Below are 57,671 nucleotides of genomic sequence, written 5' to 3'. Positions count from 1 at the left end.
AGCAGCTCCTGGCCGAGGCGGAGAAGATCCTGCCGGTCTCCGACGCCCGGTCCGCCAGGGCGGCCCTGCGGGGCGTCCTGGAGCGCTGGGAGGCCGCCGGCCCGGTCCCGCGGGAGCAGCGCGACCGCCTGGAGGGTGGCCTGCGCCGGATCGACGAGGCGGTCCGCAAGGCCGAGGAGGCGGAGTGGAAGCGCTCCAACCCCGAGGCCCGCGCCCGCGCCCAGAACACGGTCGACCAGCTCCACCGGTCGATCGAGCAGCTTGAGGCCCGCCTGGCCAAGGCCAGGGCGGCCGGCCGGGACAAGGACGTCAAGGACGCCGAGGAGTCGCTGGAAGCCCGCCGTTCCTGGCTGGAGGAGGCCGAGCGCACGCTCGCCGAGTTCTCCTGAGACGGGTCCTCCCGAGGACACACGGCCGGGCGTCCCCTCACGGGCGCCCGGTTCGGCGTACGGCCCCACCCGCGTGACAGAGCTCCGTGACAAAGCCCCGTGAGAGCCCGAGGCGGGCTCGTCCCCACACCGGCGTCTCATGCCCGGGTGACGGTCCCGGGGCCGGAGTCTTCTCCGCGGAGCCCGGGGCGGGCACGGCCGGGCCCCGGGGCGGCGGTCAGGAGCCGGCGCCGCTCACCCGGTAGACGTCGTAGACACCCGGTATGTTGCGCACGGCCTTCAGGACGTGCCCGAGGTGCTTGGGGTCGGCCATCTCGAAGGTGAACTTGCTGATCGCCACCCGGTCGCGGGACGTCGTGACCGACGCCGACAGGATGTTCACGTGCTGGTCCGACAGGGTGCGGGTGACGTCCGACAGCAGCCGCGGCCGGTCGAGCGCCTCGACCTGGAGCGCCACCAGGAAGACCGAGTCGGTCCCCGACGCCCAGGACACCTCCACCAGCCGGTCCGGCTGGGTCTTCAGCTGCTCCCCGTTGGGGCAGTTGGTGCGGTGCACCGACACGCCGTGCCCGCGGGTCACGAAGCCGAGGATCTCGTCGCCGGGCACCGGGGTGCAGCAGCGCGACAGGCGCACCCACACGTCGGAGTCGCCCGCGACCACCACGCCGGCGCCGCCGCTGCCGCCGCGGGGACGGCCCCGCAGCTTCGTCGGCACCGAGACCTCGGCGATGTCCTCCTCGGCGCCGTCCACTCCCCCGACGGAGTGCACCAGCTTCTGCACGACCGCCTGGGCGGCGATGTGGCCCTCGCCGACGGCCGCGTACAGGGCGGAGACGTCGGGGTAGCGCAGGTCCCTGGCGAGGGTCAGCAGCGACTCCCCCGACATCAGGCGCTGCAGCGGCAGCCCCTGCTTGCGCATGGCCCGGCCGATGGCCTCCTTGCCCGCCTCGATCGCGGTCTCGCGGCGCTCCTTGGAGAACCACTGCCGGATCTTGTTACGGGCCCGGCCCGACTTGACGAACTTCAGCCAGTCACGCGAGGGGCCGGCGTCCGGCGACTTGGAGGTGAAGATCTCCACCGTGTCGCCGTTGCCCAGCCGCGACTCCAGCGGCACCAGGCGGCCGTTGACCCGGGCGCCGATGCAGCGGTGACCGACCTCGGTGTGCACGGCGTAGGCGAAGTCCACCGGCGTCGCGCCCTCGGGCAGGGCGATCACCTGGCCCCGCGGGGTGAAGACGTACACCTCCGAGACCGACAGGTCGAACCTGAGCGACTCCAGGAACTCTCCGGGGTCGGCGGTCTCCTTCTGCCAGTCGAGGAGCTGACGCAGCCAGGCCATGTCGCTGGCGGGCTTCAGCTTCGTCCCCGGGGCGCCGGAGGCCGTCATGTCCTCCTTGTACTTCCAGTGCGCGGCCACGCCGTACTCGGCCCGGTGGTGCATGGAGTGGGTACGGATCTGCAGCTCCACCGGCTTGCCCGCGGGGCCGATGACCGTGGTGTGCAGCGACTGGTACATGTTGAACTTGGGCATCGCGATGTAGTCCTTGAACCGGCCGGGCACCGGGTTCCATCGCGCGTGGATCGTTCCGAGGGCGGCGTAGCAGTCGCGGACCGTGTCGACCAGCACCCGGATGCCCACCAGGTCGTAGATGTCGTCGAAGGCGACGTCGCGCGCGATCATCTTCTGGTAGACCGAGTAGTAGTGCTTGGGCCGGCCCTTGACCACCGCGCGGATCTTGGCCTCGCGCAGGTCCTTGGAGACGCTCTCGATGACCTCCTGCAGGAACAGGTCGCGGCGCGGGGCCCGCTCCGACACCATGCGGGCGATCTCGTCGTAGCGCTTGGGGTAGAGCATGGCGAACGCGAGGTCCTCCAGCTCCCACTTGATCGTGTTCATGCCCAGCCGGTGCGCCAGCGGGGCGAAGATCTCCAGGGTCTCGCGGGACTTCTGCTGCCGCTTGTGCTCGGGCAGGTAACGCATGGTGCGCATGTTGTGCAGCCGGTCGGCGAGCTTGATCACCAGGACCCGGATGTCACGCGACATCGCCACGACCATCTTGCGGACGGTCTCGGCCTGTGCGGCGTCACCGAACTTGACCTTGTCGAGTTTGGTGACGCCGTCGACCAGCAGCGCGATGTTGTCGCCGAAGTCGGCCCGCAGCTCGTCCAGGCCGTAGGCGGTGTCCTCGACGGTGTCGTGCAGCAGCGCGGCGCACAGGGTCTCGTCGTCGGTGCCCAGCTCGGCCAGGATCGTCGCCACCGCCAGGGGGTGGGTGATGTAGGGGTCCCCGCTCTTGCGCTTCTGATCACGGTGGTGGTAGGCCGCCACATCGTAGGCACGCTCGATGAGCCGCAGGTCCGCCTTCGGATGCGTCGCGCGGACCGTGCGGAACAACGGCTCCAGCACCGGATTCATGGCGCCACTCCATTGCCCCCCAAAGCGTGCGATCCTGCGCCGTACGGCAGGCTTCTCCTCGGTGGCTCCGGACATGGGGGAACCGGCGCCGCCTGGCGGGGCGGCCTCCTCGGGCCCGCCTCCATCGGCGGTCACGTCGGGAACGACCACATCACGGGGCACTCAGACTCCTCACGTTCGAGTCCAGATCCTCCAGTGTATCCAGACATGTCAGGAACCCTGCCCCATCGGGGTGAGATCAGACGATCACCAGGGAACGAACTTCGACGTCGTCCAGTCGTTCCCGCCCGTTGAGGAAGGCCAGCTCCATGAGCACGGCGATGGCGACGACCTCGGCGCCCGCCCTGCGGACCAGCTCCACCGCCGCGCGCGCCGTGCCGCCGGTGGCGAGCACGTCGTCGACGATCAGGACCCGCTCTCCGGGGGCGAAGGCGTCCCTGTGCACCTCGATGACGGCGGAGCCGTACTCCAGATCGTAGGACTCCTCAAGCGTCTCGGCAGGCAGTTTGCCTTTCTTCCGTACCGGGACGAACCCCGCGGCGGCCTTGTGCGCCACCGGGGCGGCCAGGATGAACCCGCGGGCCTCGATGCCGACGATCTTGTCCACCCGGTACGCGCCGGCCAGCTCGTCCACCACGGCGCCGAACGCCTTGGGATCGGCGAGCAGGGGGGTGATGTCCTTGAAGACCACGCCCGGCTGCGGGTAGTCGGGCACGTCGCGGATCCGGTCGAGGATGAGGGTGCGCAGGTCGTTCATGTCACTTCCTTACGAAAACGCCTCCGCCCCCGGGGGACGGGAGCGGAGGCGCCATCTTGGTGGGGTTACTTCTTCTTGCGCTTGTCGCCGTCGGCCACGGAGCCGGCCGGCGCGGAGCCGTTGGCCGCCGCCGCCGTGACCGGCTGCCTGGCGCCCTTGTCGGGGGCGGACCCGGCACGGCTCGCGACCCGGCGGGCGAGCGCCTGGTAGCGCGGCTCGCGCTCCTTCAGCGTCACCAGCATCGGCGTCGCCACGCACAGCGAGGAGTAGGTGCCGACGATCATGCCGACGAACAGGGCCAGCGACAGGTCCTTCAGCGTGCCCGCGCCGAACAGCGTGGTGCCGATGAACAGGATCGCCGCGACCGGCAGGATCGCCACCAGCGTGGTGTTCAGCGACCGGATCAGCGTGTGGTTCAGCGCGTTGTTGGCCGCCTCGGTGTAGGTCATCTTGGAGGTCGTGCCGAGCTTGGCGGTGACCTCCTTGATCATGTCGAAGACGACGACCGCGTCGTACAGCGAGTATCCGAGGATGGTCAGGAAGCCCAGCAGGGTCGCCGGGGTGACCTCGAAGCCGGACCAGGCGTACACGCCGGCGGTGATGATCAGGTCGTGGAAGAGCGCCACGATGGCCGACAGCGCCATCTTCCACTCGAAGGCCACCGTCAGGTACAGGATGATCGCCAGCATGAAGACGATCAGGCCGATGATGGCCTTGTTGGCCACCTGGCCGCCCCACGAGCCGCCGATCACCTGGAGGGTGACCTGGTCCTGCGTGAGGCCGTAGTCCTGGGCGGCCTCCTTCTGGACCTTGGTGACCTCCTCGGGCGGCAGGCTCTCGGTGGTGACCCGCCAGCCGTTGTTGGTCTCCTGCACGATGACCTGGTGCGCCCCGGCCTCCTCGAAGGTGCCGCGCACCTGCTCGATGCTCGCCGAGGGGGCCTTGAAGGAGAAGACCGAGCCGCCCTTGAACTCCACGCCGAGGTTCAGGCCGTGGAGGAGCAGGCCGAGGATGGAGATCGCCAGCAGGAAGGCCGACAGGCCGTACCAGAGCTTTCTGCGGCCGACGAAGTCGACGTTGACCTCGCCGCGGTACAGCCGCCTCGCGATGCCGGACATCAGGCCTCCTGCGGAACGGTCGGGGCGGCGGAGCTCTGGCTCATGCGCTCGGCGTCGAGACCGGAGAGCTTGTGGCCCTTGGCGAAGAACTTCCTCCTGGCGAGGAGCGCGACGAACGGCTTGGTGAACATGAACACCACCACGATGTCGATGAGCGTGGTCAGGCCCATCGCGAACGCGAAGCCGGCCACACCGCCGACGGCCAGGAAGTACAGCACCACGGCGGCGATGAACATGACCGCGTCGGCGATCAGGATCGTGCGCCGGGCGCGGGTCCAGGCGACCTCGACGGCCGTCCGCAGCGAGCGGCGGCCTTCCTTCATCTCGTCGCGGATGCGTTCGAAGTAGACGATGAACGAGTCCGCGGTGATGCCGATCGAGACGATGAGACCGATGATGTGCGGCAGCGACAGGCGGAAGCCCGCGGTGGCGCCGAGGATGACCACCGACCCGTAGGTCAGGATCGTGGCGACCACGAGGCTCAGCACCGAGACGATGCCCAGGCCGCGGTAGTAGAGCAGCGAGTAGATCAGCACGAGCCCGAGGCCGATCGCGCCGGCGATCAGGCCGCCGCGCAGCTGGTCGGCGCCCAGGGTGGAGGAGACCTCCTCGATGGAGCTCTTCTGGAACTTCAGCGGCAGCGCGCCGTACTTGAGCTGGTTGGCCAGGTCGTCGGCGGTCACCTGCGTGAAGTTGCCGGAGATCTGGGCCCGGCCGCCGGTGATGGGCTCCTGGATGACCGGCGCGGAGATCACCACGCCGTCCAGCACCATGGCGACCTGGTTGCGCGGCGGCTGGGAGTTGAAGGCGGTGGTGGTGACCTTCGACCACTGCTGCGGGCCCTGGCCCTTGAAGGAGAGCTGGACGAGCCACTCGCCGGTGGTCTGGTCGACGCCGGAGGTGGCCTTGTCGATCGAGGTGCCGGTGACGGCGGCCTTGTCGAGGATGTACTTGGCCGAGCCGTCCTGGCTGCAGCCGACGTACTGCTGGTCCGGCGCGTCCTGGGCGCCCTGACCCTTGTCCTTGGCGCAGTCGAGCGTCTTGAACCGCTCAAGGGCCTTGGGGTCGATGCCGGTGGTGTCGACGCCGGCCAGCGGGTCGTTCGCCGGAGCGGACGGGGTCGCGCTGGGGGTCGGGGTGGCGGACGGGGCCGCTGCGTTCCTGGCCGCCCGGCGCGCGCGCCGGTCCGCTGGGGCTTCCTCACCGTCCTTGGCCTCGGACTTGGGCTCACGTGCGGCCCGCCGGTCCGTCACGGTCTTCTTCGCCCCCGTCTCCGCCTCGGTGGAAGGGGCGGCCGACGGGTTCGGGGCGGTCAGCGCCGAGGACAGCGCCCGGCCGGTGGGCGAGGCGCTCGGGCTGGACTGGGCGGTGCTCCTCGGGGCCGGCGTCGTCGTGGCCTCGCCGCCGTCGGTGGCCTTGCCGTCCGACGGGGCGACGGACGGCGTCGGCGCCTGGGTGGGCATCTGCCCGGGGGGCGCGGGCGAGCCCTCCCCCACAGCCAGCACCTGGCGGAAACGCAGCTCCGCAGTGGTGCCGACCAGCTTTACGACTTCCTCCTGGCCGGCTCCGGGGACGGAGATGACGATGTTGTCACCGGACTTGGCGACCTCGGCGTCGGAGATGCCGCTGCCGTTCACCCGGTCACGGATGATGTTCACGGCCAGGTCGAGGCTCTCCTGGGAGGGAGCTCCGCCGTTGGGCGTGACGGGCGACAGCGTCACCGTGGTGCCGCCTGCGAGGTCGAGGCCATATTCGGGGGTGAACGCCTTGTTGAGGGCCATCACCCCGCCCATGGCGAGAATGAGCGCCAGGAGCGCCAGGAGCATGCGCCCCGGCTTGCTCTGGCCGCTGGTCGGTCGGGCCACTGGTCGTCAGTTCTTTCGGCTATAGGGGATGGTTGGCGAGCCTGCTCACTTCTACTGCGAGTCCCGGCTGTCGCCCTTCGGCTGAACGGTCTCCACCTCATTGTCCTCCACGACACCCGCGGACTCGACGTCATCGGAGGCGGTGTCGTCGACCGGAGTCAGAACGCGGCCGATCGCGGCCTTGACCCAGCGGGTCTCGACGCCGGGGGCGAGCTCCAGGATCACGTCGTCGCCGTCGATGGCCGTGATGGTCGCGAACAGGCCGGTCGTCGTCATGATGCGGGCTCCCGGAGCCAGGGAGTTCTGCATCTGGGCCTGCTCCTGCTGCCGCTTGCGCTGCGGCCGGATGAGCAGGAAGTAGAACACCACGACCATCAGAACGATCATGATGAGGCTTGAGTAACCGCTGTTGCCGCCCATGGGGCCGCTCCTTACGCTTCAGAATTGACCGGCGTGGCGCCGGACGTCGTATACGGGCACGCCGCTCAGCACGTCAGCCTACACAGCCAGCCAAGCCACGGAGTTTAGGCGAGCTGTTAGGAGCGCGGCAACGAACCCACGAACGGACTCAGGGGGAAGTTCCCATTTCGATATGGTTGTCATCGATCTGTGATTGACCCCGCGGGGCTTCCCCTTTTGAAATCCAACGTCACGCGGGGCCGGAGTCATCCCCGAGATCGACGGGCACCTGGGCGCCGAAGGCGTCCGGCGGCGGGGTCAGCCCCAGGTGGACCCACGCGGCGGCGGTCGCCACCCGGCCCCGGGGGGTGCGGGCCAGCAGCCCCTGGCGCACCAGGAACGGCTCGGCCACCACCTCGACCGTCTCGGGCTCCTCGCCGATCGCGACCGCGAGGGTGGACAGACCGACCGGGCCGCCGCCGAACTTGCCCAGCAGCGCCGACAGGACCGCCCGGTCGAGCCGGTCGAGCCCCTCGGCGTCGACCTCGTAGAGGTTCAGCGCCGCCGCGGCGACGTCACGGGTGACGACGCCGTCGGACCGCACCTCGGCGAAGTCGCGGACCCGGCGCAGCAGGCGGTTGGCGATGCGGGGCGTGCCGCGCGAACGGCCGGCGATCTCGCGGGCGGCGTCGCCGGGCAGCTCCAGGCCGAGCAGCGCCGCCGAGCGGTGCAGCACCCGCTCCAGCTCGCCGGCGTCGTAGAAGTCCATGTGGGCGACGAACCCGAACCGGTCGCGCAGCGGCGCGGGCAGCAGGCCGGCCCTGGTGGTGGCGCCGACCAGGGTGAACGGGGCGACCTCCAGCGGGATCGCGGTGGCGCCGGGCCCCTTGCCGACCACGATGTCGACCCGGAAGTCCTCCATCGCGAGGTAGAGCATCTCCTCGGCGGGGCGGGCCATCCGGTGGATCTCGTCGATGAACAGCACCTCGCCCTCCGACAGCGTGGAGAGGATGGCCGCGAGGTCGCCGGCCCGCTCCAGCGCCGGCCCGGAGGTGATCCGGATGGGCGCCGACAGCTCGGTGGCGATGATCAGGGCGAGGGTGGTCTTACCGAGGCCGGGGCCGCCGCTCATCAGCACGTGGTCGGGCGGCCGGTTGCGCCGCAGCGCGCTCTGCAGCACCAGTGACAGCTGCTCGCGCACCCGCGCCTGGCCGATGAACTCCTCCAGCCGCTTGGGCCGCAGCGCGGCCTCGACCAGCCGCTCGTCACCCTCGGCGTCGGCGTCGGCCGAGACCAGATCCCGCTCGAAGCTCACGGCGTCTCCCCCCTCACCGCACGCTCAGCACGCGCAACGCGGCCTTGAGCAGCGCCGCGACCTGGGGCGCGCGGCCCTCGGCCGTCTCGGCGTCGGCCTGGGGGGCGACGGCCGCGACGGCCTCGTCGGCGTCCTTGGCCGAGTATCCCAGGCCGACCAGGCCGGAGTGGACCTGCTCGCGCCAGACGGGGGCGGCCGAGCCGCCGTTGAGGGCGGCGCTGACGGCCTCCTCGGGGGTGCCGAGCTTGTCCTTGAGATCGACGATGATCCGCTGGGCGCCCTTGGGGCCCACCCCGGGGACCCGGGTCAGCGCCTTGACGTCGGCGGCGGCCACGGCCACCCGCAGCGCGTTGGGCGTGTGCACGGCGAGCATCGCCAGGGCGACCTTGGGGCCGACCCCGCTGGCGGTCTGGAGCAGCTCGAAGATCCTGCGCTCGTCGTCGTCGGCGAAGCCGTACAGCGTGAGGGACTCCTCGCGCACCACCAGCGAGGTGGCCAGCCGGGCCTCCTCCCCCGCGCGCAGCGCCGCCAGCGTGCCGGGCGTGCAGTGCACCAGCACGCCGACGCCGCCGACCTCGACCACCGCTCCGTCGGGGGCGATCGCGGCCACCCGTCCTCGCACCGAGGCGATCACTTCGTCGTTCCTCTCGAGTATCCGGCGGGCCTGTTCCGCCCGCGGAAGTACGCGGCGGCCGTCACTCCGCCGCCGGCGCCGGTGGCCCGGGCGGCCGCCTCGGCCAGCCTGTTCTGGGCGCCGCCCCGCCAGATGTGGCAGATGGCCAGGGCGAGCGCGTCGGCGGCGTCGGCGGGCTTGGGCATGGCGTCGAGCCGCAGCAGCCTGGTCACCATGGTGCCGACCTGTCGCTTGTCGGCCGTGCCGCTGCCGGTGATCGCGGCCTTGACCTCCGACGGCGTGTGCAGCGCCACCGGCAGCCCCCGGCGGGAGGCGCACAGGATCGCCACCGCCGAGGCCTGGGCGGTGCCCATGACGGTGCGCAGGTTGTGCTGGGCGAAGACGCGCTCCACGGCCACCGCGTCGGGCCGGATCTCGTCGAGCCATTGCTCGATGCCGGCCTCGATCGCCACCAGCCGGGCCCCGATCTCGTCGTCGGCGGGGGTGCGCACCACCCCGACCTTGACCAGGCGGAGCGGCGCCCCGGGGCGCCCCTCGACCGCTCCGAGGCCGCACCGGGTCAGGCCCGGATCGACCCCCATCACCCGCAGTTCGGGCAACCGCACCGGCACGCCTTCCGCTCGCCGAACACCTGTTCGGTGCCCGACTCTACCGTCTGCGGGCACGGCGCGCACGGCCATCGCGCCGCCCGCGGGGCGGGCCCCGGAGCCCTCACCGCCCCGGCCGTCCCGCCCGATGACCGGCGCGGTCAGAACGCGTCGGTCATGTACGGCCGGGCGTGGAAGGCGGCGTCGAGGGCGTCGTCGGCGTCCGCGGGTCCGGTGAGGATGCCCGCGCGGCGCAGGGTGGTGGTCGGCACGCCCGCGAACAGCGCGGAGAGGCCTCCGGCGGTGAGGGCGGGGGCCGTCTTCGGGATGGTCCCGGCGGGCTGGGCCGTACCGGAGCCGCCGGAGACCGACAGGTGCCAGGGGCCGGAGGAGGCGGGCCGCTCGGGGTCGTCGACGTGGACCACGGCGTCGAGGGTGACGCCCGCCGGGAACCCGCGCCCGGCGACGGCCGCCGCCGGGTCCACCACGCGGAACATCCAGCGGGCCTGCGCGACCTCGTCGTTCACCCGTTCGCCGAGCAGCCAGAACACCGGGTCGTCGGGGGCGACGGCCGCGCGGACCTGCTTCGCGATGGAGGACGAGGAGCCGACCAGCGCCCACAGCGCCCGGGCCGTGGCCTCCGAGCCGGCGAGCAGATGGCTGACCGAGATGTCGTGGCCGTCCCAGCCGTAGGCCACGAAGCCGTCCTCGGCCAGGTAGACGAAGTCGCGGGTGCTCTCCAGCCACCGGCGCACGGCCGCCTCGCTCCGGCGGACCGGCCCGGAGGCGCGGGTGGCGGCGTGGACGCGGCCGATGACCTCGCCCAGCGCGCGGGCGTCGCCGGGGCCGGTACGGCGGAGCGGGACGTCGCCTGCGGTGCGGATCGTGCGCAGCGCCTCGGTGGGCAGCACGGCCTGGTGCAGGGCTCCGGCGTGCTCCCAGCCGAGCGAGCGGTAGAGGCGGGTGGTGGCGGGGTACAGCGCCGAGATCGGCAGTCCCAGGGCGGCGCAGCGGTCCAGGGCGGTCCGCATGATCGTCCGTCCGACGCCGCGGCCCCGGTCCTCGGGGGCGACGGTGACCGAGGCGATGCCGCCCATGGGCAGCGGCCTGCCGTGCCACCACTGGGTGAAGTCCTCGATGCGGGTCGTGGCGACGAGGCGGGCGCCGTCGAACGCCCCGAGGTATCTGCCGCCCTCGACGGCGGGCAGGGCGTTGCGCCGCCAGGTCTCCGCCTCGTCCTGCGGGACGGGCCCGAAGGCGCGGATGCGGTTGTCCAGCGCCGCGTCGAGGTCATCGGCCGTCAGCTCACGTATTTCCACGGTCTCCCAACCTAGGGCGTACATCCCGATGAGTGTGAACCGGCCCCGGGCCGCCGCCCGCCGGGCGGGGTCAGGGGTGGCGGACCGGCTCGGCGTTCCCCGGGTCGCCGAGACCTCCGCCGTCCCCGGCGGCTCCGTCCCCTCGCGTGTCACCTGCCTCCCCGGCCTTCCCGGCGCCCCCGGCGTCCCCTGCGTCCCCGTCGGCGGGGCGGTCCGTGTCGGCCCGGCCGCGCAGGCGGTCCAGGCGCGTCATCACCGGGGTCGCCGTGACGCCGTGCAGCACCAGGGAGGCCAGCACGGTGAAGGCCACCACCGCCCACAGCTCCTCGGCGGGTACGCCGAAGTCGGCCTGGCCGAGGGCGTAAGCGAGGTAGAACAGCGAGCCGATGCCCCGGATGCCGAAGAAGGCCAGCACGCCGCGCTCGCGCGGTCCCGGCCGGCCGCCGAGCGTGGCGAGCCAACCGGTCAGCGGGCGGATCACCAGCAGCAGGAGCAGGCCGACCGCCGCTCCCCGCCAGGTGAGCGCGGCCAGGCCGCCGGTGATCACGAACCCGCCGAGCAGCAGGATCAGCCAGGCGGTGAACAGCCGCTCGATCTGCTCGATGAAACCGTGCAGGACGGCGTTGTAGCCGTGCGTGCGCTCGGCGGCCCTGATCGTGCACGCGGTCACGAACACCGCGATGAAGCCGTAGCCGTGCACCAGCTCGGTGAGGCCGTAGGCGAGGAAGGTCGCGGCCAGCGCCACGAAGCCGTCGCGGTGCTCGGCCAGCCGCAGGTCGGAGACCTGGGCGCGGAAGAACAGCCGGCCCAGCGCCTTGCCGGCCAGCAGGCCGGCCACGACGCCCGCCCCGCACCTGTAGAGCAGGTCCACCAGCGCCCAGTGCCCGGCCCATTCCAGGCCGCCGCCCGCCGACGCCAGCGCGATCGCGGCGAACACCAGGGGGAAGGCCAGGCCGTCGTTGAGCCCGGCCTCGGAGGTGAGGGTGAAGCGGACCTCGTCGTCGTCGGTCTCGGAGTCGACGGGCTGGCCGACCTGCACGTCGGAGGCGAGCACCGGGTCGGTCGGCGCGAGCACCGCGCCCAGCAGCAGCGCCGCGGCCCACGGCCAGCCCAGCAGGCCGTGGACGGCCAGGGTGACGGCGCCGACGGTCAGCGGGAGAGTCCAGCCCAGCAGCCGCCAGGTGGAGGTCCAGCGGCGCGGCTCGAAGGGCCGGTTGATCGCCAGCCCGGCGCCCATCAGCGAGATGAGGACGCAGATCTCGGTGGCGTGCTCCAGCAGCGCCCGGTGGGCCACCGGGTCGGGGTCGGGCAGGTCCAGGGGCAGGAGGTAGAGCAGCGCGCCGCCGATCAGGCAGGCCAGCGGCAGCGAGAAGGCACGCCGGTTGAGCAGGCGGGGCAGGATCGCCGCGAGCAGGGCGGCGACGCCGGCCACGGCGAAGATCAGATCAGGGTTCGGCATCGTACGGCGGCATATGCCCTCATTTATTTAGGCAAATCGCCGCTCATATTTTTCCGGCGAACGTCACGAAAACCCCATGACTCCGTCTCTGGACGGCCGCCGGAAAGGTCTCCCGGGCGGGCGCCCGGAGGGTCCCGGGCAGGCGTCACCCGGGGTCCACCCCCGGGGCGCGAGACCTCATCCGGGGTCCGCCCCCGGGGCGTGGGGCCGTACACGGGGGCCGTACGCGGAAGGTTCCCCGGGCAGCCGTACGCCCGCCTCCGCGGCACGGCGGGGCGGGCGTACGGCGGGGCGGCGGGCGGCCGGTCAGGCCTCCAGCTTCTCCATGACCTCGTCGGAGACGTCGAAGTTGGCCCAGACGTTCTGCACGTCGTCGCTGTCCTCCAGGGCGTCGATCAGCCGGAAGACCTTGCGCGCGCCCTCCTCGTCGAGCGGGACGTTCATCGTCGGCAGGAAGCTCGACTCGGCCGAGTCGTAGTCGATCCCGGCGTCCTGCAGGGCCTTGCGGACCGGGACGAGGTCACCGGCCTCGGAGACGACCTCGAACTGGTCGCCCAGGTCGTTGACCTCCTCGGCGCCCGCGTCGAGGACCGCCACCAGCACGTCGTCCTCGGTGAGCGAACCCTTGGGGACGAGCACGACACCCTTGCGGTTGAACATGTAGGACACCGAGCCGGGGTCGGCCAGGGAGCCGCCGTTGCGGGTCAGCGCCACGCGGACCTCGGAGGCGGCTCGGTTGCGGTTGTCGGTCAGACACTCGATCAGCACGGCGACACCACCGGGGGCGTAGCCCTCGTACATGATGGTCTGCCAGTCGGCGCCGCCGGCCTCCAGGCCGCCGCCGCGCTTGCGGGCGCGCTCGATGTTGTCCAGCGGGACCGAGCTCTTACGCGCCTTGGTGATGGCGTCGTACAGCGTCGGGTTGCCGTCCGGGTCGGGGCCGCCGGTCCGGGCCGCGACCTCGATGTTCTTGATGAGCTTGGCGAACAGCTTGCCGCGCTTGGAGTCGAGCGCGGCCTTCTTGTGCTTGGTCGTCGCCCATTTGGAGTGGCCGGACATCGACTAGAGCTCCCTCACCATCTCAACGAAGTATGAATGCACGTCGCAGCCCCCGGTGAGCTCCGGATGGAAGGACGTGGCCAGCAGAGGCCCCTGACGGACCGCGACGATCCTATCCCCAGCTTCGGCTCGGGCCAGCACGTCGACGTCGGAACCGACCGATTCCACCCAGGGGGCGCGGATGAAGATCGCCCGCAGCGGGCCCATGCCCGCGAAGTCGATGTCGGACTCGAAGGAGTCGACCTGGCGGCCGAAGGCGTTGCGCCGGACCACCATGTCGATGCCGCCGATGGTCTGCTGGCCCTCGACGCCGCCCTCGATCCGGTCGGCCAGCATGATCATGCCTGCGCAGGAGCCGTAGGCGGGCATGCCGTCCTTGATCCTCGCCCGGAGCGGCTCCAGCAGCTCGAAGGCGTCGGCGAGCTTCCACATCGTGGTGGACTCCCCTCCCGGGACGACCAGCGCGTCGACCGCCTCCAGCTCCTCGGGGCGCCGTACGGCCACGGCCTTGGCTCCCGCCTGCTCCAGGCAGCGCGCGTGCTCGCGGACGTCTCCCTGCAGGGCGAAGACACCGATCGTCGGGGCGATGGTCACCGGTGGTCCTTTCAAGGGGCTCGTGATGCGGTTCAAGCGTATGGCCACCCCGCGGACCGCCCCAAACCAGCCGGTCCCGCGGGGCGGGGGCCGGCCGGCGGGGCGGGCGGCCGGGCGCGCGGCCCGCCGTACGGCCGGGGCCAGGGTCGTGCGGTCGGGCGGCCGGGGTCAGGCGGCCGACAGGTCGTGGGCGGCGTGGTCGGCGTCCACCCGCGCGAGGCTCGCCAGGTGGTGGCGCCTGCCGTACAGGAAGGCCACGCCGACCAGGCAGCAGACCGCGCCCAGGCAGTACGGCACGGGCGCGCCGATCTCCTCGCCCAGCTTGGTCACGACGTAGGGCGCGACGGCCCCGCCCATCCAGCGGACGAAGTTGTAGCCGGCCGAGGCGACGGGCCTAGGCGCGTCGGAGACCTCCATGGCGGCCTCGGTGAACACGGTGTTGTTCAGGCCGGCCGGGATGCCGCACAGCACGACGCAGACGACGACGCCGGGGCGCATGTCGACCGCGCTGAACAGGGCGATGCCCGCCTGCAGGACGGCCAGCGTCCCCAGGGACAGGTACAGCACCCGTACCGAGCCTATCCTGCGGCTCATGGCCGGGGCGGCGAAGACCGAGGCGAGCGCCACGAGGACGCCCCAGCCGAAGAACACCGCGCCGATGCCGTAGGCCGACATGCCGAGGATGAACGGGGTGAAGGCCAGGATGGTGAAGAAGGCGAAGTTGTAGAAGAACGCGGTGAAGGCGGTGGTGGACAGGCCGCCGTGGGCCAGGGCGCGCAGCGGGTCGCTGAGGCGGGTCTTCACCGCGGGCCGGGGTGTGCTCCTCAGCAGGACCGCGATGGAGACGAACCCGACGGCCATCAGGGTCGCGGTGCCGAAGAACGGGCCGCGCCAGTTCCAGTCGCCGAGTATGGCGCCGACCAGCGGGCCCATCGAGATGCCCAGGCCCAGGGCGGCCTCGTACAGGATGATGGCGGCCTCGGCGCCGCCGCTGGCCGCGCCGACGATGACCGCCAGGGCGGTGGCGACGAACAGGGCGTTGCCCAGGCCCCAGCCGGCGCGGAAGCCGATGAGCGCGCCGACGCTGTCCGAGGTGCCGGACAGACCGGCGAAGACGACGACCAGGAACAGGCCGAGCAGCAGGGTGCGCTTGCCGCCGATCCGGCTGGAGACCCAGCCGGTGACGAGCATCGCCACCGCGGTGACCAGGAAGTAGCTGGTGAACAGCAGGGAGACCTGGCTGGGTCCGGCGTTCAGGTTCTTGGCGATGGAGGGCAGGATCGGGTCGACCAGGCCGATGCCCATGAAGGCGACCACCGCGGCGAAGGCGGTGGCCCACACCGACATCGGCTGGCGGAGGATTCCACCCGAACTCTGCGAGGACATGGGAGTGGCTCCTTGCGGGAAAAGCGGACCGGCCGGGGTGGCGGCCGGTCGGGGATGTGGGATCGCTTTCAGGACGGCGGGGGACGGCGGGACCGCGCTGGGCCCCGCGGTCTCACGCGCGGCCCAGCTTGGCCAGCGCGGGCAGGGCGGCGGCGACGGCGTCGCGTTCCTCCGGGGTGAGCAGGCCGAGCTGGGAGACGAGGTAGGAGACGCGGGCCCGGCGTACGGCCGCCAGGCGGGCGCGGCCCTCCTCGGTCAGCCCGACCGTGCGGACCCGGGCGTCGGAGGGGTCGGCGGAGCGGGTCACCAGGCCGGGTTCCTCCAGCCGGTTGATCTGCACCGTCATGGTGGGGAGCTGGACCCCGTGTTCCTCGGCCAGCTCCGTCATCCGGCGCGGGCCGCTCTCCAGCGACCCCAGCACGGCGTACTGCTGGCTGGTGATCGGCTGTCCCGCCGCCACGCGACGCAGGAGCAGCACCAGGTGGCGCAGCTCTTTGGAGAGGTTCTCCGCGAGTTCGTCCGTCGTCATGGTTAGCCAGTCTAACTTAGCCAGGCTAAGCATTATTCCGAAGGGAGGGCGGCGCCCCGCCGGGACACCGCCCTCCCCCGTTACCCCCCACGCGGCCCCGCAGGGCCGCGGCCGGTCAGGGACGCCTGGTCTCAGCGTCCACGACCTCCTGGATCCGCTCGGCGTCCGACGGCTCGGCCCGCCTGGCCAGGGACGGGTCCAGCGGGCGCAGGTAGGTCTGCTGGACGCCCGGAGCCCGGTCCTCCACGACGAAGGTCGCCCTGGTGTACGCCTCGGCCCCGGCCTCGGTCACCTTGGGCACCACCCTGAAGTCGGCGGTGAGCGCGCCCGGCTCGATCCGCGTAAGCACATAGCCCCGCTGGTTGTTGTAGAACTTCAGGTGCGGGTTGATCTTCAGGTACGGGTGGGTCGCGGGATCGGAGTCCTTGCCGTCTCCGGTGGTGGAGATCGAGGTGGCGACCAGCTCGGAGCCGACCGTGCGGCCGGTGGGGTCGTCGTAGTCGAGCTTGAGGTCGCTGGCCCAGTGGGCGTGCACGTCACCGGTGAGCACCACCGGATTGCGCACCCCGGCGTCCACCCAGCCCTGGGTGATCCGCCGGCGGGAGGCGACGTAGCCGTCCCAGGCGTCCTGGCTGGTGACCTTGAGCGGGCCGGCGTTGTTGTCGCGCTGGGCGAAGAAGACCTGCTGGCCGATGACGTCCCAGCGCGCCCGCGACCGGCGGAAGCCGTCGATCAGCCAGCGCTCCTGCTGCTCGCCGGTGATGGAGCGCGCCGGGTCGCTCGCCTCGGGGCAGGCGCTGTAGCCGTCGCCGCAGCCCTGGTCGTCACGGTACTGGCGGGTGTCGAGCATGTGGAAGGTGGCCAGCGCGCCCCAGCGGATCCGCCGGTAGAGCTGCATGTCGACGCCGCGCGGGACGGAGGTGCGGCGCAGCGGCATGTTCTCGTAGTAGGCGCGGAAGGCCGCCTCGCGCCGGGCGAGGAAGTTCGGCTGCGGGACCTCCGGCTTCTCCGGGATCTCGTCGGCCCAGTTGTTGTCCAGCTCGTGGTCGTCCCAGACCACCAGCCAGGGGGCGGCGGCGTGCGCGGCCTGCAGGTCGGGATCGGTCTTGTACTGGGCGTGCCGCTGCCGGTAGTTCGCGAGCGTCTCGGTCTCGGGGCCCTCGTGGTCGCGGATGTTGCCGCCGGGGATGGTGTAGGTGTCGCGCGTGTACTCGTACTGGTAGTCGCCGAGGTGCAGGACCAGGTCGGGGTGGTCCTCGGCCAGGCGGCGGTAGGCGGTGAAGTAGCCGTGCTCGTACTGGGCGCAGGAGACGAAGGCCATGGCCAGCGGCGAGCCGAACGACAGCGGGTGCGGGGCGGTGCGGGCCCGGCCGATGGGCGACAGGTACGGGCCGACCCTGAAGCGGTACCAGTAGTCGCGGTCGGCGGACAGGCCGCCCACCTCCACGTGGACGCTGTGGCCCCAGTCGGGCCTGGCCAGGGCCGTGCCGCGCCGTACCACCCGGCGGCCGCCCTCGTCGGCGTAGATCTGCCACTGGACCGGGAACGGCAGGGCGGGCATGCCTCCCATGCCGTCCTCGGCGAGCGGCCGCTGCGCCAGCCGGGTCCAGATCACGAAGCCCTCGGCGTCCGGGTCGCCCGAGGCCACGCCGAGCGTGAAGGGATCGGTCCGCAGACCCCGGGAGGCGAGGGAGGCGGCGCTCTCCGCGCCGGCGCTCTCCGCGCCGGGATCGGCGTGCGCCGCGCCGGGGACGGCGGCCACGGCTCCGGCCGCGATCCCGGTGACGAGGAAGGAGCGGCGGGTGAATTCGGACAAGGCGGTCCTCCGGGGGGTGTCGGGCACGAACGCCCGTCAGCCTCCCGGAGGATCATGACGGCGGGGTGAACGGTTCAGGAAACCGAAAAGGCGGCATCCTTCACAGATGCCGCCTTTCCTGAAATTTCCTACCAGCCGCGCTCGGCGAGGCGGTGCGGGACCGGGATGTCGTCGACGTTGATGCCGACCATGGCCTCGCCCAGGCCGCGGGAGACCTTGGCGATGACGTCCGGGTCGTCGTAGAAGGTGGTGGCCTTGACGATCGCGGCGGCACGCTGCGCCGGGTTGCCGGACTTGAAGATGCCCGAGCCGACGAACACGCCCTCGGCGCCGAGCTGCATCATCATCGCGGCGTCGGCCGGGGTGGCGATGCCACCGGCGGTGAAGAGCACCACGGGCAGCTTGCCGGTCCTGGCGACCTCGGCGACCAGCTCGTAAGGCGCCTGCAGCTCCTTGGCCGCGACGTACAGCTCGTCCTCCGGCAGCGAGGTGAGGCGCTTGATCTCGGCGCGGATCGTGCGCATGTGGGTGACGGCGTTGGAGACGTCGCCGGTGCCGGCCTCGCCCTTGGAGCGGATCATCGCCGCGCCCTCGGTGATGCGGCGCAGCGCCTCGCCGAGGTTGGTGGCGCCGCAGACGAAGGGGACGGTGAAGCGCCACTTGTCGATGTGGTTGGCGTAGTCGGCGGGGGTCAGCACCTCGGACTCGTCGATGTAGTCGACGCCGAGCGACTGCAGGACCTGGGCCTCGACGAAGTGGCCGATGCGGGCCTTGGCCATGACGGGGATCGAGACGGCGGAGATGATGCCCTCGACCATGTCGGGGTCGCTCATCCGGGATACGCCGCCCTGGGCGCGGATGTCGGCGGGGACCCGCTCAAGGGCCATGACGGCGACCGCGCCGGCGTCCTCGGCGATCTTGGCCTGCTCGGGGGTGACGACGTCCATGATGACGCCACCCTTGAGCATCTCTGCCATGCCGCGCTTGACCCGGGCGGTTCCGGTGACGGCGGTCTCGGTGACTTCGGGCGTGCTGCTGGACACGGGGCTCTACCTCACGACGGCTGGTTGCGGATCACGGGCGTCCCTCGCCGGGACGGCCGCCACTTCTTCATGGTAGGCGTTGATCGGCGTATGCCCTCACACGCCGATCTGTCGCCTTCGGGGGATCTTCTTGGCCATCCTGTACGGCCGGCCGCCCCCGGAGGGAGCCCGCCTAGGGGATGACGGGCTTGGGCGCGGCCAGGACGACCCACACCTGGCCGGGGGCGAAGTTCATCGGCTCCCCGTTCTCGGTGGTGAAGACGGTGCCGTCCCGCTCCGACTCGCGCGACCACCTGGCCTTGAACGCCTGCCCGTCCCGGAGCACGACGGCCCTGCCCGTGCCGGTGGAGTGCACCAGAGGGGTATAACTCTGGTTGAGGTCGTGAAATTCCGAGCGCTCGGTCTTGGCGTACTGCACGACGATGGTCGGGGCGCCGAGCTGGCCGCCCTCGGCGGCCATGTCCTTCTTGCCGTCCTGCCAGACCAGCCACTTCTTGGCCGAGTCCGACCAGGTGAAGGTGAAGCGGGCCGCCGGGTACCGCACGCTGAACGACTTCCTCGGCGTCCCGTCCTCGGGGGCGTCGCCGAAGGTGAAGCCGATGTCCTTGGCCTTGCTCACCCCGGGCGCCTGGGCCAGGAGCTTCCTGGGCTCGGCGAACAGGTTGTAGGGCGCGTAGCGGCCGGGCTGGCGGAAGTAGGCGCCCGGGGCCCTGCTGTCGGAGACGTCGACGAGGGACGCCTGCTGGACCTTGGGGATCATCTTGGTCTGCACGCCCGAGTAGGCCAGGGCGGGCTTGCCGAACTGCGGCAGGATGTGCAGGTCGGAGATGCGGGCGCTGCGCACCGGGCCGATCTTGGGCGGGAGCTTCGAGGAGAAGATCGCCATGAGGCGGGTCAGGCCCGCCTCGACCTGCTCGACGTAGACGATGTCGGCGCTTCTCAGGCCGAGCTGCGGCTTGCCCGCCGAGGTGTTCTCGATCTTCGCCGCGAGCACCGGCCTGCGCACGGCGCCGGGCAGGCCGGTGAAGGGGTGGGTGGGCTCCGGGGACGGGGTCTCGGCGGGCGTCGTGCCCTCCGCCGCCGCCTGCGGCTGCTTGCCCGCCGCGGGCTCGTCGGAGGAACAGGCCGCGGCCTGGGCGAGGACGGCGGCCCCCGCCAGCGTGACGGCGATCTTCCGGGACACCCGCACGGCTCATCTCCTCCAAGTCGGGCCTGAAAACCAGCACGAGCTTACCGGTGTCCCAGTTGCCGGTTATCCCGCTTTCGTGAGTCTTATTCGGCATCGGGGCGTTCGGGAGCCGCCGGCGTATCCGGTGGGCGGCCCCCGGCGCACCGCCGGTGAGCGCGCGGAGGCGGCCCGGATCACCCGGCGGCGAGGGCCTTCGGGGGGTCGTCGTCGATCTCGAAGAAGCCGGGGTACTCGGTGTGCCCGGCCAGGCGGAGCGTGCGAGCCAGCCAGCGGCGCTGGGCGACCCGGGTCACGCCGACCGCGTTGTTGTAGAAGCGCCGGGAGTAGACCACCTTCGCCACCGCGGTGTCGAGCTCGGCCAGCAGCTCGCGACCGGCCGGGTCGGCGGACAGCCGGTCACGGAAGCGGTCCTGGTCGGCCACCGCGCGCAGCGTGCGCGACAGGTCGCTCTCGGCGTGCTCCCGCTCCTCGGCGCCGGCCGTACGGGCCTCGTGGGCCGCGGCGGCCAGCACCAGGCTCGTCGCCGGGTCCAGCACGCGCGAGGCCGCGAGCTCCAGGCAGACGGCGGTCCGCCGTACCAGCGCGGCGTCCAGGGACTCGCGGGCCAGCTCCAGGCGGATGTGCAGCCGGTCCAGCCGGCCGGCCCGCCAGGAGACGTAGACGGCGACCAGCACGACGACCGCGCCGACGACGGCGATCAGCGTGGTGCTCACGACTCCTCGTCCTCCTCCACCCCGGCGGGGGTCGCCACGGTCTCGTAGACGCGCAGCACGTCGCGGGCGACCGTGGACCAGTCGTACTTGCGGACGGCCCGGCGCGCCTCCTCCGACAGGTCGGCCCGGCGGCCGGGGTCGTCGAGCAGGGCGGCGGCCTCGCGGGCGAGGGAGGCGGCGTCGCCGGTGGCGAACAGCGCGCCGGCCTCGCCGTCGCCGAGCACCTTGCGGAAGGCCGGGATGTCGCTGGCGAGGATCGCCGCCCCGGCCGACATCGCCTCGGTGAGCACGATGCCGAAGCTCTCCCCGCCGAGGTTGGGGGCGCAGAAGACGTCCACCGAGTGGTAGGCGCGGACCTTGTCCTCCTCGCTGACCATGCCGAGCAGGCCGATCCGGTCGTGGAAGCGGGCCGGGACCCGGCCGAGCACCTCGTCGGCGTCGCCGGGCCCGGCGATGAGCAGGCGCAGCCGCGGCCGCTCGGCGGCCAGCAGGGAGAACGCCTCCAGCAGCACCGGCAGGCCCTTGCGGGACTCGTCCATCCGGCCGAGGAAGCCGATCACCTCGCCGTCGTCCCAGCCGGGCAGCGGCTCGGCGTGACTGTAGCGGCCGACGGTCACCCCGTTGGGGATGAGCACCGCGTCGCCGCCGATGAACTCGACCAGGGTCTTGCGCGCCGCGTCGGACACCGCGATCCGCGCGGTGATCTTCTCCAGCACACTCGTGATCACCGGCGAGGCCACCGAGAAGGCCCGCGAACGACCGTAGGAGGCGTGGAAGGTGGCCACGATCGGCCCCCTGGCCACCCAGCAGGCCAGCAGGCCCACCGAGGGGATGAACGGCTCGTGCACGTGCAGCACGTCGAAGCGGCCCTCGCGCAGCCAGCGGCGCACCCGCCCCGCCGACAGGAAGCCGAACGACAGCCGGGCGACCGAGCCGTTGAAGGGGACCGGGACCGCCCGGCCCACCGAGGTCACGTACGGCGGCAGCGCCGCGTCGTCGCCCGCCGGGGCGATCACCTGGACCTGGTGCCCGTCGTCCATGAGCGCCTCGGCGAGGTCGCGGATGTGCACCTGGACCCCGCCCGGCACGTCCCACATGTAGGGGCAGACGATGCCGATCCTCATCGCCCCACCGTCTCCCGCGTCCGCCGTGTCTCCCGGGTGCGGGCCGTGCCCGCCGTCTCCTCTGTCCGCCGCGCGCCCCGCGCGGAGCCCGCGGTCATCCGCGGGGCTCCAGGTCCTCGAGCCACAGCCGCTGCAGCATGTGCCAGTCCTCGGGGTGCTCGGCGATGCCCTTCTCGAAGGCGGTGGCGAGGTCCTGGGTGAGGGCCGCGACCTTCTCCTGGCGGGTGCCCTCGGCGGGCTTGGGGATCTCGTCGCAGAACCGCACCGTCCAGTCGCGGCCCCGGAAGGACAGGATCGTCGGGATCAGCGGGACCCCGGTGTGCAGGGCGAGCATGGCGGGCCCGGCGGGCATGCGGGTGGCCGCGCCGAAGAACTTCACCTCCACCCCCCGCGCGGTCAGGTCGCGCTCGGCGGGCAGCGCGACCGGCCGGCCGGCCCGCAGCCGCTGCGCCAGTACGGCGAAGACCTGGTTGTCCCCGCCGGTGAGCGGCAGCACCTCCATGCCCAGGCTCTCGCGGAAGGCGGTGTAGCGGTGGAACAGCGACTCGGGCCGCAGCCGCTCGGCGACGGTGGTGAACGGGTGGCCCTTCTGCACGAACCAGGCGCCGGCCTGGTCCCAGTTGCCCATGTGCGGCAGGGCGAACACCGCGGCCCGGCCTCTGCCGAGGATCTCGTAGACCCGTTCGGCGTTGTGGGCGTGGGTGCGCGCCAGGATCTCCTCGGGGCGCATCGAGGGCAGCCGGAACACCTCGTGGAAGTAGCGGAAGTAGGAGCGCATGCCCGCGCGGCTCAGCTCCCGGATCGCCGGGTCGTCCGGGGAGGTGCCCTTGACCCGTGCGAGGTTGGCCTCCAGCCGGAGCACCTGCTTGCCGCGGCGCTTCCACAGCCGGTCGGCGGCCGTCCTGAAGGCCCAGGCGGTCAGGGGCTCGGGCAGGCGGGGCACGACCGCCCAGCCGGCGCCGAAGCCGGCCGCCACGAGACGATCCTGCGGTGACGGCTTGTCGTTCATCGTTCTTTCCTCAGCGGAGGGGGCGTGGAGAGGTGGAGGCGGCCTGGCGGCGGACGTGGAGCAGGCGCTGGACGACGGTGAACGCGCTGGCGGCGGCGAGCAGCCACAGTCCCGCCGCCAGGATGTACGGCACGCCGAGGCCGCCGAGCCCGGCCGAGACCAGGACCATGACCAGGCGCTCGGGCCGTTCGGCGAGCCCGACGTCGCACGACAGGCCCAGACCCTCGGCCCGGGCCTTGACGTAGGAGACGACGGCCCCGGCGACGAGGCAGAACAGGGCGACCCCGGCCAGCGTCCGCTGGCCGCTCACCACGAACCACATCACCAGCCCGGAGAAGATCCCGGCGTCGCCCACGCGGTCGAGGGTGGAGTCGAGGAAGGCCCCCCAGACGCTCCCGGGGCCCGTCATCCGGGCCATGACCCCGTCGAGAAGATCTGCCAGGACGAAAAACGTGATCACGAGCGAGCCGGGGAACAACTCTCCCCGGGGATAGAAGAAGAGTGCTGCGGCGACCGTGCCGAGCGTTCCGGCGGCAGTGACCATGTCGGGGCTGATCCCACGGCGGATGAGGGCTCTGCCCAGGGGGGTCAGCACGCGGGTCACGGCGGGGCGCAGAAGTTTCAGCATCGCGGTCCGATCGTAGGCCACACCGTCATGGAGCGCGCATCCAACGCTCCGCAAGCGGATCGGTGCGGAGCTCTTGTGATATTCGCCACATGGGTATTTGGTGAACACACCGCGTCCTTGCGGTGGACGGACGCGGCGGCGGATGGGGTGTGGCCGCGCCTGGCCGCGCCCCTTCGGCAACGACGCGGGAGGCGACGTGGCAGATAAGGCTGGAGGCGGAGCAGCGGGAGCCGCGGGCAGGGCACCCGAGGCCGACCGCCCCGACATGGTGCGCAATGTGGCGCTGGTCGGCCATTCCGGATCGGGCAAGACGACCCTGGTGGAGGCGCTGCTCACGGCGACCGGCACCGTACAGCGGGCCGGCCGGGTCGAGGACGGCACCACGGTCAGCGACTTCGACGAGGTCGAGGTCCGCCAGCAGCGCTCGGTGAACCTCTCCGTGGCGCCGCTGGTGCACAACGGCATCAAGATCAACCTGCTGGACACCCCCGGCTACGCCGACTTCGTCGGCGACCTGCGCGCCGGGCTGCGTGCCGCCGACGCGGCGCTGTTCGTGGTCTCGGCGGCGGAGAGCATGGACGGCCTGACCCGAATGATCTGGGACGAGTGCGCCGCGGTCGGCATGCCCAGGGCCGTGGTCATCACGAAGAACGACCACCAGCGGGCCGACTTCGAGGAGGTCCTGGCCACCTGCCAGGAGGCGTTCGGCGAGGGCGTGGCGCCGCTGTACCTGCCGGTGGTCACCAACGGCCGCCTGAACGGCCTGATCGGCCTGATCACCCAGAGGTTCTGCAACTACGCCACCGGCTCCCGGACCGAGAACGCCCCCGGCCCCGACTACCAGGAGCGGATCGAGCAGCACCGCGGCCCGCTGATCGAGGGGATCATCCAGGAGAGCGAGGACGAGTCCCTGATGGACCGCTACCTCTCCGGCGAGGAGATCGACCCCAAGGTCCTCATCGAGGACCTGGAGAAGGCGGTCGCGCGCGGCGGCTTCTATCCGGTGCTGGCCACCGGCGGCGGCGTGGGCGCCAAGGAGGTGCTCGACCTCATCGTGCAGGGCTTCCCCTCCCCGCTGGAGCACCCGCTGCCGGAGGTCACCTCGGTGGACGGCAGGCCGGTCCCCGGCGTCTCCTGCGACCCCGAGGGTCCGCTGGTGGCCGAGGTCGTCAAGACCACCAGCGACCCCTACGTGGGCCGGATCAGCCTGGTGAGGGTGTTCTCCGGGACGCTGCGGCCCGACATGGCCGTGCACGTCTCCGGGCACGGCCTGGGCGACCGAGGCCACGAGGACCACGACGTGGACGAGCGGATCGGCGCGCTGTCGTCGCCGCTGGGCAAGCAGCAGCGCACGGTGGGCAGGTGCGTGGCCGGCGACATCGTCGCGGTGGCCAAGCTGTCGCGGGCCGAGACCGGCGACACCCTCTCCGACAAGGAGCGGCCGCTGCTGATGCGGGCCTGGACGATGCCCGACCCGCTGCTGCCGGTGGCGATCCAGCCGAGGTCGAAGGCCGACGACGACAAGCTCGGCCAGGCGCTGCAGCGGCTGGTCGCCGAGGACCCGACGCTCCGGCTGGAGAACAACGCCGAGACCCGTCAGCTCGTGCTGTGGTGCATGGGCGAGGCCCACGCCGACGTGCTGCTGGACCGGCTGAGCCGGCGGCACGGCGTCGAGGTGGAGAAGGTGGACCTGCGGGTGCCGCTGCGGGAGACCTTCGGCGGCAGGTGCCAGGCGATGGGCCGCAACGTCAAGCAGACCGGCGGCCACGGGCAGTTCGCCATCTGCCACCTGGAGGTCGAGCCGCTGCCCTCCGGTGGCGGGTTCGAGTTCGTCGACAAGATCGTCGGCGGTGTGGTGCCGCGCCAGTTCATCCCGTCGGTGGAGAAGGGCGTGCGCACGCAGATGCAGCGCGGCGTGGTGGCCGGCTACCCCATGGTGGACGTGCGGGTGACGCTCTACGACGGCAAGGCGCACCCGGTCGACTCCTCCGACATGGCGTTCCAGATCGCCGGGGCGCTGGCGCTGAAGGAGGCGGCGGCCAAGGTGCCGACCCTGCTGCTGGAGCCGGTCGACGAGGTGTCGGTGCTGGTCGCCGACGACTACGTCGGCGCGGTGATGTCCGACCTGTCGTCACGCCGGGGCCGGGTGCTGGGCACCGAGCCGGTCGGCGTCGGGCGCACGCTGGTCCGCGCCGAGATCCCCGAGCTGGAGATCACCCGCTACGCCATCGACCTGCGGTCGATGTCCCACGGCACCGGGACGTTCCAGCGGTCGTTCCTGCGTTACGAGCCGCTTCCGCCGCACCTCGTGGAGAAGGTCGCCGGCTGACCATGGACCGGAAACGGACCGGAAACGGACCGGAGGCCGCCGGCCGGCCTCCGGTCCGGGAACGCCGGCCGCCGATCAGAGGGGAGGCGCCGGCCGTACGTCCACGCCTCCCCCAAGAATCGGGCAAGCGTCACACCGGCATCACGAAACGATTTCTTTTATCGGGCCAAAGCAGATCGTTCGCGGTGCCAGACTGAGGAACCATGCGAACCGGACGTCCTTTGCTCGCCGCAGCCGCCCTCGCCGTCGCCGCCAACGGCGCCGCCTACGCGTTCGGCCCCGACGCGCCGGCCGCCAAGCCCCCCGCGCTGAAGCGGGCCGCCGACGGCGGGAAGGCCACGTCCCGAACCGGCTCCGAGACCGCCGGGAGCAGCGGCGCCGGAGGCTCCACGGCGGCCTGCACCCCCGACCCGGAGCACCCCAAGCGGGAGCTGCGCGGCGTGTGGATCGCCACGGTGGACAACCTCGACTGGCCGTCACGGGCCGGCCTGCCCGTGGCCCGGCAGCAGGCGGAGTACACCAGGATCCTCGACGAGGCCGTCAAGCGCCGGTTCAACGCGGTGTTCGTCCAGATCCGGCCCGCTTCCGACGCCCTCTACAGGTCCAGCCTGGAGCCCTGGTCGAAATACCTCACCGGCAAGGCCGGCAAGGACCCCGGCTGGGACCCGCTGGCCTTCCTGACCGCCGAGGCCCACCGGCGGGGGCTGGAGTTCCACGCCTGGCTCAACCCCTACCGCGCCTCCTTCGAGGGCGGGGCGAACCGGCTGCCGGCGAACCACCCGGCCCGGCTGCACCCCGACTGGACCATCCCCTACGAGGGCCGCCTGTACTACGACCCGGGGCTCCCCCAGGTGCGCGACCACGTCACCGCCGTCGTCAAGGACGTGGTGTCGCGCTACGACGTGGACGGGGTCCACTTCGACGACTACTTCTACCCCTACCCCGGCGCGGGCGGGCGCTTCGGCGACCAGGCGTCCCACCGGAAGTACGGCAAGGGCCAGAACCTGGCCGAGTGGCGCCGCGCCAACGTCAACAAGCTGATCGCGCAGGTCGACAAGACCGTCCACGAGACGAAGAGCTACGTGAAGTTCGGCGTCAGCCCGTTCGGGATCTGGCGCAACAAGGCCCAGGACCGCACCGGGTCGGCCACCTCCGGCATGTCCGCCTACGACTCGATCTACGCCGACGCCCGCCACTGGATCCGCAAGGGCACGGTCGACTACGTCATCCCGCAGCTGTACTGGCCGCGCGGCTTCCAGGCCGCCGACTACAACGTGCTGGCGCCGTGGTGGGCGAACGAGGTCAAGGGCACCGGGGTGCACCTGTACATCGGCATGGCGCTCTACCAGGTCGGCACCGGCGGCGCCTGGCGGAGCCCCGGCGAGCTGGCCTCGCAGCTGGCCGTCAACCGCAAGTACGACCAGATCCGCGGCGAGGTGTACTTCAGCGCCAAGCAGCTTCTCAGCAACCCGCTGGGCGCGCTGAACCGGATCTCGAAGAGCTACTACGACCGCCCGGCGCTGCTCCCCCTGATGAAGGACCTCGGCGGCCGGGCCCCCGCCCAGCCCACCGGCCTGGGAATCCAGGGAGGGTCGCTGAGCTGGAACTCCTCGGCCGGGGCCCGCACCTACGCCGTCTACCGGATCCCGTCCGGCAAGGTCGGCGAGTGCGCCACCGCCGACGCCCGCCACCTGGTCGCGGTCGTGCCGGCCGGCGGCGGTCCGCGTCAGGCGTTCACCGCGCCCGGCGGCGGCGCCTACCTCGTCACCGCCGTGGACCGCCTCGGCCACGAGAGCGACCCCGCCCGGGTCACCGCGCCCTGATCCCGGGGCCGCGACCCGCCGTCACGCCGGTGGGTGGACCGGCACCATGATCTTCCCCTACGGTTCCAGCGTTGCCCGCCGTATGGGAGGTCGTCGGTGAAGCGGACGCTCGTCGCGTTTGCGATGTTGGTGAGCGCGCTGTGGCCGGGAACGGCGCAGGCGGCCCAGCCCGCCGGGCGGGTGGCGCTGATCGGCGTCCCCGGCCTGCAGTGGAGCGACCTCGGGCCGGACGCCACCCCGAACCTGTGGCGGCTGGCCGGCCAGAGCGCGGTCGGCTCGCTGTCGGTCCGCACCGTCGGCAAGGTGACCTGCCCCTACGACGGGTGGCTGACCGTGTCGGCCGGGGTCCGGTCGTCGGTCGGCTACGGATGCGGACTGCCGCCCACGCCCGAGCCCTCCGGCGCCGGCGCGGTCGTCCCCGGCTACGACTACCTGTTCCGGGTCGCCCGCCAGCGGAACTCCGGCGCGCTCGGCGAGGCCGTCCACGCCGCCGGCGCGTGCACGCTCGCCGTCGGGCCGGGCGCGGCGCTGGCCCTGGCCGACCGGCGGGGCGCGGTCGACGTCTACGCCCCCTCCCCCGCGAACCTGCCGGACCTGCCCGCGGACGCCTTCACCCGGTGCCCGGTGGCCGCCGTGGACGTGGACGACCTGATCCGCCCCTACCTGGCCGGCGGCCGGCTGTCCGGCGCCGAGGACGCGCTCGGCCCGGACAGGCGGGCGCGGGCGCTGCGGGACGCCGACGCCGCGGTCGGCGCGGTGCTGGCCGCGCTGCCGCCGGACACCCGGGTGCTGCTGGCCGGCCTGTCCGACCACGGGAACACCCCGCACCTGCGGGTGGCCATGATGCGCGGCGCGGACGTCGCGGGCCGCTTCCTCGGGGCGGCCTCCACCCACCGCGAGGACGTCACGATCCTCCCCGACGTCACCGCGACGGTCCTCACCGCGGCGGGCGTCCCCGTCCCGGACACGGTGATCGGCGTGCCCTGGCGGGCCGGCGGCCGTACCGGCGGGGTCGGGGCGGCGCGGGACGAGCTGGCCGGCGCCGACCGGGCCGGCCAGACGATCAGGGATCTGAGCGGGGTGTTCTTCACCTCCGTCGCCGTGCTGCAGGTGGCCTTCTACCTGGTGGCGTTCCTGCTGATGCGCCGCAGGCGCGGAACGGGGGCGATCCGGGTGGCCGCCCTGGCGCTGGCCGCGCTGCCGGTGTCGACGTACCTGGTCAACCTGCTGCCCTGGCGGCACGCCGGGGCGCCGGCGCTCGCGCTGACCGGCGGGATCGCCGCGATCACGGCGGCGCTGGCCGCGATGGCGCTGGCCGGTCCGTGGCGGCGCGACCCGCTCGGGCCGCTGGCCGTCGTCGCCGGGGTCACCGCCGCGGTGCTCGCCGGCGACCTGCTCACCGGCACCCCGCTGCAGCTGAACAGCGTGATGGGCTACACCGCGGTGGTCGGCGCCCGCTACTACGGCCTGGGCAACATCCCGTTCGCGCTCTTCGCCACCTCGGTGCTGCTGCTGGCCACCGCGTTCGCCCATCGGCTCACCGCGCGCGACCGGCGGACGGCCGCGGTCGCCGCCGTGGCGGTCCCGGGCTGCGCGGCGATGATCCTGGGCGGCTGGCCGGGGGTGGGCAGCGACTTCGGCGGGGTGATCGCCTTCGTGCCGGGCATCGCGGTGGCCTCCCTGCTGCTGGCCGGCCGGAGGGTGTCGATCGTCAAGCTGGGCTCGTTCTGCGTGGCCGGCGGTGTCACCGTGATGGCCATCGCCTTCCTCGACCACCTGCGCCCGCCCGGGTCGCAGACGCACCTGGGGAGGTTCGTCGGCCAGGTGATCACCGGCGAGGCGCTGGAGGTGATCGCCCGCAAGCTCGGCGCGATGCTGAACACCCTGCTCAGCCCCAACCTGATGCCGATCGTGCTGGCCGCGGCGGCGTTCCTGGTCTACGGGCTGCTGCGGCCGGGGACGGCGAGCGCCGGGGTGCTGCCGGCGGCGTTCGACCACTCCCCCGCGTTGAAGGCCGGGCTGATCGGCACCCTCGTCAGCGGGGTGGTGGGCATGCTGGTCAACGACTCCGGCGCGGCCGTGCTGTCCATGGCGCTCGCCCTGGGGCTGCCGCTGGTGCTGTCGGCGGGCGTCCAGGCGCTGCGGGGCGGCGCGTCCCCCGCCTACGCGGAGGCGGGCCAGCAGCCCGCGAGGAGCTCGCGGGTGTCACGCAGGAGCTGAGGCAGCACCCTGGTGTGGCCGACCACCGGCATGAAGTTGGTGTCGCCGCCCCAGCGGGGCACCACGTGCTGGTGCAGGTGCGCGGCGATGCCCGCGCCGGCCACCGCGCCGAGGTTCATGCCGACGTTGAAGCCCTGCGCGCCGCTGGCCTTGCGCAGGGCGGTCAGCGCGCGCTTGGTGAAGTCGGCGAGCTCGGCGGTCTCCCCGGCGTCGAGGTCGGCGTAGTCGGACACGTGCCGGTAGGGGCAGACCATCATGTGCCCGGAGTTGTACGGGTAGAGGTTGAGCACCGCGAAGACCGACGTGCCGCGGGCGACGACCAGGCCGTCCTCGTCGCTCATCCGGGGGATGTCGCAGAACGGGCAGCCGTCGTCGGGCCCCGCGCCGGTCGGCTTGTTGGCGCCCTTGATGTAGGCCATCCGGTGCGGAGTCCACAGCCTCTCGAACGCGTCCGGCGTGCCTGCCCCGTGCTGCGCCTGCGGCTCTTCGCTCATGGCGTTCAGCATATTGCCCCGCGACCTTCGGGGGACCGGCGCCTCCCGGCCGCGGCGGGCCTCCGGCGCGGGGACGGCGGGCGCGCGTCTCCCGGCCGCGCCGGCCGTGCCGTACGCCTGCCGGGACGCGCGCCGGCCGCGGCGGAAGCCCGCCGCGGCCGGAAACGGGTCGGACGGGGCGTCAGACCTGGACGCGGCGCTCGATCGCGTCGACGATCTCGTCGATGGCCTGGTCGACCGGGACGCCGTTCTTCTGCTCGCCGTTGCGGAACCGGAAGGAGACCGCGCCGGCCGCGATGTCGTCGTCGCCGGCCAGCAGCATGAACGGCACCTTCGACTTCTGGGCGTTGCGGATCTTCTTCTGCATCCGGTCGTCGGAGGCGTCCACCTCGATGCGGATGCCCCGCTCGCGGGCCTTCTTGGCGACGTCCTGCAGGTAGGGCGCGTGGGCCTCGGCGATCGGGATGCCGACGACCTGCACCGGGGCGAGCCAGGCGGGGAAGGCGCCGGCGTAGTGCTCGACCAGCACGCCGAAGAACCGCTCGATCGAGCCGAACAGCGCCCGGTGGATCATGACGGGCCGCTTGCGGGTGCCGTCGGCCGCCTGGTACTCCAGCCCGAACCGCTCGGGCAGGTTGAAGTCGAGCTGGATGGTCGACATCTGCCAGGAGCGGCCGATCGCGTCACGCGCCTGCACGGAGATCTTGGGACCGTAGAAGGCGGCGCCGCCCGGGTCGAGGACCAGCTCCAGCTTCTCCGCCTCGGCGACCTCACGGAGCGTCGCGGTCGCCTCCTCCCACACCTCGTCGGAGCCGACGAACTTCTCCGGGTCCTTGGTGGACAGCTCCAGGTAGAAGTCCTCCAGGCCGTAGTCGCGCAGCAGGTCGAGCACGAAGCGCAGCAGCGAGGTCAGCTCGTCGCGCATCTGCTCGCGGGTGCAGTAGATGTGCGCGTCGTCCTGCGTCATGCCGCGCACCCGGGTCAGGCCGTGGATGACGCCGGACTTCTCGTAGCGGTAGACGGTGCCGAACTCGAACAGCCGCAGCGGCAGCTCGCGGTAGGACCGCCCGCGCGCCCCGAAGATCAGGTTGTGCATCGGGCAGTTCATCGGCTTGAGGTAGTACTCCGCGCCCTCCAGCTCCATGGGCGGGAACATGCCGTCGCGGTACCAGTCGAGGTGGCCGGAGACCTCGTACAGGTGGCCCTTGGTGATGTGCGGGGTGTTGACGAAGGAGTAACCCGCCTCCTCGTGCCGCTTGCGGGAGTAGTCCTCCATGACGCGGCGGATCACGCCGCCCTTGGGGTGGAAGACCGGCAGGCCCGAGCCCAGCTCGTCGGGGAAGGAGAACAGGTCGAGCTCGGCGCCCAGCTTGCGGTGGTCGCGCTTCTCGGCCTCCTCCAGCAGGTGGAGGTACTCGTCCTGCTTCTCGCGCGACTCCCAGGCGGTGCCGTAGATCCGCTGGAGCTGCGGGTTCTTCTCGCTGCCCCGCCAGTAGGCGCCGCCGGAGCGCATGAGCTTGAACGCCGGGATGGACCGGGTGGTCGGCACGTGCGGGCCGCGGCACAGATCCTTCCAGCACAGCTTCCCGCTCTTGGGGTCGTGGTTGTCGTAGATCGTCAACTCGCCGGCGCCCACCTCGACGTTCGCGCCGTCCTCGGCGGAGGCGCCGCCCTTCAGGCCGATCAGCTCCAGCTTGTACGGCTCGGCGGCCAGCTCCTCGCGGGCCTCGTCGTCGGAGACGGGACGGCGGGAGAAGGTCTGCCCCTGCTTGACGATCTCGCGCATGCGCTTCTCGATGCGCTTGAGGTCGTCGGGGGTGAACGGGTTCTCGACGTCGAAGTCGTAGTAGAAGCCGTTCTCGACGGGCGGGCCGATGCCGAGCCTCGCCTCGGGGAAGATCTCCTGGACGGCCTGGGCCATGACGTGGGCGGTGGAGTGGCGCACGATCGCCCGGCCGTCGGGGCTGTCGACCGCCACCGGCTCGATCACGTCGCCGTCGGCGACGCGGGCGGCGAGGTCCTTCAGCTCGCCGCCGGCGCGGGCGGCGACCACCGAGCGGCCGTCGGCCTCGAGCACGTCGCCGTACGTCGTGCCCTCCGCCACCACGCGCTCGGCTCCGGCGAGGGTGACACGAAGTTCTGGCACGGCGGACACGGTTGCTCCCTGGGAGACGACGACATCGGTCTGTCCCACCGATGCTACCGGTGCCGGGCGGGCGATATCCCGGGCGTCTCGGCCTCGGGGACATCGCGACCGCGCCGTGACCGTGCCGCCGCCGTGACCGGCCCCGGCGCCGCGGTGGCGTCCCGGTGGCGTCCCGGTTGCCTCCCGGTTGCCTCCCGATGGCGCACCGGCTCGCGCACCGGCGCGCCAAGATCGGCCCGGGCACGTCGCGGCGGTGGGTTTGACTACCCTTGGGAGGGTGAACGCAGCAGCCCAGACCTCCGGCGCGTACGGCGCCGGCATCGCGACCATCACCGCGGGCGGGACCGTCCTCGACACCTGGTTCCCCGCCCCCGAGCTGGGAGAGCCGCCCATCTCCGGCACCGAGCGGCTGTCGGCGGAGGAGGCCGCCGAGGCGCTCGGCCCGGACGTCGCCGCGCTGCTCGGCCCGGACGAGGCCCGCGGCGTGGAGGTGGTCGCGGTGCGGACCGGCATCGCCAAGCTGTCGGAGGCCCCGGCCGACACCCACGACGTCTACCTTCGCCTGCACCTGCTGTCGTCCCGCCTCGTCGCGCCGCACGGGCTGAACCTCGACGGCGTGTTCGGCCTGCTGGGCAACGTGGTGTGGACGAGCCAGGGCCCGTGCGCGGTGGAGGGCTTCGAGCGGACGCGGCTGCGGCTGCGCGCCCGCGGCCCGGTGACCGTGTACGGCGTCGACAAGTTCCCGCGGATGGTCGACTACGTCGTCCCGGCGGGGGTCCGGATCGCCGACGCCGACCGTGTCCGCCTCGGCGCGCACCTGGCGTCCGGCACGACCGTGATGCACGAGGGCTTCGTCAACTACAACGCCGGCACGCTCGGCGCCTCCATGGTCGAGGGCCGCATCTCGGCGGGCGTGGTCGTGGGCGACGGCTCCGACGTCGGCGGCGGCGCCTCGATCATGGGCACCCTCTCCGGCGGCGGCAAGGAGGTCATCTCCGTCGGGCGGCGCTGCCTGCTCGGCGCCAACGCCGGCATCGGCGTCTCCCTCGGCGACGACTGCGTCGTGGAGGCGGGCCTGTACGTCACCGCGGGGACCAAGGTCGCCCTCCCGGACGGCCGGGTGGTCAAGGCCGCCGAGCTGTCGGGTGAGCCGGGACTGCTGTTCCGCCGCAACTCCACCTCCGGCGCCGTCGAGGTCGTCCCCCGGCGGGGCACCGGCATCGAGCTCAACAGCGCGCTGCACGCCAACGACTGACGGCGGTGACGCCGGACAGGGCCACCGCGGCTGCGCGGTGGATCACCGGGCTGTTCGCGCCCCAGGTGCTGGTCATCGCGCTCCCGCCGGTCGTCGGGCTGCTCGCCGGCGGCCCGCCCGCCGCCGCCTGGGGGCTGGTCGCCTCGGCGCTGTGCGGGGGCGTCCCGGCGGGGGTGATCTACGCGGGGGTCCGGTCGGGGCGGCTGGACTCCCACCACCTGGTCGATCGGGCCCGCCGTACGGGGCCGCTGCTGGTGGCGGTCGCCGCGGTGCTGGCGGCGCTGGTGCTGCTGGCGGGCCTGGGGGCGCCCCGGCTGCTGGTGGCCACGGTGACCGCGATGCTGGCCGCGCTGGCGGTGACGGTCCCGGTCACGCTGCGGTGGAAGATCTCCTTCCACGCGGCCGTGTCGGCGGGCACCGTGGTGGTGCTGGCCCACGTGCTGCCCGCCGTACCGACGCTCGTGGCCGGCGCGGCGGTCACCGCGGTGGTCTGCTGGGCGCGGGTACGGCTGACCCACCACACCCCGGCCCAGGTCGCCGCCGGGGTCCTGGCGGGGGTGGGCTCGGCCTGGCCGACGCTGAGCGCCTTCGGAGTCTGACGGGCCCGGTCCCGGTCCCGATCCGGCGAAGCGGGACCGGGACCGGCCGTCCGCCGGCTCCGGGGCCGAGGGGCGCACCGGCCGCCCCTCAGCCCCGGAGGTAGGCGAGGACGGCGAGGACCCGGCGGTGGTCGTCCCCCGCCAGGGGGAGGTCGAGCTTGGCGAAGATGTTCGCGATGTGCTTGGCCACCGCCGCCTCCGTGACCACCAGGGACCGGGCGACGGCGGCGTTGGAGCGGCCCTCCGCGACCAGGGCCAGCACCTCGCGCTCGCGCGGGGTGAGCCGGCGCAGCGGGTCGCGGCGGTGCGCCAGCAACTGCCTGACCACCTCGGGGTCGACGACGGTGCCGCCCGCGGCGACCCGCTCCACGGCGTCGGCGAACTCCCGTACGTGCCCGATCCGGTCCTTGAGCAGGTAGCCGATCCCGGGACCCATGATCTCGGCGACGTACGCCTGCTGGACGTACTGGCTGAGGATCAGCACCGGCAGGCCGGGCCGTACGGCGCGCAGGGCGAAGGCGGCGCGCAGGCCCTCGTCGGTGAAGCCGGGCGGCATCCGCACGTCGGTCACCACGATGTCGGGTTCGTGCTCGGCGACGGCGGCGGTGAGCGCCGGGGCGTCCCCGACGGCCGCGGCCACGGTGTGACCGAACCGCTCCAGCAGCCCGGCCAGCCCCTCGCGGAGCAGGACCGAGTCCTCGGCCAGGACTACGCGCACGACGCCTCCTCCTCGGATCGGCGGGCCCGCGGGCGGGTGGCCGGCGGCACGGGGTCTCCGCTCGCGGCGGTTCGGCGGGTGCGCGGGCGGTCTTCCCGGCGGACGGTCAGGGGCACGGGATCTCCACTCGCAGCAGGGTAGGGCCTCCGGCCGGGCTGGACAGCGACATCACGCCACCGACCACGGCGAGCCGGTCGGCCAGCCCCGCCAGCCCGGTGCCGGCGGCCGGGTCGGCCCCGCCGTCGCCGTCGTCGTGCACCTCCAGCACGAGTATCCCGCCGGACCGCGGGTCCTCGCTGACGAGGCGGCCCCGGACCAGGCAGTGGCTCGCCCCGCTGTGCCGGGCGACGTTGGTCAGCGCCTCGCCGACCGTGAAGTACGCGGTGATCTCGACCGCCGGCGGTGGCCGCCGGGGCAGCACGACGTCCGTCTCGACCGGGACGGGCGAGCGCCCGGCGAGGTCGAGCACCGCGTCGGGCAGGCCGAGGTCGGTGAGGACGCGCGGGTGGATGCCGCGGATCAGCTCACGCAGCTCGGCCAGGGCCAGCAGGGCGTGCTCGTGCGCCTCGGCGACCCGGTCCGCGGCGGGCGATCCGGCCGGGAGGTCGAGCCGGGCCATGCCGAGCGCGAGCGTCAGCGCGACCAGCCGCTGCTGGGCGCCGTCGTGCAGGTCCCGCTCGATCCGGCGCCGCTCGGCCTCGAAGGCGTCGGCCAGACGGGCCCGGGATCGGGTGATCTCGGCCAGCTCGGCGCCGGGGTCGGACAGGAGCGTCCTGACCAGGGTGGCGCGGGCGCCGGCCCAGATGGTCACCGGGTAGGCGGCCAGCGGCAGCAGCGCGACCCCGCCCAGGGACACGAGCAGGCTGAGGGCGGGGCCGAGGGGGGAGCTCGGCTGGAGCGGCGCCGACAGCAGCAGGCCCGGTATCCAGACGCCGACGCCGACGAAGCCCAGGTCGATCCACCACAGCGCGGTGACCGCCAGCAGCGTGTGGCCGGCCTCGCGCCAGGTGGCCTGCTCCCCCAGCCGGGTACGGAGCCAGGCACGCGGGCCCGGGGCGGGGGGCGCGGCGTGCGGGTCGGCGATGGGCGCGGTCTCCACCAGCCGCAGCAGCCACCGCTCGTAGCGGCCGGCCAGCAGCGCGCCCGGCACGGCGGCGACCGCCACCACCGCCACCGCCGCCACGGGCCCGGCGGCGACCGCGAGCCAGACCACCAGGGCGGGGACCGCACCGAACACCGTGCCCGACAGCAGGTACGCCAGGGACCGCCACGGCCAGGACGTCCGCAGGAAGCCCAGGGGGTGGCCGGTGAGGGCCCGCAGCGCGGTCCGGGGCGCCCGCGGCCCGTCCCCCGGCAGAAGGAGGGGGACCTCAAGGGGGTCCGGGACGCGGCCGGGAACGCGGGGAACGCCGGACGCGCCGGGAACACCGGACATGCCGGAGACACCGGACGCGCCGGGAGCACCGGGCGCGTCAGAGACACCGGGCGCGCCGGGAACGCCGGGGGGACGGCCGGAGGGGTGATGCACGGGGTCGACGCTACAGATTCCGGCGCGCGGTGACGGTAGTGCCAGGTGGAGTATCGCCTGTCCTGTCTCCACCAGTGCGCCGGCGGCTCCGCCGTCCTTGGGTTGGACCATGACGATCGAGATGACGACGGACGCGGCGAAGACGCCGGAACCCGCGGCCGAAGTGGTCCTGCTGCGGTCGGTGAGCAAGGTGTACGGCGCCGCCCCCCACGCGGTGACCGCGCTGGACGACATGACGATCGGCTTCCGGGCCGGGACGTTCACGGCGGTGATGGGCCCCTCGGGCTCTGGGAAGTCCACCCTGCTGCACTGCGCCGCCGGGCTGGACCGGCCCACCCGGGGGCAGGTGATCGTCGACGGGACCGACCTCGGCCCGCTGGACGAGACCGGGCTGACGTTACTGCGCCGTGGGCGGGTGGGCTTCGTGTTCCAGTCGTTCAACCTGGTCCCGGCGCTCACCGCCGAGCAGAACGTGGCGCTGCCGCTGCGACTGGCCGGGGTGCGGCCTCCGGGTGCGGAGATCCGCGCGGCGTTGGCCGAGGTGGGCCTGAGCGGGCGCGCCGGTCACCGGCCGGACGAGCTGTCCGGCGGTGAGCGGCAGCGCGTCGCCGTCGCCAGGGCGCTGGTCACCCGGCCCGCGGTGCTCTTCGCCGACGAGCCCACCGGGGCGCTCGACACCCGGACCTCGCGGGAGGTGCTGGCGCTGCTCCGCGACGTGGTGGACCGGCAGGGGCAGACCGTGGTCATGGTGACCCACGACCCCGTCGCCGCCGCGCACGCCGACCGGGTGGTCCTGATGGCCGACGGCCGGATCGCCGACGAGATGACCGCTCCGGGCGACCGGGGAGACGTGGGCGGGGCCGGCCCGGCCGGGTTGCGCCTGCGGGCCGAGGCGATCGCCGTCCGCATGGCCGCCCTGGAGGGATCATGCTGAGTCTGGACATGGTCCGGGGCGGCCGGGCCGGTTTCGCCGGCGCGTTCGTCGCCCTCTTCCTGGGCGTGGCGCTGGTGTCGATGACGGCGCTGGTGTTCACCTCGGCGGGGCCGCGCGTCCCCGCCCGGTACGCCGGAACGGCCGTGCTCGTGCGCGCTCCCGCGGCCGTCCAGGCCGACGGCTCCTTCCTGGCGGACCGGCCCTGGCCGCCGGAGACGGTCCGCCTGCTGACGGACCGGCTGAAGGCCGTCCCCGGGGTGGTCGCGGCCGTCCCGGACCGCTCCTTCTACGCCCAGCCCGTCATCGGCGGCCGCCCCGACCCCGGCCGGGTGGAGGGGCGGCCCTGGTCGAGCGCCGCCCTCGCGCCCCACCGGCTGGTGTCCGGGTCGCCGCCCTCCGGGGACCGCGAGGTCGTGGTGGAGCACGCCCTCGGCCTGGCGCCGGGGTCGGCGGTCACGCTGCTGACCGCCGCCGGGCCCGTGCCGTACGCCGTCTCCGGCACCGCGGACGGGCCGGGCCTCTACCTCGGCGACGCCGCGGCGGCCCGGCTGTCCGGCGGGGTGCGGGTGATCGGGCTGCGCACGGCGCCGGGCGCGGACCTCGCCGCGGTCGAGGCGGCGGCCCGGACGGCCGCCGGGAGCCTCGGCGAGGTGCTCTCGGGCGACGCGCGGGCGGCGCTGGAGACGAAGGCCGACGCGCGGACCCGGTGGATCGGCACGCAGGTGCTGACGGCCATGGCGAGCCTGTCCGGGTTCGCGGTGGTCTTCGTGGTGGCGTCGACGTTCGCGTTCGGCGTCATGCGGCGGCGGCGCGACCTCGGCCTGCTGCGCGCCGTCGGGGCCACGCCCCGGCAGGTCCGCAGGATGGTGCGCGGCGAGGCCCTGGCGGTCGGCGTCGCGGCCGCCCTGGCGGGCGTGGCGGCAGGGATCGCCCTGGCGCCGGTGTTCGGCGACCTGCTGGTGGCGGCCGGGTTCGAACCGCCGGGCTTCTCGGTGCGGATCACGGCGTGGCCGCCGGCCGCGGCGTTCGGCGGCGGGCTGGTCGTGGCCCTGCTGGGGACCTGGTCGGCGGCGCGGCGCGCGGCCCGGACGTCGCCGCTGGAGGCGCTGCGCGAGGCCGGGGCCGACCGGCGGCCGATGACCCGCGCGCGCCTGCTCCTGGGCTCGGCGTTCACCGCCGCCGGGATCGCCGTCGCGGTCGCGGTGGCCGGCACCCGGCCGGAGGAGATCGTGACCCTCGCCCTCCTCGCCGCGATGGCGCTGACCGTGGGGATCGCCCTGCTCGCGCCCGCCGTGCTGCCGCCGGTCGTGCGGGCGCTGCTGTGGCCGCCGTCCCGGGCCCGGGGGGCCACCTGGACGCTGGTGCGGGAGGGCTCGCTGGCCGCGATCCGCCGCACCGCGTCGACGACCGCGCCGGTCCTGCTCACCGTGGGCTTCGCCGTACTGGTCACCGGCATGGTGCAGACGACGGCGGGCGCGTTCGCGCTGGGCCGCACCGCGGTCGTGCGGGCGGAGGCGGTGGTGGTGCCCGCCGACGGCGTCCCGGGCCTGTCGGACGCCGTGGTCGCCGCGGCCGGAGGCACGGCGGGCCGCGTCACCGGAGACACGGCGGACGGTGGCGCGGGGAGTACGGCGGGCGGCGTTCCGCTGCCCACCACGGTCCACCCCGACGGCATGCCGCCCCAGGCGGCCCTGGGGGCCGCCGCGTGGGAGACGGGCGGCTCCGGCGGTGCCCCGCGTGCCGGAACGGACTCCCCGGGCGAGGCGGGCCGGGCGCGGAAGGCGGGGGATCTCCCGCAGGGCCGCGAGGGCTCCGGCGGCCCCGGGACCGTGGTCGTCGCCCGGTGGGTCGCGGCGGAGCGCGGCTGGCGGGCGGGCGACACGATCCGGCTGACCTTCGAGGACGGCCGCGCCGAGCCGCTGCGGGTGGCGGCCGTGGCCGGTGACGCGCCGGCGGCGTTCCTGCTGCCGCGCGACGTGGTGCGGGCGCACGATCCCTCGGCGCTGACCCCCGAGATCCTGCTCCCCGGGCCGGCCCCCGGCGCGGACCGCCTCGGGCCGCTCGGGGCCAGGGCGCTCGGCCCGGCCGCCTACGCGGCGAGCTCCCGGGACGAGGACGACCGCCTGGTGTGGCTCTTCACCCTGGTCCTGGTCGGCACGGCGGTCGGGTACACCGGCGTCGCGGTCGCCAACACACTGTTCATGGCCGCGTCCGGCCGCGTCCGCGAGTTCCGGGTGCTGCGCGCTTCGGGGGCGACGCCCCGGCAGGTGCTGGGCGTGGTGGCCGCCGAGTCGGCGCTCGTGACGGTGATGGGGAGCCTGCTGGGCGCGGCGGTCGCGCTGCCCGCGCTGCTCGGGATCCGTTCCGGGCTGAGCCGGCGGGTCGGCGCGTCCGTCCCGCTGATCGTTCCCTGGCCGGCCGTGCTGGGCGTGGTGGGCGCCTGCCTGGTGCTGGCCGTGGCCGCCGGGGTGCTCTCCGTCCTGGGAGCCGCCCGGCGGGCCCGCTGATCCGCCCGCCGCCCGGCGGAGGGGCCGGGCGGCGGCGGGGCGGGCTCTCAGGAACCGGGCGGGGCTCTCAAGGGATCGGCGGTCGCTCAGAGACGGCCGTTCAGAGGCGGGCGCCGCTCAGAGGAGCGTCTTGAGGAAGCGGCGGGTGCGGTCGTCGTCCCGGACGTACTCGGCGGCGACGAAGTCGGTGACCCCGGCCTCGGCGAGCGCGGCGAGCTGCGCCGCGACCTCGTCCTCGTTTCCGACGATCGCCACGTCGGCCGGGCCCGCGGCCCCCTCGCGGTCGAGCATCGCCCGGTAGGAGGGCAGGTCACCGTAACCGGCGAACACCTCCCCTGCGCGGGTCCTGGCGGCCTCGGCGTCGTCGGTGACGCAGACCGGCAGGGCGCACACGATCCTCGGCGCGGGCCGCCCGGCGGCCCGCGCCGCCTCGGTCACCGCGGGCGCCACGTGCCCGGCGACGGTCTTGGGGCCGGTCATCCACAGTACGGTGCCGTCGGCCTTCTCCCCCGCGAGACTGAGCATGCGGGGCGCCAGCGCGGCGATGAGGACGGGCATGTCCCCCGCGCCCGGGGTGGACAGCTGCACGTGCGCCCTGAGCGTCTCGCCGTCGAAGTCCGCCCGCTCACCCCGGACCAGGGGCAGCAGGACCGACAGGTACTCGCGCATGTGGCGGGCGGGCCTGTCGAAGCCGTAGCCGTACATGTCCTCGATCACGATCCGGTGCGACAGCCCGATGCCGAGGGCCAGACGCCCGTCCAGGGCGGCGTTGACGGTGAGCGCCTGCTGGGCGAGCGCCGCGGGGTGGCGGGGGTAGCTGGGCACGACCGCGGTGCCGAGCTCGATGCCGGGCACCGCGCTCCCGGCGACGGCCAGGGCGGTCAGCGCGTCGAGGCCGAAGATGTTGGAGATCCATGCCGAGGAGAAGCCGTCGTCGGCGCCACGGGCGATCCGGTCTCTCAGCTTGCCCAGCGCGGCCGGCCCCTTGGGCTCGGTGATGAACAGTCCGACTCGCATCGTTACCGAACTCCGTTCTGGTGGGTCCGGCCAGTCTAGAACGATGTTCGCCCGCCGGTCCCGTCGCTCGACATCGTCACCAGCCGCGCGCCGGGATCGCCGGTCGGCCGCCTCCTATCCATCGGCCCGGGTCACCCATTCCAGCGCCCGGGCCAGGTGTTCGCGGAAGGCCGGCTCGGCGTACGACTCGATCGTGTGGCCGAGAGCGGTGTAGAAGGACCGGCCGCCGAGCCGCTCGTGGCACCAGGCGACGGGGTGGTCGGCGCCCATGGCTCCGCCCTCGTAGGTCGGCTCGTCCACCCGCAGCAGCACGCGCGCGTCGGGGCGGGAGCGGAAGTCGTACCACTCGTCGACGCGCGTCCAGGCGGCCGGCAGGTGGGCCGTGGCCGGGTGGTCCCGGTCGCAGACCGTTATCGTGGCGGGCTGCACCTCCGGGTGCCGGTCGAACCACGCGCCGACCAGGTCGCCGTAGAACGGCCACCCGTACTCGGTCGCCGCCGCGGAGTGCACGCCGAGGAAGCCGCCGCCGCCCCGCACGTACGCCTCGAGGGCGGCCCGGCCGGCGTCGGTGAGCACCTCGCCGTTGGTGTTCATGAACACGACCGCGGCGAAGCCGGCGAGACCGTCCGGGGTGAAGACGCCGGGGTCCTCGGTGGCCTCCGTCCCGGCGTTGAGCCGCCGGATCGCCTCCACCCCGGCGGGGATGGAGTCGTGCCGGAACCCGGTCGTGCGGGAGAAGACCAGAACCCGGCTCACGCGACGCCCTCCCTCTTCCCCCGGCCGCATCGTCAGAAGTACCTCGGCGCGAGGTCCGTCGTCGGCCACGTCTTCACGCCGGAGGCGGCCTTGCCCAGGATCGGGTCGATCGAGTCGAAGTCCGGGGTGCCCTCCTCCTCCCGGCGGTTGAAGATCGCGCAGTAGCTGACGCCGTTCTGGATCCTCGCCAGGAAGGCGAACGTGCCGGGCATGGAACCGTTGTGCCAGGTGTTGAGCCCGCCCTCGTTGTTGTTGCGGACGTACCAGCCGAAGCCGTACCACGAGCCGCCTGAGTTCACGCCCGTCTCGGGCTTGGCGAACACCCGGGAGATCGACGTCGAGTTCAGCACCGGCCCGGCGGCGTCGAAGGCGAACCCCCACTTGACCATGTCGACGGCCGAGGCGAGCCAGCCGCCGTTGGCGTCCTGGTTCGGCATGTTGAAGCCGCCGTAGGGGTACGGCACGACCGTGCCCGAGTCGTTGAGGACGGTCTTGTTGGTGTACTTCGAGGTGTAGGGCACCTCGATGGAGGCGGCCTCCGACGCGAGGCTGCCGCCCAGCATCGGCCGGGTGATCCCGAGGGGCGCCAGGAGCTTCTGCCTGACGTACGACTCGTAGCTCATGCCGGAGACCTTCTCGATGATCCGGCCGAGCAGCATGTACCCGTAGTTGCTGTAGACGTGCTTGGAACCGGGGTCGAAGTCGAGCTTCCTGGCGGTCGTCCACTTCATGATGTCGGCGTGGTCGATCGGCAGCGGCACGTCGAGCGACGCGGAGATCGCGTGGTCCGCCCAGAGCGGGTCCGGCGACGCGCCGCGGTCCCAGCCGCCGGTGTGCTGCAGCAGCCGCCAGACGGTGACCTTCGCCAGGCGCGGGTCGGCCGTGGTGGACAGTCCCAGCAGGGACGCCACCGACGCCCCGAGGTTCAGCTTGCCGTCCTGGGCCAGCCGGGCGATCGCGGCCCCCGTGACGTTCTTGCTCAGGCTGGCGACCCGGAAGAGGGAGGTGGGCTGCACCTTCCGCAGGGTCCCCGACCGTCCGTAGACGCCGTAGCCGCGGGCGAGGAGGATCTTCCCCTTGCGGGCGACCGCGAGCTGGGCGCACCCGATGTCGCGTTCCGCGATGTAGGTCTTCATCGCGTTGTCGAACCCGGCGAGCGCGCTCGGCACGACGCCCGTGGTGATGGTCGCGGCCTCGGCGGGCCGGGCGCCGAGCGCGAGCGCGGGCACGACCCCCGCGCCCGCCTGGAGAAGCCGCCGCCGGCTGATCGTCGTCACTTTGCCCCCCGTGTACGGAAAACTTCGAGGGTCTTTACTATCACGGCCCGGACCTGCGGTGATCTCCGCCGACGTGTGGAACGTTCCGCGCGGACGGGGTCGTGGAAGGAGCCGGAACCCCCGCGGGGCACGGAATTCTCTCCGGAAGGCGGCACCGGGGCCGCTGCGCCCGGCCGGAAACGGGAGCATCATTGCCGCATGGCCGAACCGGTGCCGTCAGGAGCCCGCTCTCCCGTCCTCCGCTCCGTCCCCTCCGTCTCCCGCGCCGCGCGGGGACCCGGACGGCCGGACCTCCGTACGGCCGGCGGATCAGGAAAGGGCCGCCGGTGAACCTGGCCGAGGACGTGCGGTTCGGGGTGCTCGGGCCCATCCGGGCCGAGGTGGGCGGCCGGCCGGCGGCGCTGGGCGGATCCCGCCAGCGGGCCGTGCTGGCGCTGCTGCTGATCGCGCGGGGCAGGAGCGTCCCGGCGGAGCGGATCCTGTCCGAGGCGTGGGAGGGCTCCCCGCCGCCCTCCGTCACGACGCTCCACGGATACGTCGCCGGCCTGCGCAGGACGCTGGAACCGGAGCGGGCTCCCGGCGCCCCGGCCCGGCTGCTGGTGCGCGAGGGGCCTGGATACGCCCTGCGCGCCGCCCCGGACGCGGTCGACGCCGAGCGCTTCACGGAGCTGGCCGCCCGCGGCCGGCACGCGCTGGAGGACGGCGAGCCGGAAGAGGCCGCCGACCTCCTGGGACAGGCGCTCGCACTCTGGCGGGGCCCGGCCTACGCCGACTTCGACGGGGCGGCGTTCGCGACGCCGGACGCGACCCGGCTGGAGGAGCTGCGGGCCGCGGTGCGCGAGGACCGGCTCGCCGCCGTCATCGCGGCGGGGCGGCACGCCGCCGCCGTGGGCGAACTGGAGACCCTGGTCGCCGAGCAGCCGCTGCGGGAGCGCGGCTGGGAGCTGCTGGCCCTCGCCCTGTACCGGTCGGGGCGGCAGGCCGACGCCCTCGCCGCGCTGCGCAGGGTGCGCAGGCGGCTGGCGGACGAGCTGGGCATCGACCCCGGCCCCGGCCTGCGCGACCTGGAGGCGGCGGTGCTCGCCCAGGACCCGCGGCTGGCCCCGGCGCCCGAACGGCGGAACCCGCGGCCGGCCCCCGCGCCCGAGCCGCCCGGCCGCGTCCCCTCCCCCCGGACCGCGGTCCCGGCGCCGCCGCCGGGCAACCTGCCGTTCTCGCTGTCCAGCTTCGTCGGCCGCGGCGGCGACCTCGCGGCCGTCGCCGGCCTGCTGGGCGGGCACCGGCTCGTCACGCTCACCGGCCCGGGCGGTGTCGGCAAGACCCGGCTGGCCCTGGAGGTCGCCCGCGCCCGCGCCGACGCCGACGGGCCCTGGCTCGTGGAGCTGGGCGGGCTGCACGTGCCCGAGCCGCTGACCGCGGCCGAGCTGCTGACCGCGACCGTCTCCGCCGCCCTGGGCCTGCCCACCGTCTCCTCCCCCGACCGGCTCGCCGCGACGCTCGTCGAGCGCGACACGCTGCTCGTCCTGGACAACTGCGAGCATCTGCTGACCCCCGCCGCCGAGCTGGTCCACACCCTGCTGACCCGCTGCGGCGCCGTACGGATCCTGTGCACCGGCCGCGAGCCGCTGGGCATCACCGGTGAGGCGATCTACGAGGTGCCGCCCCTGCCCGCCGCCACCGAGGCCGTGGAGCTGTTCCTGCACCGCGCGACCGCCGCCCAGCCCGGCTGGACGCCCGAGCCGGGCGACCGGGAGCGGATCGCCGCCCTGTGCGAGGGGCTCGACGGCATCCCGCTGGCCGTCGAGCTCGCCGCCGCGCAGTGCCGGATGCTGTCCGTCGGCCAGATCGCCGACGCCCTGGAGGACCGCTTCACCCTGCTGGTGGGCGGCTCGGCCGACCGCCCGGACCGCCACCGGACGCTGCTGGACACGGTCGCCTGGAGCGACCAGCTGCTGGAGCCGGACGAACGCCGGCTGTTCTACCGGCTCGGCGTGTTCGCCTCCGGCTTCGACCTCGACGCGGCCGCCGCCGTCGGGGAGGTCGCCCCCGTCCTGGGGCCGCTGTCGGCGCTGGTCCGCAAGTCGCTGGTCACCGCCGTACCCGGAACGGCGCCGCGCCGTTACCGGATGCTGGAGACGCTGCGCCGGTACGCCACGGGCGCGCTCTCACCCGCCGAGCTGGGCGACGCCGAGGAGCGCCACCGCGCCTGGGTCCTGGCCAGGGCCGAGAACGCCGAACGCCACCTCCGTGGCCCGCAGGGGGCGGAGCTGCTCGACGCGCTGAGCCGCGACCAGCCGGAGTTCCGGGCCGCGTTCACGTCGGCGCTGGCGGACGGCGAGGGCGAATACGTGCTGCGGCTGGGCAGCGCGCTCTTCTGGTTCTGGTTCCGCCGGGGCCATGTCGCGGAGGGGCTGGCCTGGCTGGCGGAGGGGTTCGTCCGGGCCCCCCGGGCGGGCGCGGGCCTCCGGGCGCCGGCCCGGTTCGCCGAGGCGGCGCTGAACTACCTGGCCGGGTATCCGGGGGCGGGGCACCTGTCGGCGAGCAGGGCCGTGGAGGAGGCCCGCGAGGCCGGTGACCCGGTGACGGAGGCGGGCGCCGCCTCCTACGCCGCCTACCTGGGCCTGCTGACCGGGGTTCCGCTCGACGCCGCGTCGTCGGCCCGCGCGGCCGTCGAGATGGCCCGGGGCACCGCCCAGGTCTGGCTGGAGGCCGAGACGCTCATGGTCCAGGGCATGGTGCTGCGGGTCCTGGGGGACCTGCCGGGCGCCGACGCGGCCTTCCGGGAGGCCATCGCCGCCGCCCGCGCCAGCGGCCACGACTGGGCTGCGGACGGCGCCGCCTGGTGCGACATGAAGACCGCCTGCGACCGCGGGGACGGCCTCCGGGCCCTGGCCGTCGCGGGGGACGTGCTGGCCGCGATGGACCGCTACGGGGACATCTCCTTCTGGCTGGTGACCGTGCACAGTACGGCCCGCGCGCTGGTGCTGGCCGGGCGGGCCGAGCAGGCGGCCCTGCTGATGGGCGCGGTGCAGGCCATCGGAGCCCGGGCCGGTGTCTCCCCGGAGCTGATGGACCCGCTGGACGGGCCGCGTGAGGCCGCCGCGGTCCGCGAGGCGCTGCCGCCGGAGGAGTACGAACGTCACGCGGCCCGCGGCCGCGCGCTGTCCCGGCAGGAGGCGAGCTCCCTGCTCACCGCCCTGATCGCCGACCTGACCGGCCGCCGCCGCCCGTGACGGCGGCCGGCCGTACGGCTTCGTCCGTACGGTCCCGCGCGGGCGGCCGGGGACGTCCGTACGACCGGGCCGGGTCCTCTCCGGGGCCGCGGTCACCGACCGGGATCCTCTCCGAGGGGCGTGACCGCGGGCCGGGGTCCTCCCATCGGAGCCGCCGTCGCTGGGAAACCGCTGGGAGGTCGCTGGGCGGCCGCTGGGTGATCGCCGGGGAAGCCGTCTCCCGGTGGCCTCCCAGCGGCCGTGCGCATCCTCGTTGTCATGAGCACGGCGCCGCCCCGCGGGGCGGCCGGACGACGAGGGGTGGGACACCATGGAGGACACCGGTCACCGGCCGTCCGAGCGCGCCGGGGACAACGGACACGCCGGACGCGCGGAGCCTCCCGGACACGGCGCGCGCGGCGGACGCTCTGAACGCCCGGGACGCCCCGGGCTCTCCGGCCACGCCGTCGTCGCCGGAGCGGGGATGGGCGGGCTGCTGGCGGCCCGGGTGCTGAGCGAGACGTTCGGCCGGGTCACGGTGGTCGACCGGGACGCGCTGCCCGGCGAGGGCGTCCCGCGGCGGGGCGTGCCCCAGGGCCATCACGCGCACGGGATGCTGTCCCGGGGCTGCGAGGTGCTGGAGGAGCTGTTACCCGGGCTGACCGCGGACCTGGTCGCGGCGGGCGCCGTAGCCTGCGACCTCCAGGGCGACGTCCGCTGGTACAACGACGGCCGGCTGCTGCGTCCCGCGCCCTCGCGGCTGCGCGGGCTGTCGGTGAGCCGGCCGCGGCTCGAACGGTCCCTGCGGTCCCGGGTCGAGGCCCTCGCGGGCGTGACGATCCTCGGCGGCTGCGAGGTGGTCGAGCCGATCACCGGCGCCGGCGGCGCGGTCACCGGGGTACGGCTGCTGCGTCCCGGCCACCGGCCGCAGGACATGCCGGCGGACCTCGTGGTGAACGCCACGGGCCGGGGCAACCGGGGCGCCGAGTGGCTGCGCCGGCTGGGGTACGGGCCGGTGCCGGAGGAGCGCGTCGACTCCCGGCTGATGTACGTCTCGCGCGAGTACCGCCGCCGGCCGGGCGACTCCGACGCCGTCGCCCTCATCGTGGGGCACGGCGCGGCCGTCCCCAGGGGCGGGGTCGCGCTCAGCGCGGAGGGCGACCGCTGGCTGGTCACCCTGTACGGCATGGGCGACGACGTCCCGCCCACCGACCCGGAGGGATACCACCGGTTCGCCGCCCGGCTCCCGGTCCCCGACCTGCACGATCTGCTGCGGCGGCTGGAACCGCTCGGGGCGCCGCGGCCGATGCGCGTCCCGGTGAGCGTCCGCCGCCGGTATGAGCGGCTGGACCGCCTCCCCGAGGGCTACGTGGTGTCCGGCGACGCCCTGTGCCAGTTCAACCCCACCTACGGGCAGGGCATGACCGTGGCGGCCTGCGAGGCCGTGGCGCTGCGCGAATGCCTGGCGGACGGCGGGCTCGACGGCCTGGCCCGCCGCTTCTTCCGGCACGCCGCGCGGATCATCGACGTGCCGTGGGACATGTCGGCCGGCGGCGACCTGCGGTTCCCGTCCGTCGAGGGGCGCCGCACCGCGCGCCTGCGGCTGCTGAACGGCTACCTCGCCCGCCTCCACGTGGCCGCCGAGGCGGACCCGGTGGTCGGGAACGCCTTCCTGAGCGTCGCCAACCTGCAGGAGCCGCCGCGGCTGCTGCTGTCACCGGGCGTCCTGGCCCGGGTGCTCCGGCCGCGGCCCGGCGGCGTCCCGGCCGGGCACCGGCCCGCCGCCCGGGAGGAGATCCCGACCGGCCGCTGACGGCCCGGCGCGGCGAGATCCCGCCGACCGCCCCGGCCCGGCGAATCCCGGCGGGCCGCCCACCACCGGCCCGTCCGGGCCGGGCACCGCGCCCCCCGGTTCATCGGGCGGGAGCGGCACCTCCCCGGCCCTTCCGGGCCGGGCACCGTACCTCGCCTCCCCGGAGAGGCGGTCCCGGAAGGGACCGGAAACCCCCAGTGAGACCTCACACGAAAGGACACCACCATGATCAAGAAAATCGTGACCGGAGCCGTGCTGGCGGCCGCCGTCGTGGCGGGCGGGACGGCCGTCGCGGCCCCGGCCTCCGCGCAGACGGGCTCCGCGGCCAACGCGGTCTGGGTCGAACCCGGCGCCACCAGGTCGTTCCTCGTCATGTGCCCCTCGTACGCGCCCACGATGCTGACCGGCACGATCAGCGTCACCGCCGGCGCCGGGGTGTCGGTCACCACCAGCCTGGACACCGACTCCGACGCCTTCAGCCGCGACAGGCTCACGGTGACGGCCACCAACGGGAACGCCGTCCGCGCGTACGTCTCGGCCAAGGCGTCCTGCACGAGCTGACCCGCTCCACAGGGCCGCGGCCCGCCGCCGACGCGTCCGGCGGCGGGCCGTGGCCCTGACGGGGCGTTCCCGGTGACGTCCGGCGGACGGCGGGGGCCGTCACGCCCTCGTCGCCGGGTGCGGGGCGTCAGGAGACCGAGGCGGGGAACCGCTCCCAGACCCGGTGGGCGGCCATCAGCCCGCGCACGCCGTTGAGGACCTCCATGGCGGAGTCGCCGCGGACGACGCCCGGCGCGCCGGTGATCCCGGCGCGCTCCAGCACGGCCACGCCGGCGCCCCAGGCGCCGATCGCCTTGGCGTGCCGCCAGCACTCGTCGATCAGGAGCGTCACGCGCGGGTCCACCGCGGCGGAGCCGCCCGCGCCCGCCTTGGCGTCACGCGCGGGTACGGCGTCGGGCGCCGGCACCGGCGCGGCGGCCAGCAGCAGCGCGTCGAACTCGATCGACCGGGCGGTGGCGAAGGTCCGCTGCACGGGCATGTCCCCCACCATGCCGCCGTGCGGGGCGATCAGCAGCGGCACCATGCCGGCGGCGAACACGGCCGCGCGCAGCTCGCGCACGCCGTCGAGGTCGGCGTCGTCGTCGACGACGACGCCGACGATGCGGCCGTCGGCCGGCCACTCCCCGCCCACCTGCGAGAGCGCGGGGCTGGGCGCCGGGTCGGTGACCGGCAGCGTCGGCTTCGGCTCGGGCAGGCCCAGCCCGGTGGCGACCTCCCGGCAGAGAACCGGGTCGATGTTCGCCAGGCACTGGAGCTGGCGCTCCTTGATCGCCTGCTCGTAGCACTTGCCCAGCTCGAAGGTGTAGGCGCGGATGATGTGCTCCTTCTCCACCGGCGACATGCTCAGCCAGAACAGGCGGACCTGGCTGAAGTGGTCGTCGAAGGACACGGGGTTGGCGCGGACCTTACGCGCCTGGGCGACCCGGACCGGTGTGTCGACGAACGCGTGCTCGCCGTCGCCCGCGACGAACGGGTTGCCGCCGTCGAGGGAGTTAGGCCGGTACGGCGCGACCCCGGCGTGGACGGCGTGCTGGTGGAAGCCGTCCCGGAGCATGTCGTTGACCGGGCAGCGCGGGCGGTTGACCGGGATCTGCGCGAAGTTCGGGCCGCCCAGCCGGGTGATCTGCGTGTCGACGTAGGAGAACAGCCGCACCTGCAGCAGCGGGTCGTTGGTGACGTCGATGCCCGGCGGCAGGTGGCCGACGTGGAAGGCGACCTGCTCGACCTCGGCGAAGAAGTTCGTGGGCGTCCGGTTGAGCGTCATCCTCCCGATCGGCTGCACCGGCGCGAGCTCCTCCGGCACGATCTTGGTCGGGTCGAGCAGGTCGATGCCCTCGAAGGTCTCGTCCGGGGTGTCGGGGAACACCTGGATGCCGAGCTCCCACTCGGGGTGGGCGCCCGCCTCGATCGCGTCGTAGAGGTCGCGGCGGTGGAAGTCGGGGTCCATGCCGCCGAGCATCTGCGCCTCCTCCCAGGTCAGGGAGTGCACGCCGAGCTTGGGCTTCCAGTGGAACTTGACCAGCACCGTCTCCCCGGCGTCGTTGACCAGCCGGAAGGTGTGGACGCCGAAGCCCTCCATCATCCGGAAGGACCGCGGGATCCCGCGGTCGGACATGTTCCACATGGTGTGGTGCTGCGCCTCGGTGTGCAGGGAGACGAAGTCCCAGAACGTGTCGTGCGCGCTCTGCGCCTGCGGGATCTCCCGGTCCGGATGCGGCTTGCCGGCGTGGATGACGTCGGGGAACTTGATGCCGTCCTGGATGAAGAAGACCGGGATGTTGTTGGCGACGAGGTCGAAGGTGCCCTCGTCGGTGTAGAACTTCGTCGCGAAGCCGCGGGTGTCCCGGACGGTGTCGGCCGATCCGCGCGAGCCGAGGACGGTGGAGAACCGTACGAAGACGTCGGTCTTCCGCCCCTTCTTGAGGAAGCCGGCCCTGGTCACCGCCTCGGCGGTGCCGTATGCCTCGAACACGCCGTGGGCGCCGGCGCCCCGGGCGTGGACGACGCGCTCGGGGATGCGCTCGTGGTCGAAGTGGGTGATCTTCTCGCGCAGGTGGTGGTCCTGCAGCAGGGTCGGGCCGCGCTCGCCGGCCTTCAGCGAGTGGTCGGTGTCGCGCAGCCTCGCCCCCTGCGCGGTGGTGAGGTAGGCGCCCTGCTGACCCTTCGACGTGGTGGGCGCGCCGGTCTCCGCTCCGGTCGGCGTGACGGTCGCGGGAGCGCCCTGTTCCCTCTTCGGCGGCAGCGGGTCGCGCGGCGTCGTCGGCTCCTCGACGGCCGGCGGGGCGCTGCCCGGCGAGCCGGGGACATCCGGCGTCAGAGCGTCGGCCACCTTCTCGGCGGCGTTCTTCACGACATCCCTGACCGCTTCAGCGGGCTTGCTGGCATCCATGCGGCAGTTCCTCCCCGAGCGATAACAGCAGGTCAGCGCGCCTTACCCGCGGGTAAGCGAGTGAAACGTCCGGGCGGGGCCCCAAGCCACCCGGCCGGGGACGCCGCCGTCACCGACCCGATCATCACCTGGCGGCTCCTCCCTACAATGGCCGGGTGAATCTGGATCGGGTCGTGGGCGGCACATGCTGAGCGCGGCGGGGCTGGGCGCGGAGGAGGAAGCCGCCTACCGGCTGCTGGTCAGGACCACCGAGGTCGAGCCCGACGCCCTGGCCGAGGAACTGGGCGTGGCGGCCGAGGTCGCGCGGCAGGCGCTCGGCTCGCTGCTGGCCAAGGGGCTGGCGCGAGCCGTGCCGGGAGATCCCGGCCGGTTCACGGCGGTCGCTCCCGACGTCGCGCTCGCGGCCCGGCTGCACCGGCGGCAGGCCGAGGTCGACCGGGCGCGGCAGGCCATGGAGCAGCTCACGGGGGAGTACCTCGCACACGCGCGGCGCCGCGAGGCGGCGCAGCTCATCGAGGTGATCACCAGCCGCACGGCGCTGCGCGAGCAGCTCCGGCTGCTGCAGGACGGCGCCCGGCACGAGGTGCTCAGCCTCTGCCGGGCCGGGCACGTGGCGATGAGCTCGCAGGAGAACAGCGAGGAGCTCGCGGCGCTGCGGCGCGGCGTCGGCTACCGCGTCATCTACGAGGGGGCGTTGCTGGAGGAACCCGGCATGCTGGTCAACCTCGCCGACGGCATCACGCTGGGAGAGCAGGCTCGCGCGCTGCCCGTCCTGCCGGTGCGGATGATCATCGCGGACGGCGAGCTCGGGGTGCTCCCGCTCATCCAGCACACCGACGGCCTGACCCAGCTCACCGCCGCGCTGATCAGGCCCAGCAGCCTGCTCGACGCCCTCAAGGCCCTGTTCGAGAGCCTGTGGGAGCGGGCCACGCCGGTCAGCCTCACCAGCCCGGGCAGTCCGCTCGACGCCGACCATCTCTACCTGCTGTCGCTGCTGGTCGCGGGTGTCCCGGACAAGTCGATCGCCACCCAGCTCAAGATCTCGCAGCGCACGGTGCAGCGCAGGATCGCCTACCTGATGGAGCGGGCGGGTGCGCAGACCCGGATGCAACTGGCCTGGCACGCCGCCCGCGAGAACTGGCTCTGACCGATCAGTAGGCTCTGATCACCGTCTGCTTGACCGTGTTGCCGGCCGAGTCGGTGGCGGTGACCCGCAGCGACGGGTGCGGGCGCAGGACGATCGCGTCGTAGCGTCCGCCGCCGAGCGCGATCACCGGCTGCCCGCGCCACGTCGCGCCGTCGTCGTACGACAGCTCCAGCTTCAGGTCCTTCGCGCGAGCCCCGCTCACGCCCTCCTGATGCCGTACGGCGAAGCCCACCAGACCGGGGCGCTCCGGGCGCACGTCATAGTCGACCTGCAGCAGCGGCAGCACGCGGTCGCCCGGCTTGGAGCGGAACGTCCAGGCCGTCTCGGTCGCGGTCGCCGTGGTCCACTCCTCCGAGGTGCGCTTGGTGGACAGTTCCAGCCGGTAGGCGGCCTCCCGCGGCGACGCGGGGAACGCGCCCCAGGCGGCGTCGCGCTCGGCCACCAGCGTGCCGTCGCGGAAGAACCGGGCCGAGGCGGTGTCGTTGTCGACGCCCGCGCGGGAGACGTGCCCGGAGGAGTCCACGAACTCGGGGATGCGGATCTCCATCGTGTCGCCCTCCCGGGTGGACGGCTTGAGCCAGCCGGGGATCGCCGGGCGGACCACCGGGGCGTGCCAGCTCTCGCTGGTCCGCGCGCCGGGCCGGTAGGTGCGCGGCTGCTCGGTCATGCCGTCGAGCAGCCGGCCCATCTCGTCCCAGACGTACTGGTGGTTGACGAGGTGCTGCCAGAAGGAGCCGTTGGCGCTGACGTACTCGGTACGGCGCAGCGGGGTCTTCACGATCCGCTGGGTCTCCATCTGCTGGCCCAGCGAGTACGACTGCCAGGGACGCCAGCCGAAGCGCTGCTCCTTGGCCCAGCCGAAGCCCCCGTTGTCGGCATATGTCGTGTCAACACGCGCGGTGTTGCCGTCGTTCACCTCATGCACGATCTTGTCCGGCACGCGGCCGTCGGAGACCTGCATGACGTCGTAGAGGTAGGGCGAGTCCATCAGCCCCGTGACCTCCAGCTTGGCGTTGCCCTTCTTCATCCGCGCCAGCATCCGCTGACCGTCGTCGCCGGCGACCACCAGCGCCGGGATCGGCAGGTCGGCGCCGACCGGCCTCCAGCCACGCCCGATCGCGTCGTCGGGGGACAGCACCAGGATCACGGCGACCGCTCCCGCCTTGATCGCGGCCCCGGACGGGTCGGCCCAGTCGATGTCCTCGCTGCGGATGACCGCGGCCTTGCCCTTGGACCCGGCCGCCCCGTCGGCGAGCCGCCACATGTGCCGCCCCTCCACGCCCGGCGACCCGCCCAGGAACCCCATCGGGTACGGCTCCCCCGAGCCGGGCACGCGGGCGGTGAGCTTCGGCGCGACGAGCTGCCAGCGCGAGGCGAACTCGAACGAGCCGTCACGCACGGGCTGGGTCGGTGAGACGTTGAGGCCCTCGATGACGTCGAAGTTCATGACGCCCTGGGAGATCTTGCGCGAGCCGAACGCGCGATAGGTGAAGTAGGTGTAGATGCCCACCTGCTCGGCGGGTTCCCTGGTCTTGATGGTCACCGGGGTGGTCTTGCGGAAGTCGAGCACCACGTCCAGGTCGCGGTCGACCTTGAGCTCGGGGATGACGACCATGCCGTCACGCGGGTGCGTCCGGCCCCAGCCGCCGCCCAGGTTGAGCGACTGCGTCATGTAGGTGCCCTCGGACACCTCCACGGTCAGCCCCTCCTCGGGCAGCCAGGTGAACAGGTCGTCCTGCTGCGACGCGCCGAACATCGACAGCGTGTCGGCGCCGGTCGGCTTGCCCGCAGCGTCGATGGCGGTGAAGCGGACCTTGTGCTGCGGTCCCTTCCAGGTCAGCGCCAGCGTGGTGTGCACCTGCTCCGCGCCCGCCGTGGCGGTGACCAGCCCGCCGTACCGGCCGAAGGAGAGCCCGGCCAGGTCCACCTTGACCTTGACGTCGGCGGTGCCGCCCGCCGGGACCGTCACGGTCCTCGCGCTGAGCTCGGCCTTGTCGAGGGTGGCGGCCAGCTCCAGCGTGACCGGGGCGGCCGTGCCGTTGGCGTAGGTGATGGTGCCCTCGGCCGTGGCCGCGCCCTCGTCCTGCTGGTGCCTGCCGAGGTCGACCACGCCGGTCGCGGTCACGCCCTGACGCACCGCGCGGGCCACGTCCAGGCGGCCGGCGCCGGCGTCGTCGATCTGCTGGCCGGCGATGGGCTTGGCCGAGCCGACCAGCGCGTCCTTGATCTGCTTCGCCGTCCAGTCGGGGTGGCGCTGCTTGACGATCGCGGCGGCCCCGGCCACGTGCGGCGTGGCCATCGAGGTGCCGGACGCGGCCGTGTAACGCTCGTCGACCGGATCGCCCATGGCGGTGCCCGTGGCGCGGGCCGCGACGATGGCCACGCCGGGGGCGGTGAGGTCGGGCTTGGGCGCGTCGTCCAGGCGCGGGCCCCGGCTGGAGAACTCCGCGAGCACGTCCTTGCCGTCGACCGCGCCGACGGTCAGCGCCGAGGTCGCCGCGCCGGGAGTGCCGATGGAGTAGGCCGAGCCGTCGTTGCCCGCCGCGACCACGAACAGGGCGCCGGTGCGCTCGGTGAGGGTGTCGACGGCGACGCTGAGCGGGTCGGTGCCGTCCGTGGCGCCGCCGCCGAAGCTCATGTTGATCACCGACGCGCCTTCGGCGACGGCCCACTCCATGCCCTCGATGGCGCTGGACAGGGTGCCCGAGCCATCGTCGCCGAGCACCTTGCCGACCATCAGCTCGGCGCCGGGGGCGACGCCCTTCCTGCCGTCGCCGCCCGCGATGGTGGCGGCCACGTGGGTGCCGTGCCCGTTGCCGTCCTGGACGCTCGGCTCGTCGGTGAACACCTTGGTCTGCTTGACGCGTCCGGCCAGGTCGGGGTGGGTGGCGTCGACGCCGCTGTCCAGCACGGCGACCTTGACGCCCTTGCCGTCGAACCCGGCCTGCCACGCCTCCGGCGCGCCCACCTGCGGCACACTGTGGTCGAGCGTGGCCTTGACCTTGGCGTCCAGCCAGATCTGCGTCACGCCCTGCGACAGCGTGGCCCGCTGCTCGTCGAGCGACTTCTTCCACAGCTGACCGATCGTGCGCTTGTCGGCGGCGACGACCCGGCCGTTCACGCTCTCCAGCTCGGGCGCGGTCGCGCTCTTCGGCGCGGAGCCGTCGTAGAGGAACAGCAGCGGCAGCTTGTCCGTCTTCGCGTCGTCGTACCCCTGGGCGATCAGCCGGGTGACCGAGAACAGGCTCGGGTCCAGCCGCTTGGCCGCCAGGAAGGGGATGATGTCCTTGGGCAGGACCCGCAGCTCGCCGTTCTCCTCGGTGGTGTGGAACGCCATCCGCTCACGGCCCGGCCCCGGCTTCACCTCGACCGTGTGCCTGCCCTGTTCGGCCTGCCTGACGGTCACCACGTCCCCGGTGATCAGCGTGACCCGGTGGACGCTCCCGCCGGCGGGCTCGGCCGCGGCCGCGGGTACCGGGGGGCTCAACAGGGCGGCGGTGGTGACTCCTGCCACCGTCACATGGGCGGACCAGTGCATGGGGGTGAAACCTCTCGTAGCAACAACTAGTGAGCACGAGAGTGGGTGATGGGATGCCTGGTGCGCCAGGTGTCGCGCGTGCCGTTTGTCCGCCATGTCGCGATTGCGACACCGGGCGGATCCGCTCGCGTGTCAGCGAACCGTCGCCGGCCCTGACACCGGGCCGGTACGGCGACGCCCTCGGCTCCGGCGAGTGCCGGAGGCCGTCCGCATCCCCCGGCGGTGGCCAGGACGCCCGCGCCTCCGGCCGGTGCCGCTGAAGGGCGCCGAGGCGATGGATCACATCTTCCCGAGGGGTGACGGCGGGGCGTGGTCGCTCAGCCGGTCACGCAGAAAATCAAAGAGGCCGCTTCCCGTCTGGGAAGCGGCCTCTGAGCCGGTGGGCGATACTGGGATCGAACCAGTGACCTCTTCGGTGTGAACGAAGCGCTCTCCCGCTGAGCTAATCGCCCGCCCTGTCCGGCGCCTTGCGGTGCCGACGTGGAAAACCATACAGCACTCCCGGCGTTCTCGCGAAGCGAGCCCCAGGGGTGCCGGGCGACCACGAAGGAGCACTCCCGCGTTCTCGCGAAGCGAGCCCCGGGGGGCGCCGGGCGACCGCGAAGGCGACACGATGACCGCCCAAAGATCGGAGGATGCGTCCACCGGGGGGCTACGGTGTCATAGCATCGTCCTAGTCCGAAGAAGCACTGAACCAGCCCAGGCTGACCCCCTATGCCCGAGACGCCCCGCCGGGGAGTCGACGGTGACCAAAACGATACGCAAAACCCTTGTAAATATGGCCCTGTTGGAGATGTTTAGCCAGGTAGAGGCCCAAATGTCGCGCTGTGATGTGTGTTACAGAAGGGCCTGGAGGCGGAATCTTTCCTACAGGTTTCTTTGTTCCGTGTCATAGCTCGGGACACAGTCCGCCAGAGCAGTGAAAGCCCCGCAGAGGGGACCTACGACGAAAAAGGTTTGGCTGACGATGAACAGCTCCACCGTCTCCGCCGAGCTTGGCCTTCGGCTTGTGGTCCCCGACCGTACCACCGTCCCCCTGCTCGCCGGTCTCAGCTACACGGCCGATGACCCGTATGCGATCAGAATGGCATTCCATGTGGGAAACGACGAACCGGTCGAGTGGATCTTCGCCCGCGAGTTGCTGACCGTGGGCATCGTGCGGCGCGTCGGCGACGGCGACGTCCAGGTGTGGCCCGCGCGCGCAGACGGCGAGCGCACCCTGCACATCAGCCTCACGTCCCCGTTCGGGCAGGCCCTGTTCGAGGTGCCGCTGGCTCCGCTGACGGAGTTCCTGCACCGCACCTACGAACTCGTGCCAGCCGGCCGGGAGGCCGACTTCATGGATCTCGACGCCGAGCTCAGCAACATGCTCTGGAGCTCCTGAACCTCTTCACCCGACGCCATCCGACGCCCGCCGCGACGACGGCGGGCGCGTCGGGCCCCGCGTACGGCATGTGACGCGCGGCTTCCGTTCGGATCTCCACGCACGGCATCCGGCTTCCATAATGGGGCAAAGGCCGCCGACCTGATGGGGATCCCGTGCGATCGACCGTGGTGCTGGGACTGACCGCTCTCCTGCTCGCGGCGGGATGCGCCGCCGGCCCCGAACCCGCGGAGCACGCGCGGTCCGCGAATCCCGGGAGGTCCCCGGCCGCCTCGCCGGCTCAGACCTCTGGCGGCCCGGCCGCCGGGGACGTGACGCACAGTCCCAACGTCACCCACGTGGCCAACGTCCCGCCCGCGGCGCCGTTCGACGGCCCCCATTCCTGGGGCACCGACCTGGCCTTCCAGGGTGACCACGCGTTCGCCGGCAACTACGAAGGCTTCACCGTCTACGACATCGCGGACCCGGAAAGGCCCGCGGTGGTCAGCCGGGTGCTGTGCCCCGGCGCGCAGAACGACGTGTCGGTGCACGGGAACCTGCTGTTCCTGTCGATCGACTCCCCCCGCCGCGGACCGCGGTGCGACACCGACCCGGGCGCGACCCGGGTCGGCGAGGGGTGGGAGGGCATCCGGATCTTCGACATCACCGACAAGGCCCGTCCCGTCTTCGTCTCGGC

The 57,671-nt window shown here is 73.3% G+C and carries 44 protein-coding genes and 1 tRNA gene (2 of these 45 running past the window's edge); 14 read left to right on the top strand and 31 right to left on the bottom strand.

Going from position 1 to position 57,671, the window contains the following annotated elements:
* A protein-coding gene (locus tag HDA43_RS30710) for a DUF349 domain-containing protein (RefSeq protein ID WP_179827812.1) crosses the window boundary here: on the top strand, positions 1–389 show its final stretch. It extends 862 nt beyond the left edge of the window; the window shows 389 of its 1,251 coding nt (coding positions 863–1,251); the start codon falls outside the window, past its left edge; the stop codon is at positions 387–389.
* Between the two features lie 217 nt (positions 390–606).
* On the opposite strand, the gene HDA43_RS30705 is transcribed toward HDA43_RS30710, so the two are convergent.
* The 21 genes from HDA43_RS30705 to pgsA form a co-directional block, all read right to left on the bottom strand.
* Complete coding sequence (locus HDA43_RS30705) at positions 607–2,805, bottom strand: RelA/SpoT family protein (protein ID WP_179827810.1); 2,199 nt, start codon at positions 2,803–2,805, stop codon at positions 607–609.
* Between the two features lie 238 nt (positions 2,806–3,043).
* Positions 3,044–3,562 (bottom strand): adenine phosphoribosyltransferase, encoded by a 519-nt coding sequence (locus tag HDA43_RS30700; protein WP_179827808.1) that lies wholly within the window; start codon positions 3,560–3,562, stop codon positions 3,044–3,046.
* A gap of 65 nt (positions 3,563–3,627) precedes the next feature.
* Positions 3,628–4,680 (bottom strand): protein translocase subunit SecF, encoded by a 1,053-nt coding sequence (gene secF, locus HDA43_RS30695; RefSeq protein WP_179827806.1) that lies wholly within the window; start codon positions 4,678–4,680, stop codon positions 3,628–3,630.
* Positions 4,680–6,545, bottom strand: a complete 1,866-nt coding sequence (gene secD, locus HDA43_RS30690) for a protein translocase subunit SecD (RefSeq protein WP_312873621.1) — start codon at positions 6,543–6,545, stop codon at positions 4,680–4,682. The genes secF and secD overlap by 1 nt, the downstream gene beginning before the upstream one ends.
* A 51-nt stretch (positions 6,546–6,596) precedes the next feature.
* Positions 6,597–6,965, bottom strand: coding sequence for a preprotein translocase subunit YajC (gene yajC / locus HDA43_RS30685; protein WP_179827804.1), 369 nt, complete (start codon positions 6,963–6,965; stop codon positions 6,597–6,599).
* A gap of 229 nt (positions 6,966–7,194) precedes the next feature.
* Positions 7,195–8,259, bottom strand: coding sequence for a Holliday junction branch migration DNA helicase RuvB (gene ruvB, locus HDA43_RS30680; RefSeq protein WP_179827802.1), 1,065 nt, complete (start codon positions 8,257–8,259; stop codon positions 7,195–7,197).
* 13 nt (positions 8,260–8,272) lie between these two features.
* Positions 8,273–8,893 carry a Holliday junction branch migration protein RuvA gene (ruvA, locus tag HDA43_RS30675; RefSeq protein WP_179827800.1) on the bottom strand — a complete coding sequence of 207 codons (621 nt, stop codon included), beginning with the start codon at positions 8,891–8,893 and terminating at the stop codon, positions 8,273–8,275.
* Positions 8,890–9,483, bottom strand: coding sequence for a crossover junction endodeoxyribonuclease RuvC (ruvC, locus tag HDA43_RS30670; RefSeq protein ID WP_179828845.1), 594 nt, complete (start codon positions 9,481–9,483; stop codon positions 8,890–8,892). Before ruvC ends, ruvA begins: the two co-directional genes overlap by 4 nt.
* A gap of 158 nt (positions 9,484–9,641) precedes the next feature.
* A complete protein-coding gene (locus HDA43_RS30665; RefSeq protein ID WP_179827799.1) occupies positions 9,642–10,799 on the bottom strand; it encodes a GNAT family N-acetyltransferase in 1,158 nt (385 codons plus the stop codon).
* 70 nt (positions 10,800–10,869) lie between these two features.
* Complete coding sequence (locus HDA43_RS30660; RefSeq protein ID WP_179827798.1) at positions 10,870–12,258, bottom strand: cation:proton antiporter; 1,389 nt, start codon at positions 12,256–12,258, stop codon at positions 10,870–10,872.
* 306 nt (positions 12,259–12,564) lie between these two features.
* On the bottom strand, positions 12,565–13,317 hold the full coding sequence (locus tag HDA43_RS30655) for a YebC/PmpR family DNA-binding transcriptional regulator (protein ID WP_179827797.1): 753 nt from the start codon (positions 13,315–13,317) through the stop codon (positions 12,565–12,567).
* A 3-nt stretch (positions 13,318–13,320) separates the two neighbouring features.
* Positions 13,321–13,911: a pyridoxal 5'-phosphate synthase glutaminase subunit PdxT gene (pdxT, locus tag HDA43_RS30650; protein WP_179827796.1), complete on the bottom strand. Its 591-nt coding sequence runs from the start codon at positions 13,909–13,911 to the stop codon at positions 13,321–13,323.
* Between the two features lie 168 nt (positions 13,912–14,079).
* Entirely contained in the window at positions 14,080–15,297 is a 1,218-nt protein-coding gene (locus HDA43_RS30645) for an MFS transporter (protein WP_179827795.1), read from the bottom strand.
* Between the two features lie 112 nt (positions 15,298–15,409).
* Positions 15,410–15,826, bottom strand: coding sequence for a MarR family winged helix-turn-helix transcriptional regulator (locus tag HDA43_RS30640; protein WP_179827792.1), 417 nt, complete (start codon positions 15,824–15,826; stop codon positions 15,410–15,412).
* A 115-nt stretch (positions 15,827–15,941) separates the two neighbouring features.
* Entirely contained in the window at positions 15,942–17,642 is a 1,701-nt protein-coding gene (locus tag HDA43_RS30635) for an alkaline phosphatase D family protein (protein ID WP_179827790.1), read from the bottom strand.
* A 128-nt stretch (positions 17,643–17,770) separates the two neighbouring features.
* Positions 17,771–18,685 (bottom strand): pyridoxal 5'-phosphate synthase lyase subunit PdxS, encoded by a 915-nt coding sequence (gene pdxS / locus HDA43_RS30630; protein ID WP_179827788.1) that lies wholly within the window; start codon positions 18,683–18,685, stop codon positions 17,771–17,773.
* Positions 18,686–18,857: 172 nt separating this feature from the next.
* Positions 18,858–19,874: a DUF3048 domain-containing protein gene (locus HDA43_RS30625; RefSeq protein WP_179827787.1), complete on the bottom strand. Its 1,017-nt coding sequence runs from the start codon at positions 19,872–19,874 to the stop codon at positions 18,858–18,860.
* A 173-nt stretch (positions 19,875–20,047) separates the two neighbouring features.
* Positions 20,048–20,587, bottom strand: a complete 540-nt coding sequence (locus tag HDA43_RS30620; protein ID WP_179827785.1) for a LemA family protein — start codon at positions 20,585–20,587, stop codon at positions 20,048–20,050.
* Positions 20,584–21,711: a glycosyltransferase family 4 protein gene (locus HDA43_RS30615; RefSeq protein WP_179827784.1), complete on the bottom strand. Its 1,128-nt coding sequence runs from the start codon at positions 21,709–21,711 to the stop codon at positions 20,584–20,586. The genes HDA43_RS30620 and HDA43_RS30615 overlap by 4 nt, the downstream gene beginning before the upstream one ends.
* A 94-nt stretch (positions 21,712–21,805) precedes the next feature.
* A complete protein-coding gene (locus tag HDA43_RS30610) occupies positions 21,806–22,720 on the bottom strand; it encodes a phosphatidylinositol mannoside acyltransferase (RefSeq protein WP_179827783.1) in 915 nt (304 codons plus the stop codon).
* A 10-nt stretch (positions 22,721–22,730) separates the two neighbouring features.
* Positions 22,731–23,348, bottom strand: a complete 618-nt coding sequence (gene pgsA / locus HDA43_RS30605) for a phosphatidylinositol phosphate synthase (RefSeq protein ID WP_179827782.1) — start codon at positions 23,346–23,348, stop codon at positions 22,731–22,733.
* A 196-nt stretch (positions 23,349–23,544) separates the two neighbouring features.
* On the opposite strand from pgsA, the gene HDA43_RS30600 reads away from it, so the two are divergent.
* From HDA43_RS30600 to HDA43_RS30590, 3 genes are all read left to right on the top strand, one after another.
* Positions 23,545–25,677, top strand: coding sequence for an elongation factor G-like protein EF-G2 (locus HDA43_RS30600; RefSeq protein WP_179827781.1), 2,133 nt, complete (start codon positions 23,545–23,547; stop codon positions 25,675–25,677).
* A 203-nt stretch (positions 25,678–25,880) separates the two neighbouring features.
* Complete coding sequence (locus HDA43_RS30595) at positions 25,881–27,500, top strand: glycoside hydrolase family 10-like protein (RefSeq protein ID WP_179827780.1); 1,620 nt, start codon at positions 25,881–25,883, stop codon at positions 27,498–27,500.
* 96 nt (positions 27,501–27,596) lie between these two features.
* Positions 27,597–29,720: a hypothetical protein gene (locus HDA43_RS30590; protein ID WP_179827779.1), complete on the top strand. Its 2,124-nt coding sequence runs from the start codon at positions 27,597–27,599 to the stop codon at positions 29,718–29,720.
* Here the strand turns inward: HDA43_RS30590 and HDA43_RS30585 are convergent.
* Positions 29,663–30,214 (bottom strand): HIT family protein, encoded by a 552-nt coding sequence (locus HDA43_RS30585; protein WP_229811480.1) that lies wholly within the window; start codon positions 30,212–30,214, stop codon positions 29,663–29,665. The two genes, HDA43_RS30590 and HDA43_RS30585, sit on opposite strands and share 58 nt — an antisense overlap.
* Before the next feature lie 181 nt (positions 30,215–30,395).
* Positions 30,396–32,369 carry a threonine--tRNA ligase gene (gene thrS, locus HDA43_RS30580; RefSeq protein ID WP_179827776.1) on the bottom strand — a complete coding sequence of 658 codons (1,974 nt, stop codon included), beginning with the start codon at positions 32,367–32,369 and terminating at the stop codon, positions 30,396–30,398.
* Positions 32,370–32,637: 268 nt separating this feature from the next.
* Here thrS and dapD point away from each other — a divergent pair, with 268 nt between their 5' ends.
* Both dapD and HDA43_RS30570 read left to right on the top strand, forming a co-directional pair.
* Positions 32,638–33,615, top strand: a complete 978-nt coding sequence (gene dapD / locus HDA43_RS30575; protein WP_179827774.1) for a 2,3,4,5-tetrahydropyridine-2,6-dicarboxylate N-succinyltransferase — start codon at positions 32,638–32,640, stop codon at positions 33,613–33,615.
* Positions 33,616–33,620: 5 nt separating this feature from the next.
* Positions 33,621–34,214 carry a hypothetical protein gene (locus HDA43_RS30570; protein ID WP_312873620.1) on the top strand — a complete coding sequence of 198 codons (594 nt, stop codon included), beginning with the start codon at positions 33,621–33,623 and terminating at the stop codon, positions 34,212–34,214.
* Between the two features lie 88 nt (positions 34,215–34,302).
* Here HDA43_RS30570 and HDA43_RS30565 read toward each other — a convergent pair whose 3' ends face one another.
* Both HDA43_RS30565 and HDA43_RS30560 read right to left on the bottom strand, forming a co-directional pair.
* Positions 34,303–34,932, bottom strand: a complete 630-nt coding sequence (locus tag HDA43_RS30565; protein ID WP_179827772.1) for a response regulator — start codon at positions 34,930–34,932, stop codon at positions 34,303–34,305.
* 106 nt (positions 34,933–35,038) lie between these two features.
* A complete protein-coding gene (locus HDA43_RS30560; protein ID WP_179827770.1) occupies positions 35,039–36,367 on the bottom strand; it encodes a sensor histidine kinase in 1,329 nt (442 codons plus the stop codon).
* 202 nt (positions 36,368–36,569) lie between these two features.
* Here HDA43_RS30560 and HDA43_RS30555 point away from each other — a divergent pair, with 202 nt between their 5' ends.
* Positions 36,570–37,394, top strand: coding sequence for an ABC transporter ATP-binding protein (locus tag HDA43_RS30555; protein WP_246424761.1), 825 nt, complete (start codon positions 36,570–36,572; stop codon positions 37,392–37,394).
* Entirely contained in the window at positions 37,388–39,901 is a 2,514-nt protein-coding gene (locus HDA43_RS30550) for an ABC transporter permease (protein WP_179827768.1), read from the top strand. Before HDA43_RS30555 ends, HDA43_RS30550 begins: the two co-directional genes overlap by 7 nt.
* A gap of 117 nt (positions 39,902–40,018) precedes the next feature.
* Here HDA43_RS30550 and HDA43_RS30545 read toward each other — a convergent pair whose 3' ends face one another.
* The 3 genes from HDA43_RS30545 to HDA43_RS30535 form a co-directional block, all read right to left on the bottom strand.
* Positions 40,019–40,918 (bottom strand): TIGR03564 family F420-dependent LLM class oxidoreductase, encoded by a 900-nt coding sequence (locus HDA43_RS30545; protein ID WP_179827767.1) that lies wholly within the window; start codon positions 40,916–40,918, stop codon positions 40,019–40,021.
* 114 nt (positions 40,919–41,032) lie between these two features.
* Complete coding sequence (locus HDA43_RS30540; RefSeq protein WP_218912690.1) at positions 41,033–41,674, bottom strand: ThuA domain-containing protein; 642 nt, start codon at positions 41,672–41,674, stop codon at positions 41,033–41,035.
* Positions 41,675–41,706: 32 nt separating this feature from the next.
* Positions 41,707–42,951: a serine hydrolase domain-containing protein gene (locus tag HDA43_RS30535; protein WP_312873619.1), complete on the bottom strand. Its 1,245-nt coding sequence runs from the start codon at positions 42,949–42,951 to the stop codon at positions 41,707–41,709.
* A gap of 326 nt (positions 42,952–43,277) precedes the next feature.
* Here HDA43_RS30535 and HDA43_RS30530 point away from each other — a divergent pair, with 326 nt between their 5' ends.
* The 3 genes from HDA43_RS30530 (at position 43,278) to HDA43_RS30520 (ending at position 48,537) form a co-directional block, all read left to right on the top strand.
* Positions 43,278–46,184 (top strand): AfsR/SARP family transcriptional regulator, encoded by a 2,907-nt coding sequence (locus HDA43_RS30530; RefSeq protein ID WP_179827765.1) that lies wholly within the window; start codon positions 43,278–43,280, stop codon positions 46,182–46,184.
* Between the two features lie 463 nt (positions 46,185–46,647).
* A complete protein-coding gene (locus tag HDA43_RS30525; RefSeq protein ID WP_179827764.1) occupies positions 46,648–47,976 on the top strand; it encodes an NAD(P)/FAD-dependent oxidoreductase in 1,329 nt (442 codons plus the stop codon).
* A 225-nt stretch (positions 47,977–48,201) separates the two neighbouring features.
* The gene (locus HDA43_RS30520) at positions 48,202–48,537 is read left to right on the top strand and encodes a hypothetical protein (protein WP_179827763.1); all 336 of its coding nucleotides are present in this window, start codon (positions 48,202–48,204) and stop codon (positions 48,535–48,537) included.
* Positions 48,538–48,664: 127 nt separating this feature from the next.
* On the opposite strand, the gene HDA43_RS30515 is transcribed toward HDA43_RS30520, so the two are convergent.
* A complete protein-coding gene (locus HDA43_RS30515) occupies positions 48,665–50,926 on the bottom strand; it encodes a catalase (protein ID WP_179827762.1) in 2,262 nt (753 codons plus the stop codon).
* Between the two features lie 184 nt (positions 50,927–51,110).
* Between HDA43_RS30515 and HDA43_RS30510 the strand changes: the two genes are divergently transcribed.
* Positions 51,111–52,073 (top strand): helix-turn-helix domain-containing protein, encoded by a 963-nt coding sequence (locus HDA43_RS30510; protein ID WP_179827761.1) that lies wholly within the window; start codon positions 51,111–51,113, stop codon positions 52,071–52,073.
* Positions 52,074–52,077: 4 nt separating this feature from the next.
* Here HDA43_RS30510 and HDA43_RS30505 read toward each other — a convergent pair whose 3' ends face one another.
* Together HDA43_RS30505 and HDA43_RS30500 are read right to left on the bottom strand one after the other, a co-directional pair.
* Positions 52,078–55,611 carry a S8 family serine peptidase gene (locus HDA43_RS30505; RefSeq protein ID WP_179827760.1) on the bottom strand — a complete coding sequence of 1,178 codons (3,534 nt, stop codon included), beginning with the start codon at positions 55,609–55,611 and terminating at the stop codon, positions 52,078–52,080.
* 380 nt (positions 55,612–55,991) lie between these two features.
* Positions 55,992–56,063 (bottom strand) — tRNA-Val (locus HDA43_RS30500).
* A 515-nt stretch (positions 56,064–56,578) separates the two neighbouring features.
* On the opposite strand from HDA43_RS30500, the gene HDA43_RS30495 reads away from it, so the two are divergent.
* Together HDA43_RS30495 and HDA43_RS30490 are read left to right on the top strand one after the other, a co-directional pair.
* Entirely contained in the window at positions 56,579–56,995 is a 417-nt protein-coding gene (locus HDA43_RS30495; RefSeq protein WP_179827758.1) for an SsgA family sporulation/cell division regulator, read from the top strand.
* Positions 56,996–57,150: 155 nt separating this feature from the next.
* Positions 57,151–57,671, top strand: partial view of an LVIVD repeat-containing protein gene (locus HDA43_RS30490; RefSeq protein ID WP_312873618.1) — the 5' portion only. 886 nt of this gene lie beyond the right edge of the window; only the first 521 of its 1,407 coding nucleotides appear in the window; its start codon is at positions 57,151–57,153; its stop codon lies off the right edge, out of view.

It is taken from the genome of Streptosporangium sandarakinum, assembly GCF_013409935.1.
In the GTDB taxonomy this organism is placed as follows: domain Bacteria; phylum Actinomycetota; class Actinomycetes; order Streptosporangiales; family Streptosporangiaceae; genus Streptosporangium; species Streptosporangium nondiastaticum.
The sequence above is the reverse complement of the archived record's forward strand: the minus strand, read 5'-3'. Positions and strand labels throughout refer to the sequence as shown.

Bases quoted from the DNA above. Each gene is read 5' to 3' on its own strand.
- HDA43_RS30700 (WP_179827808.1), bottom strand. From the start codon at position 3,562: ATGAACGACCTGCGCACCCTCATCCTCGACCGGATCCGCGACGTGCCC.
- pgsA (WP_179827782.1), bottom strand. From the start codon at position 23,348: ATGCTGAAACTTCTGCGCCCCGCCGTGACCCGCGTGCTGACCCCCCTG.
- HDA43_RS30640 (WP_179827792.1), bottom strand. From the start codon at position 15,826: ATGACGACGGACGAACTCGCGGAGAACCTCTCCAAAGAGCTGCGCCAC.
- HDA43_RS30660 (WP_179827798.1), bottom strand. From the start codon at position 12,258: ATGCCGAACCCTGATCTGATCTTCGCCGTGGCCGGCGTCGCCGCCCTG.
- HDA43_RS30495 (WP_179827758.1), top strand. From the start codon at position 56,579: ATGAACAGCTCCACCGTCTCCGCCGAGCTTGGCCTTCGGCTTGTGGTC.
- HDA43_RS30645 (WP_179827795.1), bottom strand. From the start codon at position 15,297: ATGTCCTCGCAGAGTTCGGGTGGAATCCTCCGCCAGCCGATGTCGGTG.
- yajC (WP_179827804.1), bottom strand. From the start codon at position 6,965: ATGGGCGGCAACAGCGGTTACTCAAGCCTCATCATGATCGTTCTGATG.
- HDA43_RS30510 (WP_179827761.1), top strand. From the start codon at position 51,111: ATGCTGAGCGCGGCGGGGCTGGGCGCGGAGGAGGAAGCCGCCTACCGG.
- HDA43_RS30515 (WP_179827762.1), bottom strand. From the start codon at position 50,926: ATGGATGCCAGCAAGCCCGCTGAAGCGGTCAGGGATGTCGTGAAGAAC.
- HDA43_RS30560 (WP_179827770.1), bottom strand. From the start codon at position 36,367: ATGTCCGGTGTTCCCGGCGCGTCCGGCGTTCCCCGCGTTCCCGGCCGC.
- HDA43_RS30655 (WP_179827797.1), bottom strand. From the start codon at position 13,317: ATGTCCGGCCACTCCAAATGGGCGACGACCAAGCACAAGAAGGCCGCG.
- HDA43_RS30705 (WP_179827810.1), bottom strand. From the start codon at position 2,805: ATGAATCCGGTGCTGGAGCCGTTGTTCCGCACGGTCCGCGCGACGCAT.
- HDA43_RS30525 (WP_179827764.1), top strand. From the start codon at position 46,648: ATGGGCGGGCTGCTGGCGGCCCGGGTGCTGAGCGAGACGTTCGGCCGG.
- HDA43_RS30610 (WP_179827783.1), bottom strand. From the start codon at position 22,720: ATGAACGACAAGCCGTCACCGCAGGATCGTCTCGTGGCGGCCGGCTTC.
- HDA43_RS30545 (WP_179827767.1), bottom strand. From the start codon at position 40,918: ATGCGAGTCGGACTGTTCATCACCGAGCCCAAGGGGCCGGCCGCGCTG.
- HDA43_RS30615 (WP_179827784.1), bottom strand. From the start codon at position 21,711: ATGAGGATCGGCATCGTCTGCCCCTACATGTGGGACGTGCCGGGCGGG.
- HDA43_RS30550 (WP_179827768.1), top strand. From the start codon at position 37,388: ATGCTGAGTCTGGACATGGTCCGGGGCGGCCGGGCCGGTTTCGCCGGC.
- secF (WP_179827806.1), bottom strand. From the start codon at position 4,680: ATGTCCGGCATCGCGAGGCGGCTGTACCGCGGCGAGGTCAACGTCGAC.
- HDA43_RS30505 (WP_179827760.1), bottom strand. From the start codon at position 55,611: ATGCACTGGTCCGCCCATGTGACGGTGGCAGGAGTCACCACCGCCGCC.
- HDA43_RS30555 (WP_246424761.1), top strand. From the start codon at position 36,570: ATGACGATCGAGATGACGACGGACGCGGCGAAGACGCCGGAACCCGCG.
- HDA43_RS30595 (WP_179827780.1), top strand. From the start codon at position 25,881: ATGCGAACCGGACGTCCTTTGCTCGCCGCAGCCGCCCTCGCCGTCGCC.
- HDA43_RS30520 (WP_179827763.1), top strand. From the start codon at position 48,202: ATGATCAAGAAAATCGTGACCGGAGCCGTGCTGGCGGCCGCCGTCGTG.
- HDA43_RS30585 (WP_229811480.1), bottom strand. From the start codon at position 30,214: ATGAGCGAAGAGCCGCAGGCGCAGCACGGGGCAGGCACGCCGGACGCG.